A 57,671-nucleotide genomic window follows, 5' to 3' on the forward strand; every position below is an offset into this window, starting at 1 on the left:
ACCTCTTCGCGATCCTCGCCCCCCGGTTTGACCTGGACACCGACGAATATGTGCGCCCCCTCCGGATCAGCATAGCGATAATTGAATTCAGTCACCATGCGCCGACCGATCACCCGACAGAACTGCTTGAAACTGCCCGGCCGCTCGGGGATCTCCACCGCCAGGATCGCCTCGCGCTGCTCGCCCAGCTCGGTGCGCTCGGCAACGTGCTGCAGCCGGTCGAAATTGATATTGGCGCCCGAGTTGATGCACAGCAACGTCTGATCCCTGACCTGCGTCTGCTGGACATATTTCTTCAGTCCCGCCAGCGACAGCGCACCGGAGGTTTCCGCCACCGCCCGCGTGTCGTCGAAAGTGTCCTTTACCGCCGCGCACATCTCGTCGGTGTTGACGGTGATCACGCCGTCGACGTGATGGCGCAGGATCTCGAACGGCGCCTCACCGATCTGCGCCACCGCGACCCCTTCGGCGAACACCCCGACCTGATCCAGCGTCACCCGTTCGCCGGCCTCCATGGCCGCTTTGAGACAAGCGGAGTCCTCGGCCTCGACACCGAACACTTTGATCTCCGGTCGCAGATACTTGATATAGGCCGCGATACCCGCCAGCAGTCCTCCGCCGCCGACGGGGACGAAGATCGCATCGAGAGTGCCGGCGTGCTGGCGCAGGATCTCCATCGCCACGGTGCCCTGGCCGGCAATCACGTCGAAATCGTCATAGGGCGGAATATAGGTATAGCCATGCTCGGCGATCAGCTCGCGGGCGTGGCTCAGCGCTTCACCGAAGGCGTCACCCTTGAGCACCACCCTGGCGCCCCAGCCACGGACCGCCGACACCTTGATGTCCGGCGTGACCCGCGGCATCACGATCACCGCCTTGACTCCCATCTGCTTGGCCGCCATCGCCAGCCCCTGGGCATGATTGCCCGCGGACGCCGCGATCACGCCCTTGGCCTTCTGCTCGTCGCTCAACTGCGCCATTTTGTTGTAGGCGCCGCGGATCTTGAACGAGAACACCGGCTGCAGGTCTTCGCGCTTGATCAGAATGCGGTTGGAAAAACGGCGGGAGAGCGCGGGCAGCGGGGAGATCGGGGTCTCCCGGGCCGCCTCGTAGACGCGGGCCTGGAGAATCTTCTTGACGATGTCTTCGAGTTGCATTCGGGTATGTCCTGGCGAACAGCTGGGGTGCAGCGCTCCCGCCTCGGGGTCGGCGGGCACGGGAACGGTGGGTGGTAGTGGACCCGTATTGTTAGCAGACCCCGGCCCCGAGCGTCCAGCGCCATCGGCAGCGTGTGCCGCTTGCTTTATACTGGCGGCGCTTCGTTCGAACCCGAATCCAATTCTTCCCTCTCAGCCTGCCGGAACCGACATGACCCAGGACGATCTCAAGCGCGCCGTCGCCGCTGCCGCTCTCGAAGACATCGACAACCTGCTGACACCGGATGCGGTGATCGGCGTGGGCACGGGCTCCACGGCTAACCACTTCATCGATCTGCTGGCCGCTCGCCGACACGACTTCCGCGGCGCGGTGGCAAGTTCGGAAGCGACGACTGCGCGGCTGAAATCCCACGGTATCGACGTGCTGGAACTCAATCATGTCGGCACCGTCCCAGTCTATGTCGATGGCGCCGACGAGATTGACGCCAAGCTGCGCATGATCAAGGGCGGCGGCGCGGCGCTGACCCGGGAAAAGATCGTGGCGGCCTGCGCCGAGCGCTTCATCTGCATCGCCGATGCCAGCAAGCGGGTCGAGGTACTGGGCGGCTTTCCGCTGCCGATCGAGGTGATTCCGATGGCGCGTTCCTACGTCGCTCGCGAGATGGTCAAGCTCGGCATCACGCCGGTCTATCGGGATGGCGTGCTGACCGACAACGGCAACCGCATTCTCGACGGCTACGACAAGCTGTTCGACGAGCCCGAGGCGATGGAAACGGCGTTGGACGCCATCGTCGGCGTGGTCACCAACGGCCTGTTCGCGCGACGCCCGGCGGACGTGCTGATGCTCGGCGGCGACGGTGGCGTGGAGCGTTTGACGCGCTGACCCGACGCGCTATAGCCGATTGGGGCACTCGATGTTTTCGGCGAAGGCGATCAGATTGGCGCAGGTCACCTGGGCGATCTCCTGCAACGCTTCCACGGTGAAGAAGCCCTGGTGCCCCGTGATCAGCACGTTGGGGAAGCTCGCCAGGCGCGCGAACACGTCATCGTCGATGATCTCCGCCGAATGGTCGCGGAAGAACAGTTCGCTCTCCTGTTCGTAGACATCAATGGCCAGCGCGCCGAGCTGGCGCGACTTCAACGCGGCTACGACCGCCGGCGTGTCGATCAGCGCGCCGCGTGAGGTGTTGACCAGCATGGCCCCCGGCTTCATCGACGCCAGCGATTCGCTGTCGATCAGGTGGTGGGTCTGCTCGGTCAGCGGACAGTGCAGCGAGACGATATCGGCGCGGGCCAGCAGCGCCTCGAGCGGGACCATCTCCCCGTAGGCCTGAAACGCCTCGGCCGGATAGGGGTCGTAGCCGATCACCTCGCATCCCAGCCCCTTGAGAATTCTCGCCATGCAAAGGCCGATGCGACCGGTGCCGATCACGCCAGCCGTCTTGCCATGCAGCGTGACCCCCAGCAAACCATCGAGAGCGAAGTTACCCTCGCGCACCCGGTTGAATGCGCGGTGCGTCTTGCGATTCAGCGTCATGATCATCGCCAGTGCGTGCTCGGCGACCGCTTCCGGCGAATAGGCCGGCACCCGAGCCACGAACAGACCGAGCCGATACGCGGTTTCGAGATCGACGTTGTTGAAGCCGGCGCAGCGCAGCACGATCGCGCGAGTGCCTTGCGCCGCCAGCGCTTCGACCACTTTGGCATCGAGGCAGTCGTTGACGAACACGCACACCGCCTCGCTACCTTCGGCCAGCGCCACGGTGGCGGTGCTCAGACTGGCCTCCTGATACATCCACTCGAGGCCGGCGTCGGCGAACCGGGATTCGACGCATTCATCGAAAAAGCGACGATCGTAAGGTTGGGCACTGAAGACGGTAACTCGCATGGCGAAAAACTCGCGGCAACGGGAGACATCTCCTAGGGTAGTGAACCCTGGCCCCACCGCCAGAGACCAATCGCCGCAGCACGGTGCCGAGACGTCTACCATCAACCGCGCCTGCCATCGACCCGAGCGGAGATCCCTCGAGCGTGCTCCCCATCGTCCATCATCACGGTTACAGCATCGACTGGCCCGAGCGCCATCCGTTCCCCATGGCGAAGTTCCGCGCACTGCGAGAGCGGCTGCGCCAGCTGGGTTTCGACCAGGACGACGAGATCCGCTGGATAACACCTCAGCCAGCCAGCAGCGAGGCCCTGCTGCGAACCCACACGCCAGAGTACCTGCAGCGCTTCTACCTGGGCGAGATCGCGGCCACGCGGCGTACGCCGAGCGGCTTCCCCTGGTCGCCGGCGCTGGTCGAACGCACCCTGCTGGAAGTCGGCGGGACACTCGCCGCGGTGGACAGCGCCATGCAGACCGGGCTGGCACTCAACAGCGCCGGCGGCACCCACCACGCCTACGCCGATCGTGCCAGCGGCTACTGCCTGCTCAACGATCTCGCGGTAGCCGCCCATTACCTGCTGGCCGAGTATCGTCTCGAGCGGATCCTGATCGTCGACTGCGACGTGCATCAGGGAGATGGAACGGCCTGGATCTTCCGCAACGAGCCAAGGGTCTTCACGCTGTCGCTCCACGGCGAGGCCAACTTCCCGTTCGAGAAGCGCCGGGGCGATCGCGACGTGGCGCTACCCCGCGGCACCGGGGACGACGCCTATCTGGAGCGCCTCGAAACGGCGCTGGACTCGATCCTGGGCGACTTCCAGCCGCAGTTCGTGCTGTTCGATGCCGGCGCCGACGTGCACGCCGACGACCGGCTGGGACATCTGTCGTTGAGCGACCACGGCCTCTATCGCCGCGATTATCGGGTGCTGGCGAAGTGCCGAAGACTGGGCATTCCCGTCGCGGGCGTCATCGGCGGGGGCTATGACCGCGATCTCGAGGCACTGGCCGGGCGTCACGCCCAGTTGTTTCTCGCCGCGCTGGCGTTGACCGCCGGGTGAGCGGGTAGCGGGTCGGACCGGGGCGACAGCTGCCCGGAAAGCGCGAAATACCGGTACATTACCAGCAGCGAGATCAGGTGCTCGAGGCGCGTATCGCGAAATCGATCCACATGGGCGTTGGCGTTGCGGATGATCGCTTCGGCTTCTTCCGGACGCGTCGAGTAGTAGTCCATCTTCTCCTCGAGATCGTGGCAATCCTCGGCCAGCGGCACATAGTGAACATAGGGCTCCAGCGCGCCTTCCATGAACCAGGTCTCGTAACGCGGAGGCGGCATCAGGCAGAGCGAGTTCGACGACAGGATCCACTTCAGATTGGTGGCAACGTCCTTGCCCTCGAGGCTCAGCACGAACTTGTACTGCAGTTGCGCCTCGATCGACAGATAGGGTCGATAATCCGGCTGATGGCGCCGCTTGGCATGGCTCTGGCCGATATCCATCCGCGGGTGCCGGCAGAACCGGCGCAGCACCGCGGCCCGGTGCTCATGGAAGCACTTCCCCCGCCAGACGACGCCGGTCTTCTTGTCGGCGTACCGCAACCGATCGTTGGCGAAATGGAAGTGGCGCACGCTGTTGAGCTTCAACAGCAGGTTGTTGGCGTTGCCCGGCGGGGTCTCGCGACAGATCGGGCGGCTCTTGACGATCGTCGGCGTCTCGGCCACCCAGGTCACATCGCCGAAGCGGTAGTTGAAACGCAGCTCGGGATCGAAATGACGAACTACCCGTCTGGCGTCCAGGTAATAGGCGCCGCGCTTCTCGTAGCGAAAATCGCCGATACGCACCGCCCCGTCGCCAGGGTCGAAAGGGCTCGCCAGACGATTGTAGTAATCGACTCGCTTCATGGCGGCACGCATCTCCTCGTCGGAGAGCGTCGCCATCAATCGACGCAGACGCTGGCGATAGAGACTGTCGGGAACGAGCAGGCTGGCGATACCGCCAGTATAAAATCGCAACTTGCGACTCTTGAATCGAAAGTCCATACGGGAATATCCAGCAGCCAAAAGGTTCGCGCCATCGAAGAGTGTCGCAGTCATTTCTGACACGTTTCTGACAGACCGAACTTTCAATCATTCCCGTCGATGACGTTACGAATCGTTCAGCAGCGCAGCGATTCTCTTGCGGGTCGCCGCCAGCGCCCCCCGATTGGCCTCGACCACGGCCCGCCCGGCCGCGCCAAGCCGGTGACGGCGATCGTCGTCCTCGAACAGCGATATCAGCGTGGCGCCGAGCTCATCGGCATCGGCGACCTCGAGCCTGGCCTCGCCGGCCGCCAGCGTATCGGCGATCTCACGCAAGTTGTCGAGATGGGGGCCGCTCACCACCGCCACGCCCAGCGCCGCCGGCTCGAGCAGATTGTGGCCGCCGACCGGCTCGAGCGAGCCACCGACGAAGGCGACGTCGGCGCAGCCGTAGAGCCGCATCAGATCGCCCATGGTATCGACCAGCAGTACCGTGGTTTCCGCGTTGACCGGCATTCGCGCGCTCAATCGCACGACCTGCTCCCCCCGCTCGCGGCAGATCGCGTCGACGGCATCGAAGCGCTGGGGATGGCGCGGCACCAGAACCAGCAGCGCCTCGGGATAACGGCGTTTGAGCGCGGCATGGGCGACCAGCGCCTGCTCGTCTTCCCCTGGATGGGTGGAGCCCGCGATCCAGACCGGTCGCGCTCCCCAGCTCGCCCGCAATTGCTGGCTGGCGTGGCGCGTGGCGTCGTCCACGTCGAGATCGAACTTCAATGCCCCGGTCACCGTCACCCGCGTCGCCGGTGCGCCCAGCGAGACGAATCGCTCGGCGTCCAGTGGCGACTTGGCACCGATCCAGGCCACCGTCTCGAGCATGCCCCGGCTCAGGGCCCCGAAGCGCTGGTAGAGCCGGAAGGCACCGGCACTCAAGCGGCCATTGGCGATCACCACCGGCACGCCCCGGCGTCGACACGCCGCCAGCAGGTTGGGCCAGAGCTCGGTTTCGGCGATGACCGCCAGGCGGGGGTTCAGTCGGGCGATGAAACGTCGCGCGCTGATCGGGAAATCCAGCGGCAGGAAATGGTGGGAGACCCGTTCGCCGAACATCTGGCGAACGCGCTCGGCGCCGGTGGCGGTCATGGTGGTGACGACCAGGTCGTGATCCGGGTGATCATCCAGCAGCGAGCGGATGAGGGGCGCCGCCGTGACGACTTCGCCCACCGATGCCGCGTGCAGCCACAACCGTGGGCGATCACCCTCCACGGCAATGAAGCCAAGCCGCTCGCGACGGGGGTGAGTGGGCAACCACTCACGCCACACCCGCCACCAGATCAGCGGCGACAACAGACAGACGGCCAGCGAGTAGAGCCAGCGCGCGAGTCGCGACGAGAGGCCGTGTCGAGCGCGCACCGCGACTCAGCGCTCGCGGTCGAGAATGGTATCGATCATGGTGGTGGTCGAGACGCCATCCTCGAAGCCCAGCACCAGGACTTCGCCGCCATTGGCGATGACCGCCTCGCCACCGGCGATATCCTCCGGCCGGTAGTCGCCGCCCTTGACCAGCCGATCCGGCAGGATCGCCTCGATCAGCCGCGCCGGCGTGTCTTCGCCGAAGGGGACGACCCAGTCCACCGCGGCCAGCCCCGCCAGCACCTGGGCCCGGCGCGCTAGCGTGTTGATGGGCCGCTTGGGCCCCTTGAGTCGCGCCACCGAGGCGTCGTCGTTGACCGCCACGATCAGGCGGTCACCGAGGCGCTTGGCCTGCTCCAGATACGCCACGTGGCCGGCATGCAGGATGTCGAAGCAGCCGTTGGTCATCACCACGCGCTCGCCGCGTGCCTGGGCGGCACGCACAGCGCCGACGAGGGAATCTTCCCCGATGAGGCCATATTCGGCCAGGCTGTCGCCGTGCAGTGCCGTGTACAGCTCCGCCACCGACAGCACCGCGGTGCCGGGTTTCGCCACCACCAGCCCGGCGGCGAGATTGGCCAGCATCACCGCCTCGCCGAAGCCGTGGCCAGCGGCCAGCGCCAGCCCCAGCACCCCGATCACGGTGTCGCCGGCACCGGTCACGTCGAAGACCTCTCGCGCGTGGGTCGGCAGATGCAGCGGGGCGTGACCTTCACGAATCAGGGTCATGCCACGTTCACTGCGGGTGACCAGCAGCGCTTCCAGCGCCAGCGCCGCTCGCAGCGTCTCGCCCTTTTCCGCCAGCTCGACATCATCGGCACAGGGACCAACGATCGCTTCGAATTCGGTCAGATTGGGCGTGATCACGCTGGCACCGCGATAGCGGCTGAAATCGCTGCCCTTGGGATCGACCAGCACCCGCTTTCCGGCCGCTCGGGCCGCGGCGATCAATGTCTCGACCCGGTTCAGGCTGCCCTTGCCGTAGTCGGAGAGAATCACCACTTCCGCATCACCCAGTGCCGCCTCGACCTTGGCGACCAGCGGCGCGGTGTCGACGTTCCACAACGGCGACTCGAAGTCGAGGCGGATCAACTGCTGGTTGCGACTCATGACGCGCAGCTTGGTAATCGTCGGCACTTCCAGACTGCGCTGAAAGTGAGCACTCACATTCGCGGCTTCCAGCGCACGTTCCAAATGGTCGGCGTTGTTGTCGCTCCCCACGACGCCAGCCAGACTGGCGTGCCCTCCCAGCGAGGCGATGTTGAGCGCTACGTTGGCCGCCCCACCGGGGCGGTCGTCGGCGTCCTCGACCTTGACCACCGGCACCGGTGCCTCGGGGGAAATCCGCGACGTCGCGCCATGCCAATATCGATCGAGCATGACATCACCCACCACCAGCAGGCGGGCATGCTCCAACTGCGACAGGTCAATCTTCATGCGGCGGCTCCGTTACGTCGTCGGCAATATCGCGTGTCGCGGCCATCAGCCCGTCCAGATGCTCGACCACGTCGTCCAGCGTGATCAGTGCCATGGCATCGGCGTGACGCACTCGCGTGCCCCAGTTGACGGTCTCGGCGGATTTCTTCAAATAGCGACGCACGGCGTCAGGGTAGCGATTGACCACATGACTGCGCCAGCAGTACGGGGCCGCGCGATCCGGATTGGTGGTGGCGTAGAGCCCCAGCGTCGGCGTACCCAGCGCGTTGGCCATGTGGACCGGGCCGGAATCGGGTGCGATCACGACGCGCGCCCGATCCAGCAGAGCCAGCAGGCCCTTGAGCGACGTTCGGCCGATGGCATCGGTGATCTCGACATTGGGCACCAACCGGCGGATCTGCTCGCCCATGTCGCGTTCCTGGGGGCTACCGCCGCCACTCATGACGGTCCTCAACCCGAAGCGCTGCCAAACGTGCTCGATCACAGCGGCATAGCCCTCGGCCGACCAGTTGCGAAAATTGCGCAAGCGCGGGTTGGCGCAAGGACTGATCACCAGATAAGGCCGATCGCCGGTCAACTGGCGTGCTTCCTGGTAAGCAGCTTCGGGGACCGGCAGCGACCAGTCGAGCCGGGTGTCCTCGACGCCCAGCAGGCGGGCGAAATCCATGAAGGATTCGAGCACGTGCGCCCGTGGGTGAGGGGCCAGCTGGCGATGGGTGAACCAGTGCTGCCAATCCTTGGCCCGGGCCTTGTCGTAGCCCACCCGCACGTCGCATTTCAGCCCCAACGACAGTACGCTAGCGCGCAGTGCCTGTTGCATGTGCAGCAGAACGTCAAAGCGGATGTCCTCGAACTGACGCCAAATCGCACGCATGCCCTGGAAACCGGTGGACTTGTCGTAGACCACCAGATCGACGCCATCGAGGCCGTCCAGCAGGCCATATTCGGCCTTGCCGACGATCCAGGTGATTCGTGCCTCGGGCCATTGGCGCTGCAGCGCGCGCACCGTGGGCACCAGATTGCAGACGTCGCCCAGCGCGGAGAGGCGCAGGATGCCGATATGTCGCGGGCGCTCTGGCAGAGATTGCTTCATGGGCTTGAATGAATTCCCATTGAGTAAAACGTCCATTCTAACGGAAGTTGGCTGGGCATGACTCGCAACCCGGCCAACGCGCGTCAATCGTGGCGCTTCGACCGAACCTTCAAGATAAGACATTCATGATCGAAGAATCTGCTCGCGGCGCCACCAGCCGTATCGGCCACCTGGTCAGCCTCAGGAACCTGGGCGGTGTGGAACGCTACTTCACCCGCTTCTATACCCGACATACCCCACAGCACGACCACCATGTGCTGTTGCAGACCGACGAAGTTCATTCATTGCTCGAGCCAGCTTACGCTCCCCACCGGGCGGCGCGGATGCACAGTATCAAGGGTGGCCGCTGGCGGATTCCCAAGTTCCTCCCGAGCATGCGCCAGCGTTATCAGTTCGCCATGATGCAGCGCCTAAAACTCGATGCCGTGGTGGTCTGGAACAAGATCGTCAATCATCCACTGGCGTTCGACGACAACATCCCGCTGATCCACTTCGAACGCGGGAGTGCTTGGCTGGCGGCGGATGCGCCTGGCTTGAGACGTTATCTGTCGCGTCTGGACGGCGTGCTCTGCAACTCCTACGCCGGCCTGCGGATTCTCCAGCTCAAGTGGCAGTTGGATCCCGACATCCCCTATCGCGTGCTGCAGAACGCCATCCGCCTCCCGGAGCAGGCCGCCAGCCACCCCGGCGACCGTTTCAGGCTCGGTTTCGCGGGCCGTATGACGGGCTTGAAGGCGCCGATGGTCGCCTTGGAAACCTTTGCCGAACTCAAGCAGCGCTGCCCCGAAGCGGAACTGTGGATCGCGGGAAGCGGGCCGCTGGAGCCGGTATTGAAACAGTGGACGGCACGTTGGAGCTTGAACGACAGCGTTCACTTCAAGGGCCTGGTCGACGACATGTCGGGCTTCTACGCCTCGCTGGACGCCTTCATCTGCCCCTCCTGGCGCGAACCCTTCGGCAACGTGGTCCAGGAAGCCCTGGCTCATGGCCTGCCCACGCTGGTCGGCAATGCCGATGGCCTGCCGGAGCTCGTGCGTCACGGCGTCAATGGCGCCGTCTTGAACCCCGGCCGTTCGCGTCAGAGCTTGGCACGCTACGATCCTCGCTGCGCTCAGGGCCCCAACGAGGTCTACGATCCGACCACCGACAGCCTCGTCGAGGCCGGCGTGCTCGAGCCGACGGAAGCCGCCACGGTCCTCGAGGGCTGGGCCCGGGATCCAGCGCTGCGGCGAGGCATGGCGCAGGCCGCCCGCGAGCAGGTCGCGCGCGAGTTCGATCTCGACCGCTACGGGGAGACGCTGGTGGATTTCGTCGACAGCGTGATCCGTTCCTAGGGTTCACAGTGAGGCGAAGGAGTCCCGCAGCTTCTCGGTCTGGCGACGGTAGGAGTAATCGCCCACCAACTCGGCAAGCTCGGCGCCCAGGGATTCGAGGTCCGATGCCGTCACCAGGACCTCGAGACGCTCGACCCAGCCCTGGATGTCGCGGCTATCCAGCATCAGCTCGGCATGGTCGGCCTCGAGCAGTTCGGCGGCACCGGTGGTGGACGAGAGCAACACCGGCGTGCCGCATGCCATGGCCTCGAGCGACACGCGTCCGAACTCCTCGATGTGCGCCGGCAGCACGAACAGATCGAGCGCACCGTAGAGCGTCTCGACATCACTGACCGTGCTGCGCCACAAAAAGCGCTCGGCGATGCCGACTTGCTCGGCCTGGCGCTGGTAGGGAGCGAAGTCGTCCTTGCCGACAACGAGGAAGCGGCACCGGCCCGGCAGGCGCCGCTCCAGCCCGGCGGCCATCTCGACGAAGCCGGCGACGTTGCGCTTGGTGAAATTGCCCGAGGTGATCAACCCGATCAGGCGGGTCTCCTCTTCGATGCCCAGCTCGCGTCGACATGCCTCGCGGCCTGCCGAGGCCCGTTCGATGTTGAAGATGTCGGGGTCGTAGCCGGGGTAGCTGATCTCGATTCGCGAGTCGTCTATGCCATAGCGATCGCGAAAATCCTCCGCCATCATCCGCGAATTGACCGCCAGGCGACGAAACCTGGCACCCTTCAGCACATGATCGTGAATGGCGGCCACTTCGTGACCGGCGGGGAGGTCGTGGCCATGGATGCGCTGGCTGGCGAGATGCACGCAGTTGTGCATGTAGACGACATCGGGCGTCTCGACATCGCCGTGGCTGACCACCATCGCCGGCCGATGACGCCGGCACCAGGCCTGCACGCGGCGGTTGAACCAGAAGCGCCGGAACGGGCCCTTGAATGGCCAGCGCCTGAGCCGGATCAGCTCGGCACCGGCGGCTTCTGCCAGCTCGCGCCGGCCGCGCTCGGCCAGGATCGTCACCCGGTAGCCCAGGGTTTTCAGCGCCGCGGCCTGCTCGAAGGCATTGCGGCTGGCACCGGTGCTTTTCTCCACCTGGCGAATGGCGATCACGGCCAGCGGCACTTGCGAATCTTCGGTCACGACAACTTCCTCGAGTTCAATGGGCGCCCGACGGGTCGACGAATCCTCGGCGGCTCGAAACGCCGACATGCGACAGCGGGTCTGCCCGGTTACAATGCGTCCCGCCGGCCCGTTGCCGTCCGGCATGTTTCCACGCTTCCGGCGCGCCTATTCCGCTTCGGCCCTACGTCAAGGATCGGCCATGTCGCTATCGACCTATCATCATCGGGACGCGCATATCTTATACGATCCCGCACGCCTCGCTCAGCCCGACCTGCCGATTCTGCCCGAATTCGGGGAAGCCTGGCTCGACCCGGATGCCTGGGCCGAACGCGGCCTGGTGGTCGGCTCGGCGCCGGGGCGCGGTGCCAGCCAGTTTCTGGCCGTCGATGGGGCTCGCTGGGTGCTACGGCCCTATCGCCGAGGAGGCATGGCGGCCAGGATCAGCCACGCCGACTATCTCTGGACGGGGCTAGAGCGCACCCGCGGCTTCCGCGAGATGCGCCTGACCCGCGCGCTCCACCAGCGGGGCCTGCCCGTTCCGGCGCCGGTGGCGACCATCGTGGTGAGACACGCCCTGCGCTACCGCGCGGCACTGATCACCGAGCGCCTGCCTGGCAGCCAGACGCTGGCGGACCACTTGCACGATGCCACGCCGGCACTGCTCGCCGACGTCGGCGAAACCATTCGCCGATTTCACGATGCCGGGCTCGACCATGTCGACCTCAACGCGCGCAACCTGCTGGTTTCAGACGACGATAAGGTTTGGCTGATAGATTTCGACCGCTGCCGACTACGCCCGAAAGGCGCCTGGCGTCAGCGTAACCTGTCACGACTCGAGCGCTCCCTCGTGCGTTTCTCGCCCGCCAACGCGGAATCACTCTTCACCGCCATCGTCGAGGGTTATCGAAACGCTCCGACGGATCACGACAAGGTCTGACCCTCCATGCAAGATACGCTGAGACGCCGTTGGCGCGGTGCGCTCCTTTTCGCTCTGGTGCAACTGCCGCTGGTGTGGCTGATCGCACTACGTTACTCGCCCTATCTGGCCATCCCGCACGACCCGATGGGGATCGCCTATCTGATCCTTACCTGGATCGGACACTTCGGCATGCTGGTCCTGCTCGGCTGGCTACCGCTGGCCGCGCTGGCGCTGGTGCTCAAGGCACGCTGGCTATGGGTCCCGGCGACGCTGCTTGGCGCACTGGGACTGAGTGCGCTGCTGCTGGACACGGTCGTCTATGCCCAGTATCGCTTCCACGTGAACGCTTTCATGGTGTCGCTGTTCCTCAACGACAAGAACGGCGAAATCTTCAGTTTCACCACCACCACCTGGCTGGTGGTCGTCGGCTGCGTCGTCGCGGCCCTGGCGCTCGAAGGCTGGCTCGCCCGGCGCCTGATCGTGAGCAACCGTGGCCGCCGTCTGCCGGTCGGACTCGTCTGTGGCGTGGTGCTGGTGACGCTGCTCGGCAGCCACGCCCTGCATATCGTCGCCGATGCCCGCTACCATCGCAGCGTGACGCAGCAGGTCGGCATCTATCCGCTGCTGTTCCCGGCCACCGCCAAGGATTTCATGGAGCAGCACGGCTGGCTCGATCCCCGAGCCGCTCGCGCCGAGCGGGCCGATATCGATGCCAAGCAGGCACAGAATCTCGACTGGCCGAAGAACCCGCTGAGCTGCCAGTCCAGCGACAAGCCCAACGTCATGGTCGTGTTGATCGACTCCTGGCGCGCCGACGAATATGGCCCGCAAAACACGCCCAACCTCTATGCGGCGTTGAACGCCAGCGGTCGCCGGTATCTCGCGCACTACAGCGGCGGCAATGCCACCCGTAACGGAACCATGAGCCTGTTCTACGGCCTCAGCGGCAACTATTACGCCTACCTGGACGACACTCAGACGCCACCACTTTTGATCACGCAGCTGCAGAAGCAGGGCTACGCGCTGGGCATCTTCTCCTCGGCCAGCCTCGACGGCGTCGGCTTCGATCGCACGATCTTCACCTCGGTCGATCCGCTGCGACTGAGCACGCAAGGAGACTCTCCCTCAGGTCGCGATCTTCGAATGACCGAGGACTGGCTAGCCTGGCTCGACCAGCAAGAGCGGAAAGACGACGCCCCCTGGTTCAGCATGCTGTTCTACGATGCCCCCCACGGCTACGATGTGCCCGAAGATGCCGCCCAGCCCTACCAGCCTTCGGTGCAGGGCATGGATTATCTGGATCTGGGACCGGATACCGACCCGGTACCCTACGCCAACCGCCACCGCAATGCCGTGCACTACGACGACGAGCTGCTCGGCCGGGTGATCGACGATCTCAAGACCAAGGGCGAGTGGGACGACACAATGTTGGTGGTCACCGCCGATCACGGCCAGTCATTCAACGATTTCGGCAAGAACTACTGGGGTCACAACAGCAATTTCGCCTCGCCACAGACCCACGTTCCGATGATCGTCAACGGTCCGGGCGTCGAATCCGGACGCGTCGAGGGCATGACCAGCCATCTCGATGTCGCACCGATGCTGATGCGTCATGCCTTGGGCTGCACCAATCCGCTCGCCGATTACGCGCAGGGCCAGGATCTGCTGACGCCGGGTATCGATCATCCCTGGGTCCAGGCCAGCAGCTATATCGATTACGGCATCATCGAGCCAAATCGCATCACCGTGGTCGACGGCACCGGCCAGTGGAACATCGTCGACCGGCAGCTCGATTCCATCGACAACGCCGAGTTCTCGCCGGCGGTGTTCGACGCCATGCAGTGGTTCCGTCAGTTCTACCGCTGACAAACCCCGCGCTACAATGCCTCAGGTGCCGACCGGCGCCGGGGCATCGCGTTGCTCGCGATGCCTCGCCGCTGGCCGCCAAATGACTCCACTCTCCGACGATCCAGGACTGCCCATGGCCGCCATTACCGGCGTGGTGATCACGCTCGACGAAGCCGATAACATCGAAGCCTGCCTGGCCTCGCTCGCGCGCGTCTGCGACGAGCTGATCGTGGTCGACTCCGGCTCCCGCGACGACACAGTCGTCCGGGCCGAAGCGTCCGGCGCCCGCGTGATCCATCAGCCTTACCTGGGCGATGGCCCCCAGAAGCGGGTCGGACCGCAGGCCGCCAGCCATCGCTGGGTGCTGTCACTGGACGCGGACGAGCGGCTCACCGACGAGGCCGTGGCGGCGATTCAGGCGCTCGACCTGGACGACGCCAGCCACGATGCCTACGCGCTGCGCCGACGCAATTTCATCGGCAGTCGCTGGATCCGCCACTGTGGCTGGTATCCGGACTACTGCATCCGGCTTTTCGATCGCGACCGCACCGGCTTCTCCGACAGCCGCCAGCACGCTTCGGTGCCGGCGACGAATCCGCAGCGCCTGGACGCCGACCTGGAACACTATTCGTTCGCCAACCTGGCTGAACTGTTCGGCAAGGCCAGCGGTCGCTTCTCCAATCGCGCGGCCAAGATCATGTACCTCAAGGGCAAGCGAGCCAACGGCTGGTCGCCGGCGCTGCACGGCGCCAATGCCTTCGTACGCAAGTACCTGTTCCAGCGTGGATTCGCCGGCGGCCTCGACGGCGTCTCGGTAGCGCTCTCGGCGGGGGTCAACGCCTACCTTAAATACGCCAAGCTGCTCGAACTGCAGCGCGATGCCAAGGTGCGCGACGCCGAAGACTTCGACCGGATCTGGTGAATCGATGGAACGTCACTCGCTGCACATCCGTCACGTCAACCTGGCCCGCGGCTTTCGCGGTGGCGAGCGCCAGACGCTGCTGCTGATCGAGGCGTTGGCTCGGATCGACGACGAGCGGATCTCGATAGCACAGAGCCTCGTCTGCCGGCGCGACTCGCCGATGCGCACGGCGCTGGCTGACCTGGATATCGGCACCGGTATCGAACTGATCGACGCCGATCATGCCCTCGCCGGACATGGCCGACACCCGAGGGCGACCCTGACTCACGCCCACGAGGCCAAGGCGGTGCACTGGGCATGGGTCGAACGTCGCCTGCGCGGCACGCCCTACCTCCTGACGCGGCGTGTTCCCCAGCCGGTCAAGGACAAGCACTTCAACCGCTGGACCTACCGCGCCGCGGCAAGCGCCGTGGCGATCTCGTCGGTGATCGAGAGTCATCTTCGCGATCGCGACTGGTGCCCCGTCACTCGCATTCCCAGCGTGCTCTCGGGTCAGCCGAGCGATGCGGCTACCGTGGCCACGCTGCGCCAACGTTTCGCAGGACAGCGTGTCATCGGCCATATCGGCGCGCTGGTGGATCGCCACAAGGGGCAACGGGTACTGCTGGCGGCGGCACGGCGGTTGCGCGAGACGCATCCGGACGTTCGCTTTCTGCTGCTGGGCGAAGGCGACGACGGCGCAGCGCTGAAAGCCGAGAGCGCCGATCTGGACAACGTCATCTGGGAGGGCTTCCAGTCCAATGTCGGCGACTATCTCGAGATCATGACCCTGTTCGCGTTTCCCTCCCGCAACGAGGGGCTGGGCTCCACCCTGCTCGATGCCATGGATCACGGCGTGGCGATCGTGGCCAGCGATGTAGACGGAATCCCCGATCTGATCGAAAACGACGTCAGCGGCCTGCTGGTGCCTGCCGGTAACACCGATGCGCTAACGGCGGCGCTGATTGCGCTGCTGGAAGATCCCGCCCGCCGGCAACGGCTGGCTACCGCCGCCAGCCAGCGGCTCGCCGCCTTTACGCCCGAGGCCATGGCCGCGGCCTACCTGGCGCTCTATAGGCGGATCGTCGCCCGCTAGCGTGCCCAGGTCTAGGACGCAATACTTGCGCGGCGGGATCGTGGCATCATGACGCTCGAGTGGCCGCACCCGAGCGGCATCGAGATCGTCAGCGAAGCGGAGCATAACCATGAGCAAAATTCGGGTCGGCGTCATCTGCGGCGGCAAATCGTCGGAGCACGAGGTCTCGTTGCAGTCGGCCAGGAACATCGTCGACGCGCTGGATCGCGAGCGCTTCGAGGTCACGGTCATCGGGATCGACAAGCAGGGTCAGTGGCATATCAACGATGCCGCCGATTTCCTACTGAACGCGGACGATCCAAGCCGGATCGCCCTCAACCCCTCCGCCGGTGATCTCGCACTGGTGCCAGGCCGCGAGCACCAGCAACTGATCGCCACCGAAGCGTCCCAAGGCGCATTGGGGCAACTCGACGTGGTTTTCCCCATCGTCCACGGCACCCTTGGCGAAGATGGTTCTCTGCAAGGTCTGCTGCGCATGGCCAACCTGCCCTTCGTCGGTTCCGGCGTACTCGGCTCGGCCGCCGGCATGGACAAGGACGTCGCCAAGCGCCTGCTGCGCGATGCCGGCATCCCCGTGGCGCCCTTCGTCACGTTGACCCGCCGCACGGCTGCCGAAGCCGATTTCGACTCCCTCAGTGCGGCACTTGGCTCCCCGCTGTTCGTCAAACCCGCCAACCAAGGCTCGTCGGTGGGCGTCAGCCGGGTCGAGACCGCGCTCGAATTTCAGGAAGCGCTGGCGCTGGCGCTGGCCTTCGACCACAAGGTGCTGGTCGAATCCACCGTGGTTGGACGCGAGATCGAGTGCGCGGTACTGGGTAACGACGATCCGGTGGCGAGCGTCTGCGGCGAAATCGTGGTCGAGAGCGGCTTTTACTCCTACGACACCAAATACATCGACGACGACGCGGCCACCGTTGCCGTGCCCGCCGACATCGATCCCGGCGCGAGTGAAGCGATTCGAGACATCGCGGTTCGCACCTTCCAGGTGCTGGAATGCGCCGGTCTGGCGCGGGTCGATGTCTTCCTCACGCCCGAAGGGAAAATCATCGTCAATGAAATCAACACGCTACCGGGCTTCACTCGCATCAGCATGTACCCCAAGCTATGGCAAGCCAGTGGCTTGACCTACTCGACCCTGGTGACGCGCCTGATTGAGCTGGCCATGTCGAGACACGCCGGCGACATGGCGTTGAAAAACGCCCGCTGAGACCGGAGGGAACTCGCCGATAACCTGCTTGTCTCGGATTCGTCATGGTAGAGTCATGATGATTCTTCATGCGGTGCCCGGAATCGGCATCGATAGAACACGACGTTCACGGATCGAAGCGCGTCATGACCATCTCTCGCGACACTCGGCGTTGGTGTGCACTCACCTACATCGGCCTCTGTATCGGGTACGCCATCATGGTGGTCTGGGTTCTGCCATGGTGGACGCCCATCGTCACCACGCTCGCCTGGCTTGCCCTCGGCTATCGCTTCCATTGGGGCCACGTCTCCCAGCGCGCCACCCAGCGCAAGGCGTGGCCATGGTCGTCTCTACCACTGATCCTGTGGTGGGTTTATATCTATCTCGACGATAGCTTCGGCCAACTCGACCTGGGCGCAGTGATCTTCCATCTTCAGGCCGGCATCGAGGAGAACGGCAGCACCGATCGCCAGATCGCCGGGGTCCTCTACACCGTGGCCGCCATCGTCATGCTGGTCGCCGTGACCTGGCTGGTACGGGCCGATCATCGCTGGCGCCTGTGGGAACGGGTGTTGAGTCTATTTTTGTTGGCGTTCAATCCGCTGCTGTTCGGGTTATCGCTGCGCGGCGCTTCGGTGATAGACGACGACGAGGGCTGGCTCAACGATCGCTATCAGCCACCGGAGATCCTCGCCGAAGCGCCCCAACCGCCCAATCTGATCTATCTCTACATGGAGAGCACGGAGCGTACCTACAGCGATACCCAGCGCTTCGGCAACGCCTACGAGGACCTTGCTCGGCTGGGCACGGAGGGCGTGGTGTTCCATGGCGTCAAGCAGCTCGACAATACGGGCTGGACGATGGCCGGCATGGTCGCCAGCCAGTGCGGGGTGCCATTGATGCCCGCCGGGCTGATGCACGACAACCAGTTCGAGCCGTTGTCGGACGTGCTGCCGGGGGTCGACTGTCTGGGCGACCTGTTGCACGCGCGGGGCTACGACCTCACCTACATGGGCGGCGCCAGCACGAAGTTCGCCGGCAAGGCGAAATTCTATCTCGGCCACGGCTTCGATACCGCCCTGGGCCGCGATGAACTGGAGGACAAGGCCCCGCCCGGTTATCTCAACGACTGGGGGCTCTACGACGATACGCTGCTCGACCTAGCGGAGAAGCGTATCCGACGGCTGCACGACAGCCGAAAGCCCTACGCCTTCTTCGGACTCACCCTGGCGGGTCATCCACCGTTCGGCAATCCATCGCAATCCTGTATCGACAACCAGGGTGCCTTCGACGGCACCGATATCCTCTACTCGGTCAAATGCACCGGCTGGCTAGTCAGGAATTTCATCGAGCGGCTCCGAACCGAGGGGTTGCTGGACAATACCCTGGTCGTGGTCGCCAGCGATCATCTCTCGATGAAGAACTCGGCGTGGGAGGACCTGATCGCGGAGGAGCGCGAGAATACGTTGATGATGCTGGGCAACGGCCTGCGCCCCCGCGTCATCGAACGCCCGGCGAGTATGGTCGATGTCCTGCCGACGCTGCTGGAAGCCATGGGCTATACCATTCCGGACCATCGGGCCGGGCTGGGCGTCTCGCTGTTTTCCTCGTCTCCCACCCTGATCGGGCGCTACTCGCTGGACGAGATGAACCAGCGCATGCGCAGCGAGAACCGTCTGCAGGAGCGGCTCTGGAATGGCGTCAACTGAGACGCCAGCAACGATCCGGACCGCCAACGACAGCGCGTGCGTAGGCTGGCCCTGGTGGCATTAACGTGGCTGGGGCCACTCGATCGGCCCCAGCTCCTCGCCGGGATCCAGCATCCCCGGTTCGGTTTCCGGCGTACACGAGGCCAGTGCCTCGGCCACGCGAGTCAGGGCTGCCTCTCCACGGCAATCGCCGACCACGCGCTGCCACCACTGCCGATGCACGGCGCGGACGACGACAGGTATCGATGCCAGCCCCAGGCGCTGCGCCATCGCCAGACGATGAAGTCCTCGGTTGACTTTGAGCAACCGGCCCTCGCGGGTGACCGCGACACCCAGGTCGTCCTTTCCCAGTTCGACGTCGAATCCCCGGGCCGCCATGTCGTCGAGGAAGCCGAGATAGGTGCGCAGGTAGGCGAGTATCTTCTCTTCCGTGTCGAGCAGGATGCCCTGCTGATAGGAAGACCAGGGGTGCCCCGACTCGAGCCGGGAACGGTACTGACGAAAGCGTTCGGTCTGGATCAGGTCGTCCCTGTGCTCGTCGATATCGCTGACGAAGCGATAGCGCGAGCCCCGGCGCAGATCGCCACGACTCAAATCCCAGTCGCCATCCCAGAGGAAGGCCGAGGAAGAGGGACGTTTCCCCCCGATCCCCTTGGCGTTGAGATCGCGGATCAGCTTGCGCGGATCGACCTGGACCACCAGCGCCTCTCCCAGCCTCGCCTCGATCGAGCGTCGTGGCAGGCCGCGGCGCTCGACCCACCGGCCACCCGCTTTATCCTGGGCCCAGCGCCGGTAGAGCGTTTCTTCCAGGGGTACACCGACGCCGCGTTGGAACCCGTCGCGCAGCGCCGCCTGCCAGCGCGCCCGACGAACGCCCCACTTCATGCGGGGGTCGAGCAGTTCGCTGAACGCGCTGTCCTCGGCGGACAGACGCGGGGAAGCTGACGAAGGGGGCCGAGAAGCGCACGACATGAGCAATTTACACGGTCGAAGGAAAGAAAGCGGTGTTATCAAACGCTGTTCGCGATCGATGCAGCCTAGCATACCATATTAATAAGCATGCTACGCAATTTATCGATTATTCGTCTCGTCCGCCCGTCACTGCGCCCGTCGTCGGCAGGTCGAGAAACTGCTGCATGATCCGGGTATCCCGAAATCGCTCGATCAACTCCGGGTCGGCTTCCAGCGATGGCGGATTCGCCAGCCCTTCCCGGATCTTGGCTGCCAGTCCGTTGACGGTGTTGTCGGCGATCAATCGTGCCTGGTCGTGAATCAACACGTTGCGCACACCACCGGGACAGTCGACCGCCACGCAGGGCGTGCCGCAGATCATGCTCTCCGCCAGCACGATACCGAACGCTTCGCTGCGCGAGCTCAGCACGAAGAGCCGAGCGTGTTTCATCCATGGATAGGGGTTGGGCCGGCTGCCAATGAAATGGATCCGCTCACCGGCCCCCCGCTCTTCGACGAGTTTCTCGAGGCCCTCTCGCTTCGGTCCATCGCCGACGATGACCAGATCCTCTTCGATGTCCGCCTCGAGATAGGCCCGGATCAGCCATTCCTGGCGCTTGACATCAGAGAGCCGCGAGACGTGGACGATGAACGGCCTGGCCGGCAGCTCCACAGGCTCTTCGGCCTGGCGACGGATGGCCTCGATATCGCACGGGTTCATGATGGTCGCCCACCGATGAGGGTGAATCCCATGATGGCCGAGCTGCTTCTCCAACTGCGCTCGCACGTTGGGCGTATTGCAGACCACCTGCTTGCCCTCGTAGAGACGCCGGAGATAGAAACCTTTCAGCCTTCCCCCCTCGCTCCCGGGCCAGGAGACCGTCACCTGCCACAAGCGCGGGTCGCGCCAGGACCAGACCGTCTCGAACGCCCCCTGCCCGCGCATGATGACGCGATCGATGGGGCCCCGTTCGCTCTCGAGTCCGGCCACGAAGCGCTTCAGGTAATAGCCGCCGTACCCTCCGCGCCACAGGAAACCGGAGCCCGGCATCAGCGGCTTCAACAAAGCCCGCGTGAAGAGATCATACACCAGCCCCAGCCCCGTCCTGCGAAAGGTCTTGTCGAAATCCACCCGATGGACCGTCACACCGGAATCCGGCGCCAGCTCGTTGCCTCCCTTGAGCACCAGCACATGAACCTCATGACCTTCGCGCGCCAGCACGTTGGCGAGATTCACGGTCACCCGCTCGATACCACCGATACTCAGCTTGCGTACGACCAGCAATACTCTTTTTTTCATCTGTCCTCGGCTTGTGCCTTGCACCAGGGGCTTGATTCACGCCGACTCGCCTTGCACCACCGCTTGTTCGATTCTGTCAGGCAGCATCTGCTTGAGACAGTTGCGATGCCCCAGCGGGCAGGTGCGCTCGAAACAGGGCGAGCAGGATAGCGCCAAATAATGGATATCGGCATTGTCGGTCAGCGGCGGCGTATAGGCGGGCGACGACGAACCGTAGAGCGCCTGTATTCGGGTGCCGACCGCAGCGGCCACGTGCATCAGCCCGGAGTCGTTGGTGACCACCTGCTCGCAGGCGGCCAGCAGGTCGACAGCATCCGCCAGCCGGGTCTTACCACAAAGGTTGTGAGCGTGATCGAGCCCTTCGGCGATCACGTCTCCAGCATCGGCATCCTTGGGCCCGCCCAGCACCCAGACGGCGTAGCCGCGCGCGAGCAAGAATTCGGCCAGCTCACGGAAATAGTCGAGCGGCCACTGCTTGGCCGGGCCGTACTCTGCGCCCGGCATCATGCCAATGGCGGGCCGCTCACCCAATGCCAGCTCGCGACGCAGCGCCACCTGACGCGTCGCGTCGACTCGGAGCCACGGGTGCGGCGTTTCGAAATCGCCACTGGCCGCCTCGCTGGCATCGAGCCCCAGCGCGACGAAGCGCTTGACGGTCTGGTTCAGCACGCCCTTGTCGAGCTTGCGACGGTCGTTGAGCAAGACGAAACGCTGCTCGCCGGTAAAGCCGGTACGCCGCGGGATGCCGGCCAGAAACGGTACCAGCGCCGACTTCAGCGAACGCGGCAGCACGATGGCGTGATCGAAACGCCCTTTCAGCGAACGTGCGACGTCACGCCGTGTCTTCCAGCCGAACTCGCCGTGTTTCACGTCCAACACGATGGCTTCGTCGACTTCCGGCATACGTTCGAGGATCGGCAGTGACCAGCCCGGCGCCAGAACGCCGATCGTTGCGCCCGGATGGCGTTGTTTCAGCATGATGAACAGGCTCTGCGCCATGACCATGTCGCCGACCCAGGAGGGGCCGACAACGAGAAACCGTGGCGCGGCATCGATCTCGACGATCTCGGCATCGGCGATCGGCAAATCAGCCATTCAGCCATTCCAGATAGGCGGAAACACCCTCGCGTACCGTCTTGAACTCGGCCGTGTAGCCGGCTTCCCGTAAACGGTTGATGTCGGCGCGGGTATAGCTCTGGTAACGACCCTTGAGTTCGTCGGGGAAGTCGATGTACTCGATCTCGACCTTTGCCCCGTCCTTATGTGAATAGAAGCCGATGGCTGTCTCGGCGATCGTCTTGAACGGCTCGGCACGCCCGGTGCCCAGGTTGAAGATGCCGGACACCTCCGGGTTGTCCAGGAACCACAGATTGACGTCGACGACGTCACCGACGTAGACGAAATCGCGGCTCTGCATGCCGGCGTCATAGCCATCCCAGGCGCCGAATAGCTTGGGGTTCTCGCCGCGCTGCACCTGAGTGTGGTGATGGTAGGCGACGCTGGCCATCTTGCCCTTGTGCTGCTCGCGCGGGCCATAGACGTTGAAGTAGCGAAAGCCCACGACCTGGGTGTCGAACTCATCCCAGCGCGCACGGACGTACTGATCGAACAGTAGCTTGGAGTAGCCGTAGACATTGAGTGGCTTCTCATGCGCGGGGTCCTCGACGAATACTTCGCTACCGCCGTAGGTGGCGGCGGAAGAGGCATAAAGAAACGGGATCCGCTTGGCTTGGCAATACTCGAGCAGCACCTTCGAATACTCAAAGTTGTTTTCCAGCATGAAGCGACCGTCCCACTCGGTGGTATCCGAGCAGGCGCCTTCGTGAAAGATCGCCTCGATGGGTGGCAGCCCCCCGATCTCGCCTCGCAATTCCGCCTTCACGCGGGCCAGGAAATCATCCTTGTCGAGATAATCGCCCAGCGTGCAGTCCGCCAGATTGACGAACTTGGTGCCATCGCTGAGATCGTCGACCACCATGACGTCCTGATGGCCGCGTGCGTTGAGTGCCTTGACCAGATTGGCCCCGATGAAGCCGGCCCCGCCCGTGACAACGATCATGTCGTAACTCCTCTTCGATCGACTCGGTTATCGGGCATGACGACTCCGACCCCGCAAGTCGCCCGACGTTCGATGACGTTCCGCCAACGATAAAGCCCGATCGTCGCCGGTGCCTATAACCGATTGAGCGCTAATTGTATACTTGGCGGCTCACGAATTCATGGGCAACGGTGCGCAGTCAATGACAGACTCGACGGCAGATGCGAAAACCTTTCAGGGGCTGATACTTGCCCTTCAGCAATACTGGGCGGAAAAGGGCTGTGTTGTGCTGCAGCCCCTCGACATGGAGGTGGGTGCCGGCACCTTCCATCCGGCCACCTTCCTGCGTTCGATCGGCCCGGAGAGCTGGAACGCGGCCTACGTTCAGCCGTCGCGTCGGCCCACCGACGGTCGCTACGGAGAAAATCCCAACCGTCTGCAGCACTACTATCAGTTTCAGGTGGTGATGAAGCCCTCGCCGAAAGACTTGCAGGATCTCTACCTCGGCTCGCTCGAACGCCTGGGCATCAATCCACGAGTCCACGATATCCGCTTCGTCGAGGATAACTGGGAATCACCAACGCTCGGCGCCTGGGGGCTTGGTTGGGAAGTCTGGCTAAACGGCATGGAGGTGACACAGTTCACCTATTTCCAGCAGGCCGGCGGGATCGAATGCTACCCCGTAACGGGCGAGCTGACCTACGGTCTCGAGCGTATCGCCATGTACTTGCAGGACGTCGATAGTGTCTACGATCTGGTGTGGACAGTCGCTCCCGACGGAACCCGTATCACCTACGGTGATGTCTATCTGCAGAACGAGCGCGAGCAGTCGACCTACAACTTCGAATATGCGGATGTGCCCTATCTGTTCGAAGCCTTCGACCATTGTGAGACCGAATGCAACAAGCTGCTCGAGGCCAACCTGCCGTTGCCCGCCTATGAGCAGGTGCTCAAGGCCTCGCATACTTTCAATCTGCTGGACGCGCGTCACGCCATCTCGGTCACGGAGCGTCAGCGTTATATCCTGAGAGTGCGCACGCTGGCTCGTGAAGTCGCCCACGCTTACTACGCTTCACGGGAATCGGCCGGCTTCCCGCTGGCGCCCGAAGCGCTGCGCCGCGAATTGTTGCAGAAAACATCAGAAACCACCCAGGGAGACGCATGAGCATGGCAGCCAACACCCTACTGATCGAACTGGGCGTCGAAGAGCTGCCGCCGGGCGCCCTCGTCAATCTTGCCTCTGCTCTGCGCGACAATATCGTCAAAAGTCTCGACGACGCCGAAGTTCCTCATGGCGAGGCATATGCATTCGCCTCCCCACGTCGTCTTGCGGTGCGCATTGCAGCACTCGCCGACAAGCAGCCGGATCGTGAAGTCGAGAAGCGCGGCCCGGCGCTTGCGGCTGCCTTCAAGGACGGCCAGCCGACCAAGGCGGCCGAAGGATTCGCCCGCTCCTGCGGCGTCGCGGTGGACGAACTGATCCATCTGGAGACCGACAAGGGCACCTGGCTTGGCTATCGTCAGCAGCAGCCGGGAGAAACCGTCGAAGCATTGTTGCCCGCGATAATCAAGACGTCTGTCAATGCCTTACCGGTCCCCAAGAACATGCGCTGGGGCGCTTCGCGCATCGAGTTCTCGCGCCCCGTCCATTGGCTGGTCGTGCTCTACGGCGATCAGGTCGTACCGGCCAACGTGCTGGGCCTGGAATCCGGCCGCACGACACTGGGCCATCGCTTCCATGCGCCCGAGCCGATCGATCTTGCCCACGCCGACGACTACGAAGCCGCGCTCGAAAACGCCTACGTGCTGGTGAATCTGGAACGCCGTCGGGAGCGCATTCGTGAACAGGTTCTGGCCGAAGCGGAAGTGCAAGACGCCCAGGCAGTCATCGACGAAGCGCTGCTGGAAGAGGTCAACGGACTGGTCGAGTGGCCGGTAGCGCTGACCGGCAGTTTCGACGAGCGCTTCCTCGAGGTCCCAGCCGAATGCCTGATCTCCTCGATGAAGGCCAATCAGAAGTACTTCCACCTGCTCGATGCCGATGGCAAGCTCAAGCCGCAGTTCATCACGCTGGCCAACATCGATAGCGAAGACCCGCAGCAAGTCATCTACGGCAACGAGAAGGTCATTCGTCCACGTCTGGCCGACGCCGCCTTCTTCTTCGAGACCGACCGCAAGCAGACGCTGGAGGCCCGACGCGAGCCACTGGCCAATGTCGTTTTCCAGCGCGAACTTGGCTCGCTCGCCGACAAGGCTGCTCGCAACGAAGTCGTCGCGCGTTTCATTGCCGGCAAGATCGGCGGTGACTCCCAGGCAGCCGCGCGTGCCGCCCAGCTGGCGAAATGTGACCTGGTCACGGAAATGGTGCTCGAGTTCCCCGAGCTGCAGGGCATCATGGGCACCTACTATGCCCGCCACGATGGTGAGCCGGAGGCCGTGGCCGCAGCTATACACGAGCAGTATCTGCCGCGCTTCGCCGGCGACGATATCCCGCGTACCGCCACAGGCCAGGCGATTGCGCTGGCGGACCGCCTGGATACGCTGACCGGTATCTTCGGGATTGGTCAACGTCCCACTGGCGCCAAGGACCCGTTCGCGCTACGTCGCGCCACCATCGGCGTACTCAACATTCTGATCCAGGGTGAACTAGACCTCGATCTCCGCGAACTGCTCGCGCTGGCAGCCTCTCAGCACCGTGACCTGCCTAAGGCAGAGGGTTTGGTCGATGATGTCCTGACTTACATGCTCGACCGTTTCCGCGCCTGGGCGCAGGACGAGAACTTGCCGGTCAATGTCTACCTGGCCGTACGCGCTCGCCCGGTGACACGGCCGCTGGATTTCGCTCGCCGCCTGCACGCCGTTCACAGGTTCGGACAACGGGAGGAAGCCGCCGCCCTGGCTGCGGCCAACAAGCGTGTTTCCAACATTCTGGCCAAGCAGCAGCACGATGGTGGCACTCAGGTGAACGGGGACCTCCTCCGTGAGGAAGCGGAGATTGCCCTGGCCAATGCCATTACTGATTGTCGCGACCAGGTGGAACCGTTGTTCCGTGAAGCGGACTACGCGCAAGCACTGGATATTCTCGCCACACTGCGTGCGCCGGTAGATCGCTTTTTCGACGATGTGATGGTTGCGGTCGAGGAAGATGCTGTTCGCGCCAATCGCCTGGCACTACTGGCCAGCCTGCAAGCGCTGTTTCTCGAGGTGGCTGATATTGCCGAGCTCCAGTCCTAGTCATTGGCCATACGTTTCACGTGAAACATTACCGCCCGGCCAAAGTGCCGGGCGTTTTTATTACCTTTCCCTTCCCTCTTCCCTTTCTCCCATAGCCAATGGTATTTGCCATTCTCCCCCCATGTTCCACGTGAAACATCAATAATCGAGACATCGCCTGTCGAGGGATGTCTGGCTGCTGCTGCCCGGGCTAGAGGCTGAGGAAGAGCTAGGAGCGCTGATTTTTGTTAACAACACGCGATAGTCTTTGGCGTATCGTTAAAAATAGGAAAAGCCTTGGCTCAAGGGAGGACCACGCTGGCCGATCAGGATGACGAAGACGATGCGCAGGCGGTCATTAACTACATTCGTGCCGACCGGCAACTGGATGTGGACATCAAGCCCTGTGCCGACGCCCCTACTGACTAGCCTTGAAGCGGGAAAGCTCTGCTTTCAAGACGAGCATCAACGCGACTTCGTGCATGGCAACATCAAGGCGCGGGCGCGAATGATGGCGCAATATACAGTAGCGGGGTCTTACAACGGACTGGTGGTAGGAACCGATCACGGCGCCGAGGCCGTCACGGGCTTCTTCACCAAACATGGTGACGGCGCCTGCGACACACGCCCTTGGCAGGTCTCACAAAACGTCGGGTCAGGGCGCTACTGAGCGAACTCGACGGCCCCGGAGCGCTGGTCAACAAGATACCTACCGTCGATCTCGAATCCCTGTCGCCAGGGCGTACCGATGAAGAAGCTCTGGGCGTGAGCTATGACACGATCGATGATTTCCTCGAAGGCAAGGAAATCGATCACAAGTCGGCGAGTCTCATTATCCACACCTTCGAACGGACCGCGCACAAGCGTGAGCTATCATCCGTGGCACCGTAAACTCCTACACCGCGGCCGCTTAACCCAGGCGGCCCGATTTTCCTCAGCTCCGACATTTCCCTTCTATCAAAATGATTGTTTCACGTGGAACAGCCATTTTGCGTTGCACTTGTCATCCGGGGATAATCGAGGCCTTGCTTTTTGCCCAAGGCAGCCAATATCCATGAAACTCGTCATTCTCGACCGTGACGGCGTTATCAACCGGGACTCAGAGGCATACATCAAGTCACTGGGCGAGTGGCACCCGTACCCTGACTCCATCCGGGCGATAGCGCGTCTTCATCAGAAGGGTTGGAAAGTTGCCATTGCCACGAATCAGTCCGGTATAGGTCGTGGTTACTACACGCTGGATACGTTGGAGGCGATACATGATCGTCTGATCGATCTGGTGGAGCAGGCTGGAGGGGAAATCTCTGCCATTGCATACTGCCCGCACCGGCCGGAAGAAGCTTGTGAATGCCGCAAGCCGAAGCCCGGCATGCTTCTGGACATACAGAAAAGCCTGAACTTTAAAGTCTGCGATGAGTGCTGGATGGTTGGTGACAGCCTTCGAGACATCCAGGCAGGCCTGGCTGTCGGATGTCGAACTGCACTCGTCGAAACAGGGAACGGTATCGATTCGCTCGATGGGTTACCACAGCTGGCACCCGAAGCCTGGGTGTGCCGTGACCTCGCCAGCTTCGTGGAACAGCTATTGCACAACGACCACAACTGAAGAGCACGGATCATGTTTCACGTGAAACATGGCAACCCCTTTCCGCTTCGGGCGGCATACCGTAGCCCGCGGCACAATGAGACGTTCACGGTTCCCTCGACTATCCTAGGATTTCACCCAAAGGATATGGGGTTCCTTCCATGACTCGTGGCAAGAAAATCGGCCTATGGACTTTGGCCGTTGTGCTCTTTTTGCTCGTCACGCTGGTTATCGTCATCATTACCTTTGACTGGAACCGACTGAAGCCAACGATCAACGAGCGGGCATCCGCAGCACTTCATCGAGATGTCTCCATCGATGGAGATCTCGATGTCGTCTGGCTGTGGCCCTCGAAAGACAGTGGATGGCAGCGATGGATGCCTTGGCCTCGCCTTCATGCCGAAGACATTCATGTCGGTAGTCCGGAAGCGGTAACCGAAGCTGATATCGTCTATGTGGAAGCGCTCGACATCACGCTTTCCCCTCTCCCCTTGTTCAATAAGACACTATCGCTTCCCGACATCGCCCTGAATGGAAGCAAGGCGACGCTTGCACGTCTGGAGGATGGCAGTAATAACTGGACTTTCGAGCTCGGGAATGGCGACGAAACCGATGGGACCAGCGATAGCGGCAGCCAGGAGAGCGGCTGGACGGTCGATGTCGGCCATATCGATTTCGATCCGATCGAGGTGCACTATCAAGACGCTATCTTGGCCGCCGATGTCGATGCGACCATAGAGCTACTTGGCGATCCCATCGCATTCGAGGAGCTCACCGGAGACAACAGCTCAACCTATGGGACGACAGAAGACCAGGACGTGGCCGACTATGCTTTCGGGTGGAGCGCACAAGGAAAATACAAGGACCAATCCTTTGACGGCAACGGTCGTCTGGGCGGCTTGGGGGCCCTACGTACCCGTGATGCACCTTATCCCATCCAGGCCGATATCAAAGCCGGAGCCACCCAGGTTGAGGTCAATGGCACGCTCACCGACCCACTAGCTCCGAAGACAATCGATCTGGATTTGCGCTTTTCGGGCCAGAACCTGGGTGATCTCTATAACGTCATTGGCGTCACTCTGCCCGACACGCCGCCTTATTCCACTCAAGGTCATCTCACCGCCAACCTGGACACTCAGCAGGCGCTCTCTTTTCGCTATCGGGACTTCGATGGTCAGATTGGTGACAGCGATATTCATGGCGATCTCATCTATCAGATGGGCGAACCTCGTCCTTCACTCAAAGGGGAAGTCGTCTCTCAGCAGCTGCGCTTCGCAGACCTCGCACCGTTGGTCGGGGCTGACTCGAATGCAGACAAGAGCGGCCGGGGAGAAACCAGCCGGCAACCCGATGACAAATTGCTGCCGGTCGAGGAATTCGATACCGCTCAGTGGAAAGCGATGGATGCTGACGTCAAGTTTACCGCGCAACGCATCGAGCACGGCGACGCTTTACCTCTGGAAGACATCTACACCCACGTCACGCTGGATAATGGTGAGATCCTTCTGGACCCGCTTCGATTCGGCGTTGCTGGAGGCAACCTCAACACCACGCTGCGCCTCGATGGCAGCCAGAACCCGATGCAGAGCCGTGTCGACATGCATATTCGCCATCTTCTGCTGAGCCGTCTATTTCCCGATGTGGAGTTGATGCAGAACAGCCGCGGGGAGCTCAACGGAGATGCAACCTTGAGTGGCACCGGCAACTCGCTAGCCGACATTCTGGGAAGCAGCAACGGTGACTTGCAGATGTTGGTCAATGACGGGCTCATCAGCCAGAACCTGATGGAACTGGCAGGGCTCAATGTCGGTAACTATCTAGTTGGCAAGCTCTTTGGCGATGAGCAGGTGAAGATCAATTGTGCCGCGGCCCAACTCGAGGTCACCGACGGGCTGGCCCGGACTCGCTTCTTTCTGATCGACACGGAAAACGCCTTGGTCAAGATCGATGGTACCGTCAACTTCGCCAACGAGGCGCTGGATCTGACGATCGAACCCGAAAGCAAGGGAGCACGTGTCTTCACACTGCGCTCGCCGCTCTACGTCGAAGGGACTTTCAAGGAGCCCTCCCCTGGTGTCGATACGGGCTCGCTGTTAGCTCGAGGGGCTATCGGTGTCTTCCTGGGAACCGTGGCAACGCCCGCCGCCGCACTGCTGGCCCTGGTCTCACCGAGCGCGGGTGAGACTACACCGTGCAATGATTTTTTGAGTCAGATCCAGACCGACTGATTCGCTTTGGGCCTATCCGTTGTTTCACGTGGAACACCATTCCTGCAGTTAACGTTCCACGTGAAACATCGCGGTAATCGGGACAAAGGCAAAAAGCGGTTCGCATGCATGGACCGGACCATGACCGAACGCACAAGTCACACGGCAATTACCACCGGTGGAAAGATTGCCAGGAAGTGGTATTGACGAAGACTCGCCGTTTCCGAGAGGCGGCTGGCGCTGACAGCGGGGGGAGTATCCGGAAATTGACCGCAAAGCGCGGCTACCGGAACGAAACCCGCTGCAAAAAATGTCGTTCAGCGGGCTTCGGAAGGAAAGGATTACTGAGCGTTCTGCTTGTATTGTTCGCCCAGCGATTCCAGTGCTCCAATGATCTTTTCGATTTCGGCATCGAAACGCTGCTGCTGTTGCGCATAGAAATGGCGGGTATAGGATGCGCCCTTGTGCTTGTCCACCAGATTGGAGAATTGCGACTCCAACTGCTCGGTATGAAAACGCAAACGCTCGGTCAGAAATGCCGCATGACCCTGATGGCATGCGACATCCATCAACGCTCTCACCTGAACGGTCAGTAGATACAGCTGCAGCACGTTGCGGTCCTGAACTTCCTTCTGCGTGGAAACGCTATCGTCCAGCAGGTTGATCGAACTCATCTGACAGCAGCCGCTGTCGTCGACTAATGGGCGGTCCGCGATCGTCTTGTCCTGAGTCTGTAACATGTTCAGACCCTCCTCTAGGTCGTTGAACCCTAAGGCTCATAGTAACACCGGGGCTTTTCCTGACTGTTGGCCATTGGTCGAAGTCTTGGTTCCCAACGAATCGGGTCGCCTAAAGCGTAATGGCATATCAGCCTCGGAGAGCGCAGATTGATAGCGAAATCCCGTGATCGATGGTCGATCCATCAGGAGTCTCTGCCATGCGTTACGCCAACCCGAATACCTCGGACGCCATCACCCAGTTCGAGAAGCGCTACGACAACTACATCGGCGGTGAATGGATACCGCCAGCCGAGGGACGATACTTCGAGAACATCACCCCGGTTACCGGGGAAGTCTTCTGTGAAATCGCCCGGTCCAGCCAGAAGGATATCGATACCGCGCTGGACGCCGCCCACAAGGCCGCGCCGGCCTGGGGAAAGACTTCCGTCCAGGAGCGCTCGACGCTACTTCTGAAGATCGCCGACCGCATGGAGCAGAACCTGGAAATGCTGGCTGTCGCCGAAACCTGGGACAACGGCAAGGCCGTACGCGAGACATTGGCCGCCGATATCCCGCTGGCCATCGACCACTTCCGCTACTTCGCCGGCTGCATTCGGGCTCAGGAGGGCACCACGGCCGAGATCGACGAGAATACGGCTTCCTACCATTTCCACGAGCCGCTCGGTGTCGTCGGCCAGATCATCCCCTGGAACTTTCCGATCCTGATGGCCACCTGGAAGCTGGCGCCGGCGTTGGCCGCGGGTAACTGCGTCGTGCTCAAGCCTGCCGAGCAGACGCCGGCCTCGATCTTCAAGGTCATCGAAGTCATTCATGACCTGCTACCCAAGGGCGTCATCAATATCGTCAACGGTTACGGTGAAGAGGCGGGGCAGGCGCTGGCCTCCAGCAAGCGCATCGCCAAGATCGCCTTTACCGGTTCCACCCCCGTCGGCTCGCACATCATGAAATGTGCCGCCGAGAACATCATTCCCTCCACGGTGGAACTGGGCGGCAAGTCGCCGAACATCTATTTCGAGGATGTCATGTCCGCGGAACCGGCGTTCATCGACAAATGCGCCGAGGGTCTGGTCATGGGCTTTCTCAACCAGGGCGAAGTCTGTACCTGCCCCTCTCGCGCCCTGGTTCAGGAGAGTATCTACGACACCTTCATGGCCAAGGTCATCGAGCGAGTCAAGAAGATCAAGCGCGGCCATCCCCTCGACACCGAGACGCAGGTCGGCGCTCAAGCGTCGCAGGAACAGTTCGACAAGATCATGTCCTACATGGATGTGGCGCGGAACGAAGGCGCCGAATTCCTGTCCGGCGGCGAGCGGGAGTCGCTTGGCGATGACTTGTCCCGGGGTTACTACATTCAGCCGACGCTGCTGAAGGGTAACAACAAGATGCGGGTGTTCCAGGAGGAGATCTTCGGGCCGGTCGTATCCGTCACGACATTCAAGGATGAGGAAGAGGCGCTGGCCATTGCCAACGACACTGAATTCGGCCTGGGTGCCGGCGTCTGGACCCGCGATATCAATCGCGCCTACCGTATGGGCCGCGGCATTCAGGCTGGCCGCGTGTGGACCAACTGCTATCACGCCTATCCGGCGCACGCCGCATTTGGTGGCTACAAGAAGTCAGGCGTAGGGCGGGAAACCCACAAGATGGCGTTGGAACACTACCAGCAGACCAAGAATCTGCTGATCAGCTACGACATCAACCCGATGGGCTTCTTCTGATCATCGAATCAGGCTGTTACCGAGAGTGGACGCCTGATATCGCCTCCTAGGGGATAGGCTATCCCGGCGGACGAGCTCCGATGGTGTCGACATCGGGACTCGTTCGCCACGCTTTCTTCATTCTTCGACATGCCTGCCCAATGAAAAGGCTCGGTAACCAACGGGCTCGCCTAGGCTCAGCTCTGCGCATCTCGAGTCAGCTCGGCAAATCGATTCAAATCGACATTCCCTCCCGACAGGATGACTCCCACGCGTAGTCCCTCGACAGCCACCCGGCCGCTCAGAGCGGCGGCGGCGGCCAGGCACCCGGTCGGCTCGACAAACTGTTTCATGCGACCGGCCAGGAAGCCCATCGTATCGACCAGCTCGGCGTCGGTAACGGTGACGATCTCGTCGACGCACTGCTGCAGCACCGGGAGCGTCAGGCTGCCCAGCGCCTGGGTCTGGGCGCCATCGGCGATGGTGCGCGGGGTGGCAATCGAGACGATCTCGCCACTGGCCAGGCTTCTCTGGGCATCGTTGCCAGCTTCCGGCTCGACCCCGATGATCCGGCAGCTCGGATAGCGCGCCCTGGCGACCGTGGCACAGCCGGACAACAGCCCGCCGCCGCCCAGCGGCACGATCAGCGTATCCAGCTCACCGACATCATCGAACAGCTCCTTGGCGGCGGTTCCCTGCCCTGCCATCACGTGGGGGTGATTGAACGGCGGGATCAGCGTCAAGCCCTCGGCCTCGGCCAGTTCCCGACCCAACGCCTCGCGGTCCTGGGTATAGCGATCGTAGAGCACTACTTCGGCACCATAGCCCCGCGTGGCCGCGATCTTGATCGCGGGCGCGTCCTCGGGCATCACGATGACGGCGCGGATGCCGTGCAGCCTGGCCGAGAGCGCAATCGCCTGGGCATGGTTGCCCGAGGAGAAGGCGATCACCCCCGCCGCCTTCTGGTCGCGGTCGAACTGGCTGATGGCATTGTAGCCACCACGAAACTTGAAGGCGCCGATGCGCTGGAGATGTTCCGCCTTGAAATGCAGCGATGCGCCGCTGCGCTCGTCGGCCGTCGTCGAACGCAGCACGGGTGTGTGGTGGGCGACGCCCGCCAGCCGCCGGTGTGCCGCCACCACATCGTCGTAATCGATCGCCAGGTTGCTCATGCCCTCTCTCCTGTCACCGTCGCCACTGACATTCCGTGGCACGCTGCGTAATATGCCAGCCAAAGTGTCATCGATCATGATGGCTGAACGGCCGCGAGGAAAGGGACAGATGACATCATACGAGTGGATATGGCAGACCGGGCCGGAGCTGGACCCCGCCGGGCTGTACACCCTGCTGTCGCTGCGCGAGGCCGTGTTCGTGGTCGAACAGCAGTGTGCCTATCAGGAGCTGGACGGCCGCGATCTGGCGGCATCGACGCACCACTTGCAGGTCCTGGCGGCGGATCGGCTCGCGGCCACCCTGCGTCTGCTGGCACCCGATCCAGTCAACCAACCGGTCTCCATCGGTCGCGTCGTCATCCACCCTGCCCACCGCGGTGGCGGCCTGGGCCACGACCTACTGCGAGCCGCGCTGACGCGAATCGAATCGCTGTGGCCGGGAAGCAACGCCCGACTGTCCGCCCAGGCACATCTACAAGCCTACTACGGTCGTCACGGATTCGAGCCGGTCGGCGAGATCTATGTGGAAGACGGCATCCCGCATATCGATATGCAGCGACCGTAAGACGCGCAAAGTCAGTAAGCACTCACTTTAACGGAGACGAAACGAAAAAGCCGACGCTGCAACATCAGCGTCGGCTTCTTTTTTGGCGTACCCGCCCCGCCACGCCACGCGGGGCGGAGATCATTCAGCTCAGGCGCCGAACTCGCTCAGCATCGATTCGATCAGGTCGAGTCCCTCCTCCAGCACTTCGTCGCTGATGGTGACCGGCATCAGAAAACGGATGGTGTTGGCATAGAGACCACAGGAGAGCAGGATCAGGCCGCGCTCGCGAGCGGTCTTGCAGAGCTTGCCGGCCAGTTCGGCGTTGGGCACGCCGCTCTTCTTGTCAGTGACCAGATCGAAGGCCGCCATGGCGCCCAGGTTGCGCACGTTGGCGACCCCGGCGTAATCCTGCTGCCACTTGTCGAAGCGCACCCGGAGCTTCTCGCCCAGCGCCTGGCTCTTTTCCAGAATGCGCTCTTCCTCGAACACCTCCAGCACGGCCAGTACCGCGGCGCAGGAGACGGGGCTACCGGTGTAGGTGCCACCCAGCGAATTGCCGCCGGAGGCGTCCATCACCTTGTCGGTTCCCACCACCGCCGAGATCGGCATGCCGTCGGCCATGCTCTTGGCCATGGTCATGATGTCCGCCTCGACGCCGCTGTGCTCGATGGCGAACAGCTTGCCGGTACGGCCGAAGCCGGACTGCACTTCGTCGACGATCAACAGAATGCCGTGCTCGTCGCAGATCTCGCGAAGCGCTTTCAGGAAGCTGGCCGGCGCCGCATGGAAGCCGCCCTCGCCCAGCACCGGCTCGATCACGATCGCCGCGGTGTCACTGGGGTTGGCATCGGTCTTCAGCGTCATCTTCAGGTGGCGTAGCGCCTCTTCCTCGCTGACGCCGATGGACGGTACCGGATAGGGCGCGCGATAGACCTGGCCGGGCATCGGGCCGAAGTCGGTGCGGTACGGTGCGACCTTGCCGTTCATGGCCATGGTCATGAAGGTTCGGCCGTGATAGCCGCCGGTGAAACAGATCACGCTGGAGCGCCCGGTGGCGGCACGGGCCACCTTGACCGCGTTTTCCAGCGCCTCGGCACCGGAGTTGGCCAGCATCACTTTGGCATGGCCGCGCACCGGCGTCACTTCACTGAGCTTCTGCGCCACCCGCACGTAGCCCTCGTAGGGCATGACGGTCTGGCAGGTGTGCATCACCTTGTCGAGCTGGGCCTTGACCGCCTCGACCACCTTGGGGTGGCGGTGACCGATGTTGAGCACGCCGATACCGCCGGCGAAATCGATGAAGCGCTTGCCGTCCTCGTCCCAGAGCTCGGCGTTCTCCGCCCGCGCGGCGAACTCGACCGCCGGGCTGGCCGCACCGCTGGCCACGTAGCGCTGCTTGAGTTCGTTGAGTTCTGCATTGGTCATGGATGCATTAGCCATGGAACACTCCTCCTGACACGGCATCGGGTGCCGCTAACGTGAATCGCGCGTCGTCGGTTTCGGCAGGCGGCGCGCCATGAAATCGGGATCAGGCTTTATCGTAGGCTGCCCGAATGAGGCGATCGCCCATCTCTCGACCGTAGTGCCGCCGGGCCCATCCGTACAGTGCCAATCCGGCGATCATCCAGCCGCCGAAGATGGACCACTCGATGGAGGTCAGCGCCGACGGGCTGCCGGGCAGATAGAGACAGGTCATGCCCAGTGACAGCAGTACCGCCAGCACACCGACCAGCTTGCCGGCACCGACATGATAGGGGCGCGGCATGTCGGGTTCGCGATAGCGCAGGATGACGAACGACAGCGCCACGAACAGATAGGCGAGCACGATGCCCAGGCCGCCGGCATCGACCAGCCAGACCAGCGCCGGACGTCCGAAGAACGGCGCCGCGGTGGAGAGCACGCCGATCAGGATGATCGCGTTGGTGGGGGTCTTGTAGCGTGGATGCAGCTTGCCCAGGAAGGCGGGCAGCATGCCGGAGTGCGCCAGGGCGTAGATCGCCCGCGAACCGCCGATGTAGAACGCGTTCCAGCTGGTGATGATCCCGGCGATGCCCGCCAGCACCATCAGATTGCCCGCCCAGGCCCCATCGAACACCGCCGTCATCGCGTCCGGGACGCTGAGCGAGCTGCCCTGCAGCGCCTCGTTGTCGAGCATCAGGCTGGTGCCGAGAATGATCAGGGTATACCAGCACACCGCCATGATGACCGAGAGCACCAGCACCTTGCCGATATCGCGGAATGGCAGGTTGATCTCTTCGGCCGCCTGGGGAATCACGTCGAAACCGACGAACAGGAACGGGACCAGCACCAGTACCGCCACGATGCCGCCGAAGGCGCCGTGCTCGCCGCTGGCGAACAGCGGCTGCATGTTGCCGCCGTCGCCGGTGAACAGCGATCCGGTCACGAACATCACCCCCGCCACCAGGATCAGCCCGGTGACGACCTTCTGCAGCAGCGCAGCGGTGGAGATCCCCACGTAGTTGACGGCCATCATCACCAGCGAACCGAGCACGCCCACCGCGACCCAGGTCGCCTTGACGTCCCAGCCGGCGACGGTCCACAGGTCGCCCACGGCATAGCCGGGGAACAGATGCTCGACGACCGTCGGCAGCGCCACCGCCTCGAACGACGCCACGCTGACGTATCCCAGCACGATGCTCCAGGTGCAGACGAACGAGGCGAAATGGCCGAGCGCGCGATAGCTGTAGACATGCTCGCCGCCGACCTGGGGCATCGCCGACGCCAGCTCGGCATAGGTCAGCCCTACCAGCAGCACCGCGATGCCGCCGATGACGAAAGCGAGTATCGCGCCCACGCTACCGCCATCGAGGATGGCGCTACCGGTCAGGACGATCCAGCCCCAACCGATCATGGCGCCGAAAGCCAGGGCTAGGACATCGGCCCGTGCGAGGACTCGCACGAGCTCCGGGGGTTGAGAAGCGTTCGACATGAGTGGGTCTCTTCAGGTTGTTTTTGATAGGCCGAACCCCGGGCGGGAGTCGGCCCTGACGCCACGCTATCACCCCGATGCGTGACCGGGACTAGACCACTTCCCGACGGCGGTGGACCACATGGGGCTCTGCCCCCATAATCCGCGGACGTTTCCGCGTCTCTCGTGAGGTAGGCCATGGACGACCGTCGTCAGGCGCTGGATCACATCCGGCAAAGCTACCTGGCCCAGCCCGACCATCTGACCAAGTACTGCCGTCTCGAGCAGACCCTGCTGACGCTGATCGAGCAGCGGTGGCAGGACGGCCAGCGGCTGCCCGGGCATCGCACGCTGTGTGGCGCGCTCGGCATGGCCCGCAACACGCTGGCTGGCGTCATCGAGAATCTGATCCGCCAGGGGCATCTGGTGACCGACCACGGCAAGGGCACCTGGATATGCAAGCACTCACCCGCGCGGGGGCGACAGGTTGCCGACATCGGGCCGATTTCCCGCCGCGCCGGCGAGTTGCTGAATGACGTGGGAGCCAGCCCGCTGCAGAGCGGCGCCTTCGTGCCAGGCGTTCCCGATATCGTGCACTTCCCCATCGCCCGCTGGCGCCAGCTCTACTCCCGGATCACCGTCCCCCACAACACGCTGCTGCTCTCCTACGCCTCGGGCGGCTACGGCCCCTTGAAACGTGCCATCGCCGGCTATCTCGCCCGGTGGCGAGGCATCGACTGTGGGCTGGACCAGATCGTCATCACCGAGGGCGCCCATCATGGCTTGCAGCTATGTGCGCTGACGCTGGCCGATGACGGCGATCGCGCGGTCATGGACTCGCCGTTCTACTGGGGTGCGCGCAACGTCTTCCAGGCCGGCGGCCTCGAGATAGACCACGCCATCTGGGAGCCGCGTCACGGTTATGTCGGCTCCCTGCCTCGACCACGCCCCAGACTGCTCTACTTCACCGGCACCCACCATTATCCGTTGGGTGTGGCATCGGTAAGTGCTCACAAACAAGGGTTGATCGATTCTCTCGAACCGGACTGGATTCTGGAGGATGACTACGAGTTCGGCGACGGCGATCACCGCGAGCTGGCGTTCGACCCGGAAACCGGCAACCAGATCCTGATCGGCTCGTTCTCCAAGCTGATGTTTCCGGGATTGCGTCTGGGGTACCTGATCGTGCCGAGGGGGCTCAGCACCGCGATCAACCAAGTACGCACCGGCGTCTTTCGCGAAGGCCGCCTGCTCGATCAGGCGGTACTCGCCACGTTCATCGACGATGGCGATCTCGACCGCTGGTGTCGGCGCATGGCGCAAGCCTACCTGGAGCGCCAGCAGCGGCTACACGACCTGCTGGTCGGCACCCCCGGCGTCACCGATGTCTCGCCGCCGGCCGGCAATATCAGCCTGAGTCTGTCGCTGGCTCCGACCCTCGACGACGAGCGCCTGTCGCAGCATCTGCTGAATCGGCATCACCTGGTGACCCGGCCGCTGAGCCGGGTCTGTGGGCCGGGCGATCATAGACGCGGTTTGATACTCGGCGTCGGCATGGTCGAAGGCGAAGCGCTGGAGCGCCAGGGTCGGCGCTTGGCCGAGGGCATCCGCGAGTTCGTCGACCAGCAGCGCTGAGCGGCGCTCGCCCCCCCGTTCTCCTTCTCCCGTCAGGCCGTCTCCTCGAGCGGTGTGGTCTCCGCGGTGCGCTCGTCGCGAATGCGCTGCTCGGACTCGGGATCGAACACCACCATGCGCGAGACGTCGAAGGCGAACCGGGTTCGCTCGCCCGAGCGTAGCGGCGTGCCGGGGCGCATTCGGGCATTGACGTGGGTCCCGCCCAGCGTCGTCACCACGTAGAGATCCGCACCGGTCGGCTCGACCAGCGCGACCGGCAGTTCCGCTTCGTGGATGTTGCCTTCGCCATGATTGGCACTGGCCGGGTCAGTGATCGCCTCGGGCCGAAGGCCCAGGATGACGTCGCGGTCGCACCAGTCGCGCAGTGCGTCACGGTCGCGCACGACAGGCAGCGTCAGGGTGGAATCGTCCGTCGCCACCTGGGCAACCGGCAGCCCACCCTGCTCGACGATTCGCGCCTTGACCAGGTTCATCGACGGCGAGCCCATGAAACCGGCGACGAACAGGTTGTTGGGATCGTCGTAGACCGCCTGCGGCGTGCCCAGCTGCTGCAGCTCGCCGCCACGCATGACGGCGATCCGCGAAGCCAGCGTCATCGCCTCGATCTGGTCGTGGGTGACGTAGACGATGGTGGTGCCGAGGCGCTGGTGGAGCTGCTTGATCTCGGTGCGCATGTCGACGCGCAGCTTGGCATCCAGGTTCGACAGCGGTTCGTCGAACAGGAACAGCTGCGGATCGCGCACCAGCGCCCGCCCCATCGCCACGCGCTGGCGCTGGCCGCCGGAGAGCTGGCCTGGCTTGCGGTCGAGCAGGTTCTCGATCTGCAGCAGCTTGGCGACCCGGTCGACCGCTTCGCGGCGCTGCTTGCGCGGGACCTTGCGCATCTCCAGCCCGAAACCGATGTTGCCCGCCACCGTCATGCTCGGATAGAGCGCATAGGACTGGAACACCATGGCGATATCGCGTCGGGAGGGGTGCACGTCGTTGATGCAGCGGCCGTCGAGCCGCAGCTCGCCCTCGCTGATCGAATCTAGCCCGGCGATCATGTTCAAAAGCGTCGACTTGCCGCAGCCCGACGGCCCCACCAGTACCAGAAAATCACCCTGCTCGATCGCGATGTCGATACCCTTCAGGACATGGGTCTCGCCAAAGCGCTTGTGAACGTTGTTGATATGCAGAAAGCTCATGTGATCCTCAGCCCTTGACCGATCCCGACATCAACCCGCGCAGGAAATACTTGCCCGCGAGGATATAGACGATGAGCGTCGGCACCGCCGCCACCATCGCTGCCGCCATGTTGACGTTGTAGGCCTTCACCCCGGTGGAGCTGTTGACCAGATTGTTGAGTGCCACCGTGATCGGCGCGCTGTCGCCGGACGCGAACGAGACGCCGAACAGGAAGTCGTTCCAGACGTTGGTGAACTGCCAGATGATGGTGACCACGATGATCGGCACCGAGGCCGGCAGCAGGATCCGGAAGAAGATGGTGAAGAAGCCGGCGCCATCGAGCTGCGCCGCCCGTACCAGTTCATCCGGAAAGCTGGCGTAGAAGTTACGGAAGAACAGTGTGGTGAACCCGATGCCGTAGACGATGTGGACCAGTACCAGCCCTGCGGTGCTGTTGGCCAGATGCAGAATCCCCAGCACCCGGGCCATCGGCAACAGAATGATCTGGAACGGGATGAAGCAGCTGAACAGCATCAGCCCGAACACGATCTTGTGGCCGCGAAACTTCCACTTGGTCAGCACGTAGCCGTTGAACGCGCCCAGCAGCCCGGAGATCAGCACCGCCGGCACTACGATCTTGATGCTGTTGAAGAAGTAGCCGTGCACGCCGTTGCACTCGAGACCGATACAGGCGCTGCCCCAGGCTTCCCGCCAGGGGTCCAGGGTCCACTGGCCGGGTAGCGCCAGCATGTTGCCCTGATGGATCTCCTCCAGCGTCTTGAACGACGTGGTCAGCATCACGTAAAGGGGCATCAGATAAACGATCGCAAACAGCCCCAGGATCGCGTAGAGCACGGCCCGGGTCGCGATGCCCCGGCGTGCGGTGGGAGAAGCGGCACTCATGATCGGGGCTCCCGCAGCTCGGAGTAGAGATAGGGGATGATCAGCGCGGCGATCACCGCCAGCATGAACACCGCGCTGGCCGCGGCGATGCCCATTTCATTGCGCGAAAAGGCGTAGGAGTACATGAAGGTCGCCGGCACCGCGGTGGCATTGCCCGGCCCGCCACCGGTCATCGCCACGATCAGGTCGAAGCTCTTGATCGCCAGATGCGCCAGCACCACGACCGCGCTCAGGAAGACCGGCCGGAGCTGGGGGATGATGATCCGTGCGTAGATCTTCCAGGCCGGGGCGCCGTCGATCTGGGCGGCCTTGATCATCTCGCCGTCGATGCCACGCAACCCAGCCAGGAACATCGCCATGACGAAGCCGGTGGCCTGCCAGACCGCGGCGATCACCACGGTGTAGATCGCCATGTTGGAATCGATCAGCCAGTTGAAGCTGAAGCTCTGCCAGCCCAGGTCGTGCATGGTCTTCTCCAGCCCCAGTCCGGGATTGAGAAACCACTGCCAGGCGGTGCCGGTGACGATGAAGGAGAGCGCCATCGGGTAGAGATAGATGGTGCGCAGCACGCCTTCGGCCCGGATCCGCTGGTCGAGCAGGATCGCCAGTATCAGGCCCAGCACGATGCAACTGACGATATACAGAAGCCCGAAGACCCAGATGTTGTGCAGCGCGATCCCCCAGGTCCAGGAGGTCCACAACCGCGACCATTGGTGCAACCCGACCCAGGTGTAGTCCGGCATCATGCCGGAGTCGCTGAACGAGATGTAGCTGGTCCAGGCGATGAAGCCATAGACGAAGAACAGGACCAGAACGCAGGAAGGCGACAGCACCAGCTTGGGTAGCCAGCGCTGCAGGCGCTCCCGCGCTCCGCCGTCCCGCTCCGGAGAAGCATTGGACATCACATCACTCTCGGCTCGTGAACGAGACGCCCCGCCTGACGGCGAGGCCGATCGTCAGGACGTTGCGCCCTGCACCGCCATCGCCAGCTGCTCGGCGGCGACGTCGCTGGGCATGTCGCTGTTGACGAAGGAGGAGATGATGTCGAAGACGGCGTTCTTGACCGACGCCGGCGCGGCATAGCCGTGCGCCATGCTGCCCATCAGCGTGTGGTTCTCGGCCGCGGCCTTGACCTGCTCGTAACCGCTCTGGGCGCAGGCGTCCAGCTTGTCGGCGGAGAGGTCCATGCGCGCAGGCACCGAGCCCTTGATCTGGCTGAAGGCGATCTGGAACTCCGGCGAGCCGATGATCGTGGCCATGATCTGCTGCATCTTCTGCTGCTGGGCGTCATCGGTATCGAACATGATCATCAGGTCGCTGTTGAAGGTCACGGCGTCCTGCGTGCCCGGGGTGCGGAAGCACATGAAGTCCTTGCCCGGCTCGAGATTGGCATTGAGGAACTCGCCCTTCGCCCAGTCACCCATGATCTGGTAGAGCGCCTTGCCGTTGATCACCATCGCCGTGGCCAGGTTCCAGTCGCGGCCGGGCGAGTTGTCGTCCTTGTACTGCAGGAGCTCGCGCAGATGGTCGAACGCCTGGGCCATGGTGGTGGAGTTCAGCGCCTCGGGATCGAGGTCGATCATCGCCTTGCGGTAGAAGTCGGCGCCCCCGGTGGCGAGCACCACGTTCTCGAACACCGTGGTGTCCTGCCATGGCTGGCCGCCATAGGCCAGGCCGGTGTAGCCCGCGTCCTTGGCCTTCTTCAGCGAGGCGATGAAATCGTCCCAGGTCTTCGGCTGCTCGATATCCAGCTCATCCATCAACGCCTTGTTGGCCCAGACCCAGTTGGTCGAATGGATCTCGAACGGCGCGCCGATCCAGTGGCCATCGTACTTGGCGAATTCCTGCAGCGGCTGCGGGAAGACCTCGTCCCATTTGCCCGCCTCGGCGACCTCGTCGAGCGAACTCAAGGCGTCGCGTTCGGCCCAGTCCTGGGCATCGTAGCCGAGCACCTGGGCCGCCGTCGGCGGATTGCCCGAGGTGATACGCGAACGCAGAACGGCCATGGCGTTGGTGCCGGCGCCGCCCGCCACCGGCATGTTCTTCCAGCCGATCCCCTGATCCGACAGCCCATCCTTGAGCGCGCCCAGCGCCTTGGCCTCGCTGCCCGAGGTCCACCAGTTGAGCACCTCGACCTCGCCGTTGGCGGCGGTATCGGCAGCCAGCGCACTCGCCGGCAGCGCCAACGCAAATGGCAGCAGAGCCAGTCCCAGGCAATTCATGACGATCTTGTTTCGATTGGCGTGCATCCCTTCGATTCCTCTTCTTGTTGGGGAGCGGTATCTCGTTCTTTTACGAAACGGCCCACTTTATTCGATGCCTCGGTGGGGTGATCGCGACTATTGCGCAACCGCTTTTGCCTAACAATACAACCATGGACGCACGCCCAATCACCCCGAATCCATCTGGCCGCCGCCGTTGCGCATGGTGGTGCGGTTTCCAGGCGGGGAGTCTTGGGCTCTCAATCCTAAGTCGTATCGACCAATGCGCTATATCGCGACTGGCCGATGTCGCGGTCGATCCGCGCATGGGGAGATAGCGACCGCGCCAAGGGCAGACAAAAAAACGGCTCACCCCGAAGGATGAGCCGCTGATTCGGCGGGTCTGGATGAGAGACTCGGTACTAGATATCCAGATTGGCCACCAGCGCGAAGCGCTCGATGAAATCGCGACGCGGCTCGACCTCGTCGCCCATCAGGGTGTTGAACATCTGATCGGCGGCGACGGCATCCTCGATGGAGACCCGCAGCATACGCCGTGAGCCTGGATCCATGGTGGTTTCCCACAGCTGGTCCGGGTTCATCTCCCCCAGCCCCTTGTAGCGCTGGATGCTGAGCCCGCGCTGCGCTTCAAGCATCAACCACTCGAGGGCGTCGTAGAAGTTGTCGATCGGCTTCTGGCGCTCTCCGCGCGCGATATAGGCGCCCTCTTCGATCAGGCCGTCCAGGGTCTCGCCCAGGTTGGCCAGCGCGCGATAGTCGGTGCTGCGGAAGAAGTCGATACCCCAGACATAGTCCGTGGTCACGCCGTGAGCGGTCAGCGCTACGCTCGGCATCCACAGGCCACGCTCGGTGTCTTCCTGCAGCTGGAAGGTATAGCGCGGGCCACCCTCATGGGCGATCAGCGAATCCATCGCTACCTGGAGTTCGTCGATCCAGTTCTGCATGGTGTTGCGATCGTCGAGATTGGTTTCGTCGAGCTTGACCGCATGGACCATCTTGCGCAGAACGGCGTTGGGATAGACCCGCGACAACCGATCGATGCGCTTCATCACATCACGATACTGATTGACCAACGCTTCCAGATTTTCGCCCGCGATTCCCGGCGAGTCCGCATTGACGTAGAGCCGACCACCATCCAGCGCCGTGGTGGTGAGGTAATCGGTCATCGCCTGCTCGTCTTTCAGGTACATCTCCTGCTTGCCGCGCTTGATCTTGTAGAGCGGCGGCTGGGCGATGAAGACGTGGCCGCGCTCGATCAGTTCCGGCATCTGACGGAAGAAGAACGTCAGCAGCAGCGTGCGGATGTGCGAGCCGTCGACGTCGGCATCTGTCATGATGATGATCGAGTGATAACGCAGCTTGTCCGGGTTGAACTCCTCACGCCCAATGCCGCAACCCAGTGCGGTGATCAGAGTGCCCACCTCGGCGGAAGAGAGCATCTTGTCGAAGCGCGCCTTCTCGACGTTGAGGATCTTGCCCTTCAGCGGCAGGATCGCCTGGGTACGACGATCGCGACCCTGCTTGGCGCTGCCGCCAGCCGAGTCGCCCTCCACCAGATAGAGTTCGGAGAGACCGGGATCCTTCTCCTGGCAGTCGGCCAGCTTGCCGGGCAGTCCAGCGATATCCAGCGCGCCCTTGCGCCGCGTCATGTCGCGAGCCTTGCGCGCGGCTTCCCGGGCACGGGCGGCATCGATCATCTTGCTGACGATCGCCTTGGCCTCGTTGGGATGCTCGATCAGGTAGTCGGAGAATTGACGGCTCAGTTCCTGGTCGACCGCTGTCTTCACCTCGGAAGAGACCAGCTTGTCCTTGGTCTGCGAGGAAAACTTGGGATCCGGCACCTTGACCGAGATGATCGCGGTAAGACCTTCACGGGCATCGTCGCCGGCGGTCGCCACCTTGGCCTTCTTCTGGATCTCTTCCGCTTCGATATAACTATTGAGCGTTCGCGTCAGCGCCGCGCGAAAGCCCGCCATGTGGGTGCCGCCGTCGCGCTGCGGGATGTTGTTGGTGTAACAGAACACGTTCTCGACAAAGGTGTCGTTCCACTGCATGGCGACTTCAACGGCAATGCCGTCGTCGCGCTGCATCTCGAAGTGGAAGACCGGGTTGATCGTGGTGCGATTGGTGTTGAGATGATCGACAAACGCCTTGAGACCGCCTTCGTAGTGGAACACCTCCTCGCGCCCGTCGCGCTCGTCGACCAGACGAATAGCGACACCGGAGTTCAGAAACGACAGCTCGCGCAGGCGCTTGGCGAGAATGTCGTAGTGGAACTCGATGTTGGCGAAGGTCTCGCTGGACGGCTTGAAGCTGATCTGGGTACCGGATTTCTCGGTATCGCCGACCACGCTCAGCGGCGCCTGCGGCACGCCGTGGTGATAGATCTGTTCGTGAACCTGGTTGTTGCGCCAGATAGTCAGCTTGAGCTGTTCCGAGAGCGCATTGACCACCGAGACCCCCACGCCGTGCAGGCCACCGGACACCTTGTAGGAGTTGTCGTCGAACTTACCACCGGCGTGCAGCACGGTCATGATGACCTCGGCCGCGGAGACGCCCTCGGCGTGGATGTCGGTCGGAATGCCGCGGCCGTCATCGGAAACGGTAATCGACTCGTCCGGATGGATGACGATCCGGATCTCGCTGCAATGACCAGCCAGCGCTTCGTCGATGGAGTTGTCGACGATCTCGAACACCATGTGGTGCAGCCCGGTACCGTCATCGGTATCGCCGATGTACATGCCGGGGCGCTTGCGCACCGCGTCCAATCCTTTGAGGACCTTGATGCTCGATGAATCGTAGGCCTGTTCGCTCATTGCTCACTCCATGGTGAAATCATTCCGAATGCAGCCGCCCGCCGGCCAGTTTCGATGCCACGACATCCGTTTGTGGCTGCCAGACGTCGGCCAGCGCCTCGCGATCGACGCTGGTGATGAAGACCTGGCAGTTGAGTCGCTCCAACCATTGGCAGAAGATCCGCCGATGATCGCCGTCGAGCTCCGCCGGCAGGTCGTCGATCAGGTAAAGGCAGGTGCCTCCCGTCAACTGCTCGAGCAGGCGCCCCTGGGCCAATTTCAGCGCGCTGACGACCAGCTTCTGCTGACCGCGCGACAGCACCTCTACCGCGGGATGGCGGCCGACGCGAATGCGCAGGTCGGCACGCTGTGGCCCCTGCTGGGTGAAGCCCATCTGGCAATCGGTATCGCGCCCCATCTCGAAGACATCAAGCAGTGCCCGCTGCCGATCCCATCCCCGCGAGTAGCGTAGCGTCAGATCCGGCAACGGCAGCAGCGCTGCCAGGGTCTCTTCGAATACCGGCACGAAGCGCGTCATGTAGCTCGCGCGCAGCCCGTCCAGACGCTCGCTCCAGTGGGCGAGTTCACGCTCCCAGACATGTATCGACTGGACGTCGATTCTATCATGTCTGAGCAGGGCATTCCGATGTTTCAAGGCCCTTCTGACACGCTTCCAGCTGTCCAGAAACTCCCGCTCGGCATGGAATACGCCCCAGTCGAGGAACTCGCGTCGGGCGGCCGGCGAGCCTTCGAGAAGACGGAAGGCATCGGGGTTGATCAACTGCAGCGGCAACGCCTCGGCCAACTGGGTGATGCGCGCGGCGCGTTCGCCATTGACCCGCAGTTCGAGTTCGGCGCTATCGCGGCGGCGGCGTACCCCGACCGGCAGTGGCGGATCGCCAGCCACCCGCCCGAACAGCGTCACCTCGTCGGCATCGTGGTCGATCAGCGACTTGAGCTTCTGGGTCCGGAACGAACGCGCCATGCCGAGCACGTGGATGCCCTCCAGCAGCGACGTCTTGCCGCTGCCGTTGGGCCCGGTGATCAGATTGATATGCGGCCCCGGCGTCATCTCGAGCGCTCCCAGATTGCGCAGGCCGTGGAAACTCAACCGATCGAGCGGCATGGCACTTGACAACTCATGGCAAGAGACGAGAGGAAACGCCCGGACCGCGGGCAGCGTGGAAAGAAGCACCCGAACATTTAACCGCCGAGATGGAAGAAGTTGGCGAGCGACGATCAGGCGCGGCAAAAATCGGCGAACCAGCGGAGCTTATGTGGGTATAAGTGAGCAAGGTTCGCCGGTTTTTAACAAAGCATGATCGAGCGCAGCCACTTCCCTGCACTCAGAGGCGCATCGGCATGACGACGTAGCGCGCATCCCCACCGCCCGGCTCTTCCATCAGCGCCGAACTGTTGGCATCCGAGAGCGTCATCTGCATGCGATCGGAGTCCAGTACATTGAGTACATCGATCAGATAGCCAACGTTGAAGCCGATCTCCAGTGCGTCGCCCGAGTATTCGATACTGACGTTCTCCTCGGCCTCTTCCTGCTCGGGGTTGTTGGCCATCACCTTGAGGTTGTTCTCCTCGAGGTGCAGGCGCACGCCGCGGTACTTCTCGTTGGAAAGGATCGCCGTACGCGCGAGGTTTTGACGCAATTCGCCGCGCTCGGCGATGAATACCTTGTCGCCGCCCTTGGGAATGACCCGGTCGTAATCGGGAAACTTGCCATCGACCAGCTTGGAAGTGAACGTGAATTCGCCGGTGTTGGCGCGGATGTGATTGGAACCCAACATCAGTTCGACCGGCTCGTCGCTGCCGTCGAGCAGACGCGTCAGTTCCAGCACGCCCTTGCGCGGCACGATCAGCTTGCGTGACGCCTCCATCTCGATGTCGGCGCTACGTTCGCAGACCGCCAGACGGTGGCCGTCGGTGGCGACCGTCCGTACCAGATGGTTGGCCAGTTCGAGCAGCATGCCGTTAAGGTAATAGCGCACGTCCTGCTGGGCCATGGCGAACGAGGTCGAGTCGATCAGATACTTCAGCGTGCCGCGCGGCAGCGACAGCGTGGTGTCGTTCTGTCCGTCTTCGATATTGGGGAACTCGGCCACCGGCAGCGTGGAAAGCGTAAAGCGCGAACGTCCGGCACGCAGCACGACACGGCCGTCCTCCAGCGAGAAGCTGATGTCGGACTGATCCGGCAGCGATTTGCAGATATCCATCAATTTGCGTGCCGGCACCGTGACGGAGCCTGGCTCGTCAACCAGCGCCGGCGTGGCACGGCCGATCAATTCCACCTCGAGATCGGTACCGGTCAATGCCAGTTGTTCGTTCTGGACTTCGATCAGCACATTGGAGAGCACCGGCAGCGTCTGGCGGCGCTCGACCACCCCGGCCACCAGCGTCAGCGGGCGCAGCAGGGCTTCGCGAGAGATGGAAAATTTCATTGGGGCTCCGTTGTTGGTTCAATAAGCCTGAAGTTGAATCCGGTAACCGGTGGATCGCTTTGGGACATGGGACGGACGAAACAAGCCGTCGGGCCGCGCTATCCCATTCTTGCCGTGCCGGACGTCGCTAGCAATCCCCGCGGCCAGGGAATTCGTCACACATCGACTCAACTGGTCAGCAGTCGCATCAGATTCTTGTAATCCTCGCGGATATCCGCGCTCTCTTCCTTGAGTGCCACGACCTTGCGACAGGCGTGCAGCACCGTCGTGTGGTCGCGGCCGCCAAAGGCATCGCCAATCTCGGGCAAGCTGTGGTTGGTCAGCTCCTTGGCCAGCGCCATCGCCACCTGGCGTGGACGCGCCACCGAGCGTGAGCGGCGTTTGGAAAGCAGGTCGGCCAGCTTGATCTTGTAGTATTCCGCCACCGTGCGCTGGATATTCTCGATCCCAACCTGCTTGTCCTGCAGGGCCAACAGATCCTTGAGCGACTCGCGGATGAAATCCTGGGTAATCGGCTTGCCCATGAAGTGCGAGTCGGCAATCACCTTCTTGAGCGCCCCTTCCAGCTCGCGCACGTTGGAGCGGATCTTCTGGGCGATGAAGAAAGCCGCATCGTGCGGCAGATCGACCTCGGCCTGATCCGCCTTCTTCATCAGAATCGCCACGCGGGTTTCCAGTTCCGGCGGTTCGATCGCTACCGTCAGCCCCCAGCCGAAGCGCGATTTGAGGCGTTCCTCGACGCCGCTGATCTCCTTGGGATAGCGGTCCGAGGTCAGAATCATCTGCTGCCCCCCCTCGAGCAGAGCGTTGAACGTGTGGAAAAACTCTTCCTGGGAGCGCTCCTTGCCGGCAAAAAACTGGATATCGTCGATCAGCAGCGCATCGACACTACGATAGAAACGCTTGAAATCATTGATCGCGTTGAGCTGCAGCGCCTTGACCATGTCGGCGACGAAGCGCTCCGAGTGGAGATAGACCACCTTGGCATTGTCTCTGAGACCCGCGAGATGGTTGCCCACGGCGTGCATCAGGTGAGTCTTGCCCAGACCCACGCCACCGTAGAGAAACAGGGGATTGTAGGCCCCGCCAGGGTTCTCGGATACCTGACGCGAGGCGGCGCGTGCCAGTTGGTTCGACTTACCCTCGACAAAGGTTTCGAAGGTGAAATTGGGATTGAGTCCGCTGCCATGCTTGAGGCTGCCCTCGACCTGAACCTGGCGCTCGCTGCCCCGCCGACCGCTCTCCTCGCGTTCACGCGCTCGATCGAGCTGCTTCTCTTTGGTCGCCTCGTTTGTGCGCGGGCTCGTCAGTACTCCCGGCGCTGTGGATCGCTGAGGCTGGCGGCTCGGAGCGGAAACCGGCGCCCCCAGATCTCGCGGCGACACCGCCGCGGCACGTCGACTCCCCACCGTCAGATGAACCTTGGGAGGCTTGCTGCTGGACGCAACCTCGCGCAACAGTTCGTTGATCCGCTTCAGGTATTTGTCGCTGACCCAATCACGGACGAATCGATTGGGGGCCAATAGACAGAGTTCGTCCACTTCGCCGTCCTCCGCCTGCAGAGGACGAATCCAGGTATTGAATTGCTGAGAGCTCAACTCATCCTGCAGCGAGTTCAGACATTGTTGCCAGAGAGCGACAGACACACGACCTCACCGAACGTTGAGAGAATAGAGAATAGAAAAAACGGCCGCACATTGTAGCGTCGGCCTGCCAGGTTATCCACACGAAGTCGACTTTCGAGCAATTGTGGATAAGTCACCCCGCGCGGCTGATGATGCTGTGGATGCCCATGGTAATTGCCGTGAACAAAGTGGTACGACCGATCTCGCCGTCTGGTAGGCGATCCTCACCCTGTGCACGGGTCATGCGCAACTTACCCACAACCAAAAAAATATATTAACGTAATGATATTAAAGAATATAATCTTGTTATCCACAAAGGTTATCCCCATCGTTAACCACATGGTGTGATTGACACTCTCGAGGAACTTCGATCTCGTTCCTCGATCCGGTTGCCGGCATCGCCACGAAAATCGTCGATGGCTGCCCACGTTACCGGTCTCCAGCCAAAGGCGTGACGGGTGACGATTCACTCACAAAGGGGTGTGGATAATTCACGGAAAAATTGCACCCGAACCGCGGATTCACTAGAATTCCCGCTCTTGAGTCGAGTGAGCCCGCTTCCCGCAAACGCGTCGGGCATCCCGCTTCAACCAGTTTTCTTTAGAAATCAACTAATTGGGAATTAGCAGCTATGAAACGCACCTTCCAGCCCAGCGTTCTGAAGCGTAAGCGCGTCCACGGTTTTCGCGCCCGCATGGCCACCAAGAACGGTCGCCAGGTCATTGCCCGTCGCCGTGCCAAAGGCCGTAAACGCCTGAGCGCCTGATCGGACGCCGGGTGTCCGATCAGCGTTTTCCCCGGCAACTGCGGTTGCTGAATGCCGGGGACTACAAGCACGTCTTCGACCACGCTCCCTACAAGGTCCATGGTAAAGGATTGCTGGCGTTGGCCCGACCCAACGCGCTGGGCCATCCACGGATCGGGTTGATCTTCAGCAAGAAGAACGTGCGCCGTGCCGTCGACCGCAATCGCCTCAAGCGCCTCGTGCGCGAGTCCATTCGCCATCAACAGCATCGTTTACCGGCAGTGGATATCGTCATACTCGCGCGACGAGGGGTACATGAGCTGGATAACGCCAGCGTCACCCGCCAGCTCAATGGCATGTGGCGACGCCTGGAGAAGTCCGCTCGCCAGATGCGCCAGATGCGTCAAGACGTTTCGTCTTCCTGATCGGACATCCCCGCGCCGAAGGCCGGGGAGCACCGGCGAATCTCGCCGGTCGATCGCCGATGCCCGGCGCCCACTGACCCATTCCCTTACCGGGCAGACCCCTATATGGATTTGAAACGACTCCTTTTCGTGATTCCGTTGGCCGTGCTGGCCTACCTGCTGATCATGCAGTGGAATCAGGACTACGGTCAGCACGTCGTGAACAACCCGGCGCCGGAGATGGCGGCTTCATCGGGTAACGGCGATGACGGCGAGGGCAATGCCCTGTCCGCGCCGACGGACAGCAACGGCAATGCCAAGCCGATTCAGGACGACATGCCTGCTGGCGCCGATCCGGCCAAGGGCAGCAACCTGATCCAGGTCCAGAGCGACGTACTGGACCTCCGTATCAATCCCAACGGCGGCGATATCGTCTACGCCGCGCTGTTCGGTCATGACCAGGCGCTCGACTCCAACACGCCCTTCGTTCTGCTCAGCGACAACAACGTGCGTAGCTACGTGGCCAAGTCGGGGCTGCAGATCGAGGGCCACTCCGGCCGGATCCCGTTCACCGCCGACCAGAACAGCTACCAGCTCAGCGAAGGTGAAGACTCGATCAATGTCGACCTGCATGGCAGCGTCAACGGCGCCGATATCATCAAGCGCTTCGTCATCAAGCGTGACGATTACGCGGTCAAGGTCGAATATCTGATCGACAACAAGAACCAGCAGCCGGTCACCGCTCGTTTCATCGGCCAGTTGGCACGTGACCAGAGCCAGGATCCGACCAACGGCTCCGGTGTCGGCATGCATTCGTTCCTGGGCGCCGCGTTCTCCTCGCCGGACGAGAAGTACAGCAAGGTCGACTTCGAGGATATCCGCAAAGGCAACTTCCAGAACCGCGACGTGAAAGGTGGCTGGGTCGCGATGATCCAGCATTACTTCACTTCCGCCTGGGTCCCGAATCCCGATCAGCAGAACCTCTATTACGGCAACGTCGATAATCGCGATCGCACTGTCGCCGCCTTCGCCGGCCCCAACCAGACCATCGAGCCCGGCCAGCAGGCGACGCTCGCTGCCACCCTGTTCGTGGGTCCGAAGGTCCAGGATCGCCTCGAGGCAGTGGCACCGAACCTGGAGCTGACCGTCGATTTCGGCTGGCTGTGGTTCCTGGCCAACCCGCTGTTCTGGCTGCTGGAGAAGATCCATGGCCTGATCGGCAACTGGGGCTGGTCCATCGTCCTGCTGACCGTCTGCGTCAAGATCGTACTATTCCCGCTCGCTGCCAAGGCCTACAAGTCGATGGCGCGGATGCGCAAGATGGGCCCGGAAATGAAACGGCTCAAGGAGCAGTACGGCGACGATCGCCAGCGCATGTCGCAGGAGATGATGAAGTTCTACCAGAAGGAAAAGATCAATCCTCTGGGCGGCTGCCTGCCAATGGTGATCCAGATGCCGGTGTTCATCGCGCTCTACTGGATGCTGATGGAGTCCGTCGAACTTCGCCACGCGCCGTTCATGCTGTGGATCAACGATCTATCGGCCAAGGATCCATACTTCATCCTGCCGATCATCATGGGCGCCACCATGTTGCTGCAGCAGTTCCTGAACCCGACACCGCCGGACCCGATGCAGGCGAAGATCATGAAGATGCTTCCGGTTGTCTTCACCTTCTTCTTCCTGTGGTTCCCGGCCGGTCTGGTGATCTACTGGATCGTGAACAACTCGATTTCGATCCTGCAGCAGTGGTTCATCACCAACAAGGTGCTCAAGGAGGATGCCGACAACGGCAAGGCCGTGAAAGCCAAAGGCTGACACTGATCTCCCTCGCACCTCCAGACCCCCGCCCCGGCGGGGGTCTGGCGTTTCAGGGTCTGGCTCTTCAGCACTGGTATTCCACCGAGCGGCCCCGGACAATGCCCGCCAAGTCGGCCACCATATCGATTCTCGGAGAAGCCCATGAACGCGCCGTCCCCCTCTACCAACGCGCCGCTTTACCGCCAGGACACCATCGCGGCACTGGCCACGCCTCCAGGACGCGGCGGCGTCGGCATCGTCCGTGTTTCGGGGCCGTCGGCAAAGGCCCTGGCGGAGCGCATTCTCGGGCATCATCCGACCCCGCGTTACGCTCACTACGGGCCGTTCCAAGGTGATGGTAATGTCATCGACGAGGGTATCGCCCTCTACTTCCCCGGCCCCCACTCCTTCACCGGCGAGGACGTGCTGGAGCTCCAGGGCCACGGCGGTCCGGTGCTGATGGACATGCTGCTGGAGCGCTGCGTGCAACTGGGCGCACGGCTGGCCCGGCCGGGCGAGTTCTCCGAGCGCGCCTTCCTCAACGACAAGCTCGACCTGGCCCAGGCCGAGGCGATCGCCGACCTGATCGACGCCAGTTCACGGGCCGCCGCGGAAAATGCCCTGCGTTCGCTGCAGGGCGAATTCTCGCAGCGCGTGTCGCAGCTGGTCAGCGAGTTGATTCAACTGCGTCTCTACGTCGAGGCCGCGATCGACTTCCCCGAAGAGGAGATCGACTTCCTCGCCGACGGCGTGGTCGCCGCCAGGCTGGCAACGCTGCGCCAGACGCTGGAAACCGTCCGTGCCGCCGCCAATCAGGGTTCGCTGATGCGCGAGGGCATGAACGTGGTGATTGCCGGGCGGCCCAATGCCGGCAAGTCGAGTCTGCTCAACCGGCTGACCGAGCGCGACAGCGCCATCGTCACCGAGATCGAGGGAACCACTCGCGACGTGCTGCGCGAGTACATTCATCTCGACGGCATGCCGCTGCACGTGATCGATACCGCCGGCCTGCGTGACACGCCGGATGCCGTGGAAAGGATCGGCGTTCAGCGCGCCTGGACGGAGATCGAGAAGGCGGATCGGGTGCTGCTGCTGGTCGACGGACGCGAGACGGCGTCGCTCGACCCCGCGGAAATCTGGCCGGAATTCGTCGAGCGCTTGCCCGACCCCGGCCGGCTGACGCTGGTGCGCAACAAGATCGACCAGAGCAACGAAGGTAGCGACTTCGACTTGTCCACAACGCCTCCGGTGATCCGAATCTCGGCAGAGACCGGCGTGGGTGTGGATAACCTGAAGACGCATCTCAAGGCGGTGATGGGGTTCGATGCCACCACCGAAGGTCGTTTCTCCGCCCGCCGCCGCCATCTCGATGCTCTCGACCGGGCGGCCCAGGCACTGGCCAACGGCACTGCCCAGCTCAAGGGCGCCGCCGCCGGCGAACTGCTGGCCGAGGACCTGCGCGAAGCCCAGCAGTCCCTCAACGAGATCACCGGCGAGTTCACCGCCGACGACCTGCTCGGAGAAATCTTCGGCAGCTTCTGCATCGGTAAGTGAATCGGCAATCGCGCCAGCCTAGCTCGACAAGGACTCCTGCAGCACGGATGCACGGATTCGGTCCTCAGCGGTGGCGGGATCGCTTTCGCTCAGGATCGCGCCGATCCGCTTCACAGCCTGCCGCGTCGCGGCGTCGAACAGCGAGTAGTTGAGACGCAGACAGCTGCGATATTTTCCGGTGGCCGAAAACATCACGCCAGGCGCGATGCGAATGCCTTCGGTCATCAACCGAGTATTGAGCGCAACCGTATCCACGCTGGCATCGCACTCCAGCCACAGCAGAAACCCGCCCTCGGGAAAGCTGATCCGGGTCGAGAGCGGAAAGACTTCGGCAATGAGATCGAGCATGGCATTGCGATTGCGCTGATATTGACGGCGCATTCGTCGTAGGTGCGGCTCGAAGTGCCCTTCCCGAATGAATTCGGCGACCGCCATCTGCCCCTGCGTGGCGGTGGAACCGGTTCCGACGTACTTCATGTGCAGGGCTCGCTCAAGATAGCGCCCCGGTGCCATCCAGCCAAGCCGCAGACCCGGCGCCAGCGTTTTGGAGAACGAACTGCAGAGCAGCACGCGTCCATCCTCGTCGAAGGACTTGATCGTGACGGGGCGTGGAAACGCATAGGCCAGATCACCATAGACATCGTCCTCGATGATCGCCACGTCGAAGCGCTGCGCCAACGCGTAGAGCGCCCGTTTGCGCTCTACCGACAACGTATAGCCCAGCGGATTGTTGCAGGTCGGCGTGACCTGGATAGCGCGAATCGGCCACTGCTCCAGCGCCAGTTCCAGCGCTTCCAGACTGATTCCGGTCTCGGGATCGGTGGGTATCTCCATCGCCTTCATGCCGTAGGCCCGGATCGACTGCAGCGCGCCGTAGAAACTGGGCGAATCCACGGCGATGATGCCACCGGGCTCGCACACCGCACGCATGGCGATCGAGATCGCTTCGTGACAGCCGGTGGTCACGACCAGCTCGTCCGGATGCAGCCGACAGCCATGGCCAACCGACAGCCGTGCTATCTCCTCGCGCAGTTCCGGGCGGCCGTGAAGCGTGTCGTAGTTGAGCCCGACCAGATCCTGACGACGACTGACGCGAGAGAGCGCACGCAGCAACGGTTTCAGCGTCGGTGCATCGATATCCGGCATGCCGCGCCCCAGGTGGAAAATCTCGGTGTCCGGCAGTATGCAGGTGCCTTCACGGACCTGCTCCCACTGCGACACTTCAACCGGGCGTTGGGCCGTGCGCCCGACCGGAGGCAGCGCCGGTCGCTCACGCTGCGGCGAGACAAAATAACCGGACTTGGGCCGCGCCAGGATCAGCTGTGCGTCTTCGAGCTGATGATAGGCTTGCTGAACCGTGGAAAGGCTGACCCCATGCGACTCGGCCAGCGCGCGCACCGACGGCAGGCGATCGTCGGGCCGATAGTAGCCCGCCTGAATACGCTCACGTAGATGATCGGCCAATCGTTCGTAGCGGTGCATAAGGCGTCTCCTTGAAGCTTTGCCCCATTGTGTATGGCAGAAAAATAGAGAGCACGATACAGATTCGAGCGAAATGCAGCATACAGACGATATTCGAAGCTTTCTGTATCCAAAAAATTTCTATTTTCTGGATCTGTATGGCAGTACCGCCCCGCCGTAGCCTGAATCCATCGTTCAGCGACCGGGAGTTGTCCAATGCGCCTTGCCCTGTTTTCTCCTCTGTCTCTGGTTTTCTCGCGCTGGAGAACCGCGCGACTCGTTTCGGGCCCATGCCCGCACGCCGGCACTCGCGACACCCGACACATCCATCGTCCCGGGCCCTGGATACGCTGGCGCACCCGCCAGCAGTTAGCACAATTGGATGCACGCCAACTTGCGGACATCGGACTCACGCCTGCCCAGGCGCGACGAGAGATCCAACAACCGTTCTGGCGATAACACCCATTCGAAGAAGACATCCATCAAATTCGAGGAAGAGAACATGACACCAACGTTGCAAACTCAGGCGCTGGTCGAGAGTCGCCGACAATATCGCTACATCCTGATGGATGTCTTCACAGACACACCCTTCGCTGGTAACCCTCTAGCGGTGTTTCCCGATGCACAGTCGCTGGACGGTGAAGCCATGGCTCGGATCGCCAGAGAATTGAATCTCTCGGAAACCGTGTTCATTACCGATCCACTGCGGTGTGGTCGAATGAGCATTAAAATCTTCACGCCGGGTGGGGAGATCCCCTTTGCGGGTCATCCCACCGTGGGTACGGCTTGGTTGATGCGAGCACTTGGCTTGCACGATGGCCGCTCACCGTTGGTTATCGAAGAGAGCGTCGGTGATATCCCAATTCACTTCGAGGGCTCTCGAGCACGCCTCACCACGGCTCGACCCCTTCAAATTAGCGAGTGCTCACTGACAATAGCTCAAGCGGCAGAAGTGCTGGGCCTGTCAATGAGCACGATCATCACGCAGCCGATCATCGCTTCCTGTGGTGTTCCCTATCACCTGATAGAGATATCGGATCTCAATAACCTAGGCAAGGTACAGCTCGATATCGCTGCGTTGCAGAGGATCCTTCCTGATCCCGACAACCGCGATCTCTATCTCTACGTCCGCTTGCCCGACTACCAATTACGCACTCGTATGTTTGCACCAGCGGTGGGGATTCCCGAAGATCCGGCAACGGGCAGTGCTGCTGCGCCGCTCATCGGCTATCTTTCAGGCCAGGAATCCTTCCAGGGAATGCGGACCTGGAAGGTAATCCAAGGCATCGAAATGGATCGGCCGAGCCATATTCACGGACAGGTCGAAATTGATGGCCGAGATATCATAGCGATCCATATCTCTGGTGATGCCGTCATCATCGGGGAAGGAAACCTCTATCTCTGATCGACACGGAACTCAGTTCATTAC

General features: G+C 62.6%; 47 protein-coding genes and 1 pseudogene (1 of these 48 only partly in view). 24 read left to right on the top strand and 24 right to left on the bottom strand.

The features are described from left to right. Positions 1 to 1,157, bottom strand: the 5' portion of a protein-coding gene (ilvA, locus tag F0A16_RS08995; RefSeq protein ID WP_149435059.1) for a threonine ammonia-lyase, biosynthetic. It extends 361 nt beyond the left edge of the window; the window shows 1,157 of its 1,518 coding nt (coding positions 1-1,157); its start codon is at positions 1,155 to 1,157; its stop codon lies beyond the left edge, outside the window. A gap of 211 nt (positions 1,158 to 1,368) precedes the next feature. Here ilvA and rpiA point away from each other — a divergent pair, with 211 nt between their 5' ends. After that, positions 1,369 to 2,040: a ribose-5-phosphate isomerase RpiA gene (gene rpiA, locus F0A16_RS09000; protein WP_149435060.1), complete on the top strand. Its 672-nt coding sequence runs from the start codon at positions 1,369 to 1,371 to the stop codon at positions 2,038 to 2,040. A gap of 9 nt (positions 2,041 to 2,049) precedes the next feature. Here the strand turns inward: rpiA and F0A16_RS09005 are convergent, their stop codons facing one another. Beyond that, complete coding sequence (locus tag F0A16_RS09005) at positions 2,050 to 3,045, bottom strand: 2-hydroxyacid dehydrogenase (protein ID WP_149435061.1); 996 nt, start codon at positions 3,043 to 3,045, stop codon at positions 2,050 to 2,052. A 143-nt stretch (positions 3,046 to 3,188) separates the two neighbouring features. Between F0A16_RS09005 and F0A16_RS09010 the strand changes: the two genes are divergently transcribed. Then, positions 3,189 to 4,100, top strand: a complete 912-nt coding sequence (locus tag F0A16_RS09010) for a histone deacetylase family protein (protein WP_239023772.1) — start codon at positions 3,189 to 3,191, stop codon at positions 4,098 to 4,100. Here F0A16_RS09010 and F0A16_RS09015 read toward each other — a convergent pair. From F0A16_RS09015 to F0A16_RS09030, 4 genes are all read right to left on the bottom strand, one after another. Further along, positions 4,055 to 5,050, bottom strand: a complete 996-nt coding sequence (locus F0A16_RS09015; RefSeq protein WP_239023773.1) for a glycosyl transferase family 90 — start codon at positions 5,048 to 5,050, stop codon at positions 4,055 to 4,057. The genes F0A16_RS09010 and F0A16_RS09015 overlap by 46 nt on opposite strands. A gap of 132 nt (positions 5,051 to 5,182) precedes the next feature. Continuing rightward, positions 5,183 to 6,469: a lipid IV(A) 3-deoxy-D-manno-octulosonic acid transferase gene (waaA, locus tag F0A16_RS09020; protein WP_149435063.1), complete on the bottom strand. Its 1,287-nt coding sequence runs from the start codon at positions 6,467 to 6,469 to the stop codon at positions 5,183 to 5,185. A gap of 6 nt (positions 6,470 to 6,475) precedes the next feature. Beyond that, positions 6,476 to 7,906 (bottom strand): bifunctional D-glycero-beta-D-manno-heptose-7-phosphate kinase/D-glycero-beta-D-manno-heptose 1-phosphate adenylyltransferase HldE, encoded by a 1,431-nt coding sequence (gene hldE, locus F0A16_RS09025; RefSeq protein WP_149435064.1) that lies wholly within the window; start codon positions 7,904 to 7,906, stop codon positions 6,476 to 6,478. Next, entirely contained in the window at positions 7,896 to 8,999 is a 1,104-nt protein-coding gene (locus F0A16_RS09030; protein ID WP_149435065.1) for a glycosyltransferase family 9 protein, read from the bottom strand. The genes hldE and F0A16_RS09030 overlap by 11 nt, the downstream gene beginning before the upstream one ends. A gap of 125 nt (positions 9,000 to 9,124) precedes the next feature. Here F0A16_RS09030 and F0A16_RS09035 point away from each other — a divergent pair, with 125 nt between their 5' ends. Then, on the top strand, positions 9,125 to 10,333 hold the full coding sequence (locus F0A16_RS09035) for a glycosyltransferase family 4 protein (protein ID WP_149435066.1): 1,209 nt from the start codon (positions 9,125 to 9,127) through the stop codon (positions 10,331 to 10,333). Positions 10,334 to 10,336: 3 nt separating this feature from the next. Here the strand turns inward: F0A16_RS09035 and F0A16_RS09040 are convergent, their stop codons facing one another. Further along, positions 10,337 to 11,464: a glycosyltransferase family 4 protein gene (locus F0A16_RS09040; protein WP_239023774.1), complete on the bottom strand. Its 1,128-nt coding sequence runs from the start codon at positions 11,462 to 11,464 to the stop codon at positions 10,337 to 10,339. A 181-nt stretch (positions 11,465 to 11,645) separates the two neighbouring features. Between F0A16_RS09040 and F0A16_RS09045 the strand changes: the two genes are divergently transcribed. The 6 genes from F0A16_RS09045 (at position 11,646) to F0A16_RS09070 (ending at position 19,105) form a co-directional block, all read left to right on the top strand. Beyond that, complete coding sequence (locus F0A16_RS09045; protein WP_149435067.1) at positions 11,646 to 12,383, top strand: 3-deoxy-D-manno-octulosonic acid kinase; 738 nt, start codon at positions 11,646 to 11,648, stop codon at positions 12,381 to 12,383. Positions 12,384 to 12,389: 6 nt separating this feature from the next. Next, on the top strand, positions 12,390 to 14,231 hold the full coding sequence (locus F0A16_RS09050; RefSeq protein WP_149435068.1) for a DUF3413 domain-containing protein: 1,842 nt from the start codon (positions 12,390 to 12,392) through the stop codon (positions 14,229 to 14,231). Between the two features lie 115 nt (positions 14,232 to 14,346). Beyond that, on the top strand, positions 14,347 to 15,135 hold the full coding sequence (locus F0A16_RS09055; RefSeq protein ID WP_149435069.1) for a glycosyltransferase family 2 protein: 789 nt from the start codon (positions 14,347 to 14,349) through the stop codon (positions 15,133 to 15,135). Between the two features lie 4 nt (positions 15,136 to 15,139). Next, positions 15,140 to 16,210, top strand: a complete 1,071-nt coding sequence (locus F0A16_RS09060) for a glycosyltransferase (RefSeq protein ID WP_149435070.1) — start codon at positions 15,140 to 15,142, stop codon at positions 16,208 to 16,210. A gap of 109 nt (positions 16,211 to 16,319) precedes the next feature. Then, on the top strand, positions 16,320 to 17,417 hold the full coding sequence (ddlA, locus tag F0A16_RS09065; RefSeq protein ID WP_149435071.1) for a D-alanine--D-alanine ligase: 1,098 nt from the start codon (positions 16,320 to 16,322) through the stop codon (positions 17,415 to 17,417). Positions 17,418 to 17,542: 125 nt separating this feature from the next. Next, entirely contained in the window at positions 17,543 to 19,105 is a 1,563-nt protein-coding gene (locus F0A16_RS09070) for a sulfatase-like hydrolase/transferase (RefSeq protein WP_149435072.1), read from the top strand. A 60-nt stretch (positions 19,106 to 19,165) separates the two neighbouring features. Here F0A16_RS09070 and F0A16_RS09075 read toward each other — a convergent pair whose 3' ends face one another. The 4 genes from F0A16_RS09075 to rfaD all read right to left on the bottom strand — a co-directional run bounded on the left by F0A16_RS09075 (position 19,166) and on the right by rfaD (position 23,415). Then, entirely contained in the window at positions 19,166 to 20,077 is a 912-nt protein-coding gene (locus F0A16_RS09075) for a hypothetical protein (protein ID WP_149435073.1), read from the bottom strand. A 106-nt stretch (positions 20,078 to 20,183) separates the two neighbouring features. Further along, a complete protein-coding gene (locus F0A16_RS09080) occupies positions 20,184 to 21,356 on the bottom strand; it encodes a glycosyltransferase (protein WP_149435074.1) in 1,173 nt (390 codons plus the stop codon). A gap of 36 nt (positions 21,357 to 21,392) precedes the next feature. After that, positions 21,393 to 22,451: a lipopolysaccharide heptosyltransferase II gene (gene waaF / locus F0A16_RS09085; RefSeq protein WP_149435075.1), complete on the bottom strand. Its 1,059-nt coding sequence runs from the start codon at positions 22,449 to 22,451 to the stop codon at positions 21,393 to 21,395. Next, a complete protein-coding gene (gene rfaD / locus F0A16_RS09090) occupies positions 22,444 to 23,415 on the bottom strand; it encodes an ADP-glyceromanno-heptose 6-epimerase (protein ID WP_149435076.1) in 972 nt (323 codons plus the stop codon). Before rfaD ends, waaF begins: the two co-directional genes overlap by 8 nt. A gap of 181 nt (positions 23,416 to 23,596) precedes the next feature. Between rfaD and glyQ the strand changes: the two genes are divergently transcribed. The 6 genes and pseudogenes from glyQ (at position 23,597) to F0A16_RS09115 (ending at position 30,420) form a co-directional block, all read left to right on the top strand. Next, the gene (gene glyQ / locus F0A16_RS09095; RefSeq protein WP_149435077.1) at positions 23,597 to 24,559 is read left to right on the top strand and encodes a glycine--tRNA ligase subunit alpha; all 963 of its coding nucleotides are present in this window, start codon (positions 23,597 to 23,599) and stop codon (positions 24,557 to 24,559) included. A gap of 2 nt (positions 24,560 to 24,561) precedes the next feature. Continuing rightward, positions 24,562 to 26,628, top strand: coding sequence for a glycine--tRNA ligase subunit beta (gene glyS / locus F0A16_RS09100; RefSeq protein WP_149435078.1), 2,067 nt, complete (start codon positions 24,562 to 24,564; stop codon positions 26,626 to 26,628). A gap of 276 nt (positions 26,629 to 26,904) precedes the next feature. After that, positions 26,905 to 27,036, top strand: coding sequence for a hypothetical protein (locus F0A16_RS22115; RefSeq protein WP_275401755.1), 132 nt, complete (start codon positions 26,905 to 26,907; stop codon positions 27,034 to 27,036). 82 nt (positions 27,037 to 27,118) lie between these two features. Beyond that, positions 27,119 to 27,498 (top strand): annotated as a pseudogene (nadE, locus tag F0A16_RS21975) (NAD(+) synthase). Between the two features lie 163 nt (positions 27,499 to 27,661). Continuing rightward, positions 27,662 to 28,213, top strand: a complete 552-nt coding sequence (gmhB, locus tag F0A16_RS09110; RefSeq protein ID WP_149435079.1) for a D-glycero-beta-D-manno-heptose 1,7-bisphosphate 7-phosphatase — start codon at positions 27,662 to 27,664, stop codon at positions 28,211 to 28,213. A gap of 140 nt (positions 28,214 to 28,353) precedes the next feature. Further along, the gene (locus F0A16_RS09115) at positions 28,354 to 30,420 is read left to right on the top strand and encodes an AsmA family protein (RefSeq protein WP_149435080.1); all 2,067 of its coding nucleotides are present in this window, start codon (positions 28,354 to 28,356) and stop codon (positions 30,418 to 30,420) included. Positions 30,421 to 30,740: 320 nt separating this feature from the next. Here the strand turns inward: F0A16_RS09115 and F0A16_RS09120 are convergent, their stop codons facing one another. Next, positions 30,741 to 31,139, bottom strand: a complete 399-nt coding sequence (locus tag F0A16_RS09120) for a hypothetical protein (protein WP_149435081.1) — start codon at positions 31,137 to 31,139, stop codon at positions 30,741 to 30,743. A gap of 197 nt (positions 31,140 to 31,336) precedes the next feature. Here F0A16_RS09120 and exaC point away from each other — a divergent pair, with 197 nt between their 5' ends. Beyond that, complete coding sequence (exaC, locus tag F0A16_RS09125; protein WP_149435082.1) at positions 31,337 to 32,857, top strand: acetaldehyde dehydrogenase ExaC; 1,521 nt, start codon at positions 31,337 to 31,339, stop codon at positions 32,855 to 32,857. Between the two features lie 176 nt (positions 32,858 to 33,033). Here the strand turns inward: exaC and F0A16_RS09130 are convergent, their stop codons facing one another. Continuing rightward, positions 33,034 to 34,008, bottom strand: a complete 975-nt coding sequence (locus F0A16_RS09130) for a threo-3-hydroxy-L-aspartate ammonia-lyase (protein ID WP_149435083.1) — start codon at positions 34,006 to 34,008, stop codon at positions 33,034 to 33,036. A 109-nt stretch (positions 34,009 to 34,117) separates the two neighbouring features. Here F0A16_RS09130 and F0A16_RS09135 point away from each other — a divergent pair, with 109 nt between their 5' ends. Further along, the gene (locus tag F0A16_RS09135) at positions 34,118 to 34,573 is read left to right on the top strand and encodes a GNAT family N-acetyltransferase (protein WP_149435084.1); all 456 of its coding nucleotides are present in this window, start codon (positions 34,118 to 34,120) and stop codon (positions 34,571 to 34,573) included. Positions 34,574 to 34,702: 129 nt separating this feature from the next. Here the strand turns inward: F0A16_RS09135 and gabT are convergent, their stop codons facing one another. Continuing rightward, a complete protein-coding gene (gene gabT, locus F0A16_RS09140) occupies positions 34,703 to 35,980 on the bottom strand; it encodes a 4-aminobutyrate--2-oxoglutarate transaminase (RefSeq protein ID WP_149435309.1) in 1,278 nt (425 codons plus the stop codon). Between the two features lie 103 nt (positions 35,981 to 36,083). Next, positions 36,084 to 37,505, bottom strand: coding sequence for an APC family permease (locus F0A16_RS09145; RefSeq protein ID WP_149435085.1), 1,422 nt, complete (start codon positions 37,503 to 37,505; stop codon positions 36,084 to 36,086). 177 nt (positions 37,506 to 37,682) lie between these two features. On the opposite strand from F0A16_RS09145, the gene F0A16_RS09150 reads away from it, so the two are divergent. After that, positions 37,683 to 39,119 carry an aminotransferase-like domain-containing protein gene (locus tag F0A16_RS09150; protein ID WP_149435086.1) on the top strand — a complete coding sequence of 479 codons (1,437 nt, stop codon included), beginning with the start codon at positions 37,683 to 37,685 and terminating at the stop codon, positions 39,117 to 39,119. Positions 39,120 to 39,151: 32 nt separating this feature from the next. Here F0A16_RS09150 and F0A16_RS09155 read toward each other — a convergent pair whose 3' ends face one another. From F0A16_RS09155 to dnaA, 8 genes are all read right to left on the bottom strand, one after another. Continuing rightward, entirely contained in the window at positions 39,152 to 40,306 is a 1,155-nt protein-coding gene (locus tag F0A16_RS09155) for an ABC transporter ATP-binding protein (protein ID WP_149435087.1), read from the bottom strand. A gap of 7 nt (positions 40,307 to 40,313) precedes the next feature. After that, the gene (locus F0A16_RS09160; RefSeq protein WP_149435088.1) at positions 40,314 to 41,189 is read right to left on the bottom strand and encodes a carbohydrate ABC transporter permease; all 876 of its coding nucleotides are present in this window, start codon (positions 41,187 to 41,189) and stop codon (positions 40,314 to 40,316) included. Then, positions 41,186 to 42,091, bottom strand: a complete 906-nt coding sequence (locus F0A16_RS09165; RefSeq protein ID WP_149435089.1) for a carbohydrate ABC transporter permease — start codon at positions 42,089 to 42,091, stop codon at positions 41,186 to 41,188. Before F0A16_RS09165 ends, F0A16_RS09160 begins: the two co-directional genes overlap by 4 nt. A gap of 54 nt (positions 42,092 to 42,145) precedes the next feature. After that, entirely contained in the window at positions 42,146 to 43,438 is a 1,293-nt protein-coding gene (locus F0A16_RS09170; RefSeq protein WP_223119751.1) for an ABC transporter substrate-binding protein, read from the bottom strand. Between the two features lie 374 nt (positions 43,439 to 43,812). Then, a complete protein-coding gene (gyrB, locus tag F0A16_RS09175) occupies positions 43,813 to 46,227 on the bottom strand; it encodes a DNA topoisomerase (ATP-hydrolyzing) subunit B (protein WP_149435090.1) in 2,415 nt (804 codons plus the stop codon). 19 nt (positions 46,228 to 46,246) lie between these two features. After that, on the bottom strand, positions 46,247 to 47,332 hold the full coding sequence (gene recF, locus F0A16_RS09180) for a DNA replication/repair protein RecF (RefSeq protein WP_149435091.1): 1,086 nt from the start codon (positions 47,330 to 47,332) through the stop codon (positions 46,247 to 46,249). Positions 47,333 to 47,552: 220 nt separating this feature from the next. Beyond that, complete coding sequence (gene dnaN, locus F0A16_RS09185; protein ID WP_149435092.1) at positions 47,553 to 48,656, bottom strand: DNA polymerase III subunit beta; 1,104 nt, start codon at positions 48,654 to 48,656, stop codon at positions 47,553 to 47,555. Between the two features lie 167 nt (positions 48,657 to 48,823). Then, positions 48,824 to 50,302, bottom strand: a complete 1,479-nt coding sequence (gene dnaA / locus F0A16_RS09190; RefSeq protein ID WP_149435093.1) for a chromosomal replication initiator protein DnaA — start codon at positions 50,300 to 50,302, stop codon at positions 48,824 to 48,826. A 610-nt stretch (positions 50,303 to 50,912) separates the two neighbouring features. Between dnaA and rpmH the strand changes: the two genes are divergently transcribed. The 4 genes from rpmH (at position 50,913) to mnmE (ending at position 54,781) form a co-directional block, all read left to right on the top strand. Beyond that, complete coding sequence (gene rpmH / locus F0A16_RS09195) at positions 50,913 to 51,047, top strand: 50S ribosomal protein L34 (RefSeq protein ID WP_019019264.1); 135 nt, start codon at positions 50,913 to 50,915, stop codon at positions 51,045 to 51,047. A gap of 11 nt (positions 51,048 to 51,058) precedes the next feature. Next, positions 51,059 to 51,451: a ribonuclease P protein component gene (gene rnpA / locus F0A16_RS09200; RefSeq protein WP_149435094.1), complete on the top strand. Its 393-nt coding sequence runs from the start codon at positions 51,059 to 51,061 to the stop codon at positions 51,449 to 51,451. A 105-nt stretch (positions 51,452 to 51,556) separates the two neighbouring features. Further along, entirely contained in the window at positions 51,557 to 53,245 is a 1,689-nt protein-coding gene (gene yidC / locus F0A16_RS09205) for a membrane protein insertase YidC (RefSeq protein ID WP_149435095.1), read from the top strand. Between the two features lie 144 nt (positions 53,246 to 53,389). Further along, positions 53,390 to 54,781 carry a tRNA uridine-5-carboxymethylaminomethyl(34) synthesis GTPase MnmE gene (gene mnmE, locus F0A16_RS09210; protein ID WP_149435096.1) on the top strand — a complete coding sequence of 464 codons (1,392 nt, stop codon included), beginning with the start codon at positions 53,390 to 53,392 and terminating at the stop codon, positions 54,779 to 54,781. 18 nt (positions 54,782 to 54,799) lie between these two features. Here mnmE and F0A16_RS09215 read toward each other — a convergent pair whose 3' ends face one another. Further along, positions 54,800 to 56,263, bottom strand: coding sequence for an aminotransferase-like domain-containing protein (locus F0A16_RS09215; protein WP_149435097.1), 1,464 nt, complete (start codon positions 56,261 to 56,263; stop codon positions 54,800 to 54,802). 195 nt (positions 56,264 to 56,458) lie between these two features. Here F0A16_RS09215 and F0A16_RS09220 point away from each other — a divergent pair, with 195 nt between their 5' ends. Together F0A16_RS09220 and F0A16_RS09225 are read left to right on the top strand one after the other, a co-directional pair. Continuing rightward, on the top strand, positions 56,459 to 56,701 hold the full coding sequence (locus F0A16_RS09220) for a DUF1127 domain-containing protein (protein ID WP_149435098.1): 243 nt from the start codon (positions 56,459 to 56,461) through the stop codon (positions 56,699 to 56,701). A gap of 43 nt (positions 56,702 to 56,744) precedes the next feature. Then, on the top strand, positions 56,745 to 57,647 hold the full coding sequence (locus F0A16_RS09225) for a PhzF family phenazine biosynthesis protein (RefSeq protein WP_187775959.1): 903 nt from the start codon (positions 56,745 to 56,747) through the stop codon (positions 57,645 to 57,647). Positions 57,648 to 57,671: the final 24 nt, after the last annotated feature.

Source organism: Salinicola corii, assembly GCF_008298015.1.
GTDB classification, from domain to species: domain Bacteria; phylum Pseudomonadota; class Gammaproteobacteria; order Pseudomonadales; family Halomonadaceae; genus Salinicola; species Salinicola corii.

Coding starts and splice junctions, on each gene's coding strand:
- rpiA (WP_149435060.1), top strand. CDS start 1,369: ATGACCCAGGACGATCTCAAGCGCGCCGTCGCCGCTGCCGCTCTCGAA.
- F0A16_RS09005 (WP_149435061.1), bottom strand. CDS start 3,045: ATGCGAGTTACCGTCTTCAGTGCCCAACCTTACGATCGTCGCTTTTTC.
- hldE (WP_149435064.1), bottom strand. CDS start 7,906: ATGAAGATTGACCTGTCGCAGTTGGAGCATGCCCGCCTGCTGGTGGTG.
- F0A16_RS09030 (WP_149435065.1), bottom strand. CDS start 8,999: ATGAAGCAATCTCTGCCAGAGCGCCCGCGACATATCGGCATCCTGCGC.
- F0A16_RS09035 (WP_149435066.1), top strand. CDS start 9,125: ATGATCGAAGAATCTGCTCGCGGCGCCACCAGCCGTATCGGCCACCTG.
- F0A16_RS09045 (WP_149435067.1), top strand. CDS start 11,646: ATGTCGCTATCGACCTATCATCATCGGGACGCGCATATCTTATACGAT.
- F0A16_RS09050 (WP_149435068.1), top strand. CDS start 12,390: ATGCAAGATACGCTGAGACGCCGTTGGCGCGGTGCGCTCCTTTTCGCT.
- F0A16_RS09055 (WP_149435069.1), top strand. CDS start 14,347: ATGGCCGCCATTACCGGCGTGGTGATCACGCTCGACGAAGCCGATAAC.
- F0A16_RS09060 (WP_149435070.1), top strand. CDS start 15,140: ATGGAACGTCACTCGCTGCACATCCGTCACGTCAACCTGGCCCGCGGC.
- ddlA (WP_149435071.1), top strand. CDS start 16,320: ATGAGCAAAATTCGGGTCGGCGTCATCTGCGGCGGCAAATCGTCGGAG.
- F0A16_RS09070 (WP_149435072.1), top strand. CDS start 17,543: ATGACCATCTCTCGCGACACTCGGCGTTGGTGTGCACTCACCTACATC.
- F0A16_RS09075 (WP_149435073.1), bottom strand. CDS start 20,077: ATGTCGTGCGCTTCTCGGCCCCCTTCGTCAGCTTCCCCGCGTCTGTCC.
- F0A16_RS09080 (WP_149435074.1), bottom strand. CDS start 21,356: ATGAAAAAAAGAGTATTGCTGGTCGTACGCAAGCTGAGTATCGGTGGT.
- waaF (WP_149435075.1), bottom strand. CDS start 22,451: ATGGCTGATTTGCCGATCGCCGATGCCGAGATCGTCGAGATCGATGCC.
- rfaD (WP_149435076.1), bottom strand. CDS start 23,415: ATGATCGTTGTCACGGGCGGGGCCGGCTTCATCGGGGCCAATCTGGTC.
- glyQ (WP_149435077.1), top strand. CDS start 23,597: ATGACAGACTCGACGGCAGATGCGAAAACCTTTCAGGGGCTGATACTT.
- glyS (WP_149435078.1), top strand. CDS start 24,562: ATGGCAGCCAACACCCTACTGATCGAACTGGGCGTCGAAGAGCTGCCG.
- gmhB (WP_149435079.1), top strand. CDS start 27,662: ATGAAACTCGTCATTCTCGACCGTGACGGCGTTATCAACCGGGACTCA.
- F0A16_RS09115 (WP_149435080.1), top strand. CDS start 28,354: ATGACTCGTGGCAAGAAAATCGGCCTATGGACTTTGGCCGTTGTGCTC.
- F0A16_RS09120 (WP_149435081.1), bottom strand. CDS start 31,139: ATGTTACAGACTCAGGACAAGACGATCGCGGACCGCCCATTAGTCGAC.
- exaC (WP_149435082.1), top strand. CDS start 31,337: ATGCGTTACGCCAACCCGAATACCTCGGACGCCATCACCCAGTTCGAG.
- F0A16_RS09130 (WP_149435083.1), bottom strand. CDS start 34,008: ATGAGCAACCTGGCGATCGATTACGACGATGTGGTGGCGGCACACCGG.
- F0A16_RS09135 (WP_149435084.1), top strand. CDS start 34,118: ATGACATCATACGAGTGGATATGGCAGACCGGGCCGGAGCTGGACCCC.
- gabT (WP_149435309.1), bottom strand. CDS start 35,980: ATGACCAATGCAGAACTCAACGAACTCAAGCAGCGCTACGTGGCCAGC.
- F0A16_RS09145 (WP_149435085.1), bottom strand. CDS start 37,505: ATGTCGAACGCTTCTCAACCCCCGGAGCTCGTGCGAGTCCTCGCACGG.
- F0A16_RS09150 (WP_149435086.1), top strand. CDS start 37,683: ATGGACGACCGTCGTCAGGCGCTGGATCACATCCGGCAAAGCTACCTG.
- F0A16_RS09155 (WP_149435087.1), bottom strand. CDS start 40,306: ATGAGCTTTCTGCATATCAACAACGTTCACAAGCGCTTTGGCGAGACC.
- F0A16_RS09160 (WP_149435088.1), bottom strand. CDS start 41,189: ATGAGTGCCGCTTCTCCCACCGCACGCCGGGGCATCGCGACCCGGGCC.
- F0A16_RS09165 (WP_149435089.1), bottom strand. CDS start 42,091: ATGTCCAATGCTTCTCCGGAGCGGGACGGCGGAGCGCGGGAGCGCCTG.
- F0A16_RS09170 (WP_223119751.1), bottom strand. CDS start 43,438: ATGCACGCCAATCGAAACAAGATCGTCATGAATTGCCTGGGACTGGCT.
- gyrB (WP_149435090.1), bottom strand. CDS start 46,227: ATGAGCGAACAGGCCTACGATTCATCGAGCATCAAGGTCCTCAAAGGA.
- recF (WP_149435091.1), bottom strand. CDS start 47,332: ATGCCGCTCGATCGGTTGAGTTTCCACGGCCTGCGCAATCTGGGAGCG.
- dnaN (WP_149435092.1), bottom strand. CDS start 48,656: ATGAAATTTTCCATCTCTCGCGAAGCCCTGCTGCGCCCGCTGACGCTG.
- rpmH (WP_019019264.1), top strand. CDS start 50,913: ATGAAACGCACCTTCCAGCCCAGCGTTCTGAAGCGTAAGCGCGTCCAC.
- yidC (WP_149435095.1), top strand. CDS start 51,557: ATGGATTTGAAACGACTCCTTTTCGTGATTCCGTTGGCCGTGCTGGCC.
- mnmE (WP_149435096.1), top strand. CDS start 53,390: ATGAACGCGCCGTCCCCCTCTACCAACGCGCCGCTTTACCGCCAGGAC.
- F0A16_RS09215 (WP_149435097.1), bottom strand. CDS start 56,263: ATGCACCGCTACGAACGATTGGCCGATCATCTACGTGAGCGTATTCAG.
- F0A16_RS09220 (WP_149435098.1), top strand. CDS start 56,459: ATGCGCCTTGCCCTGTTTTCTCCTCTGTCTCTGGTTTTCTCGCGCTGG.
- F0A16_RS09225 (WP_187775959.1), top strand. CDS start 56,745: ATGACACCAACGTTGCAAACTCAGGCGCTGGTCGAGAGTCGCCGACAA.